The organism is Aquirufa sp., from assembly GCF_964796385.1.
On sequence record NZ_CBAUBA010000002.1, the window covers coordinates 1 to 57671 of the forward strand.

The 57671-nt window shown below is 42.9% G+C and carries 44 protein-coding genes (1 of these 44 running past the window's edge); 24 read left to right on the forward strand and 20 right to left on the reverse strand.

Going from position 1 to position 57671, the window contains the following annotated elements; all coding sequences use genetic code 11:
* Nucleotides 1–105: 105 nt before the first annotated feature.
* On the reverse strand, nucleotides 106–849 hold the full coding sequence (locus tag AC1W6K_RS01050) for a PI-PLC domain-containing protein (RefSeq protein WP_481720785.1): 744 nt from the start codon (nucleotides 847–849) through the stop codon (nucleotides 106–108).
* Nucleotide 850: 1 nt separating this feature from the next.
* Nucleotides 851–4711, reverse strand: coding sequence for a pyruvate carboxylase (locus AC1W6K_RS01055; RefSeq protein WP_481946116.1), 3861 nt, complete (start codon nucleotides 4709–4711; stop codon nucleotides 851–853).
* Nucleotides 4712–4909: 198 nt separating this feature from the next.
* Here AC1W6K_RS01055 and pdxA point away from each other — a divergent pair, with 198 nt between their 5' ends.
* The 7 genes from pdxA to AC1W6K_RS01090 all read left to right on the forward strand — a co-directional run bounded on the left by pdxA (nucleotide 4910) and on the right by AC1W6K_RS01090 (nucleotide 13648).
* Entirely contained in the window at nucleotides 4910–5917 is a 1008-nt protein-coding gene (pdxA, locus tag AC1W6K_RS01060) for a 4-hydroxythreonine-4-phosphate dehydrogenase PdxA (protein ID WP_481946117.1), read from the forward strand.
* A 1-nt stretch (nucleotide 5918) separates the two neighbouring features.
* Entirely contained in the window at nucleotides 5919–6827 is a 909-nt protein-coding gene (locus AC1W6K_RS01065) for an NAD(P)-dependent oxidoreductase (protein WP_481720779.1), read from the forward strand.
* Complete coding sequence (locus AC1W6K_RS01070; protein ID WP_481946118.1) at nucleotides 6824–9259, forward strand: endonuclease MutS2; 2436 nt, start codon at nucleotides 6824–6826, stop codon at nucleotides 9257–9259. Before AC1W6K_RS01065 ends, AC1W6K_RS01070 begins: the two co-directional genes overlap by 4 nt.
* Nucleotides 9207–9776 carry a tetratricopeptide repeat protein gene (locus AC1W6K_RS01075; RefSeq protein WP_481720775.1) on the forward strand — a complete coding sequence of 190 codons (570 nt, stop codon included), beginning with the start codon at nucleotides 9207–9209 and terminating at the stop codon, nucleotides 9774–9776. The genes AC1W6K_RS01070 and AC1W6K_RS01075 overlap by 53 nt, the downstream gene beginning before the upstream one ends.
* Nucleotides 9777–9884: 108 nt before the next feature.
* Nucleotides 9885–10313, forward strand: coding sequence for an FKBP-type peptidyl-prolyl cis-trans isomerase (locus AC1W6K_RS01080; RefSeq protein WP_481946119.1), 429 nt, complete (start codon nucleotides 9885–9887; stop codon nucleotides 10311–10313).
* A 6-nt stretch (nucleotides 10314–10319) separates the two neighbouring features.
* A complete protein-coding gene (locus tag AC1W6K_RS01085; protein ID WP_481946120.1) occupies nucleotides 10320–12761 on the forward strand; it encodes a hypothetical protein in 2442 nt (813 codons plus the stop codon).
* On the forward strand, nucleotides 12758–13648 hold the full coding sequence (locus tag AC1W6K_RS01090) for a YicC/YloC family endoribonuclease (RefSeq protein WP_481720771.1): 891 nt from the start codon (nucleotides 12758–12760) through the stop codon (nucleotides 13646–13648). The genes AC1W6K_RS01085 and AC1W6K_RS01090 overlap by 4 nt, the downstream gene beginning before the upstream one ends.
* Before the next feature lie 157 nt (nucleotides 13649–13805).
* Here the strand turns inward: AC1W6K_RS01090 and AC1W6K_RS01095 are convergent, their stop codons facing one another.
* The 6 genes from AC1W6K_RS01095 to AC1W6K_RS01120 are packed head-to-tail and all read right to left on the reverse strand — an operon-like array spanning nucleotide 13806 to nucleotide 21562.
* Nucleotides 13806–14675 (reverse strand): EamA family transporter, encoded by an 870-nt coding sequence (locus AC1W6K_RS01095; protein ID WP_481720769.1) that lies wholly within the window; start codon nucleotides 14673–14675, stop codon nucleotides 13806–13808.
* A gap of 1 nt (nucleotide 14676) precedes the next feature.
* On the reverse strand, nucleotides 14677–15687 hold the full coding sequence (hemH, locus tag AC1W6K_RS01100; protein ID WP_481720767.1) for a ferrochelatase: 1011 nt from the start codon (nucleotides 15685–15687) through the stop codon (nucleotides 14677–14679).
* A 22-nt stretch (nucleotides 15688–15709) separates the two neighbouring features.
* Nucleotides 15710–16849 (reverse strand): DUF4249 domain-containing protein, encoded by a 1140-nt coding sequence (locus tag AC1W6K_RS01105; RefSeq protein WP_481720765.1) that lies wholly within the window; start codon nucleotides 16847–16849, stop codon nucleotides 15710–15712.
* Nucleotides 16850–16851: 2 nt separating this feature from the next.
* Complete coding sequence (locus AC1W6K_RS01110; protein WP_481946121.1) at nucleotides 16852–19254, reverse strand: TonB-dependent receptor; 2403 nt, start codon at nucleotides 19252–19254, stop codon at nucleotides 16852–16854.
* Nucleotides 19255–19307: 53 nt separating this feature from the next.
* Entirely contained in the window at nucleotides 19308–20396 is a 1089-nt protein-coding gene (locus AC1W6K_RS01115) for a complex I subunit 1/NuoH family protein (protein WP_481946122.1), read from the reverse strand.
* Nucleotides 20396–21562, reverse strand: coding sequence for a trans-sulfuration enzyme family protein (locus AC1W6K_RS01120; protein WP_481720758.1), 1167 nt, complete (start codon nucleotides 21560–21562; stop codon nucleotides 20396–20398). Before AC1W6K_RS01120 ends, AC1W6K_RS01115 begins: the two co-directional genes overlap by 1 nt.
* Before the next feature lie 168 nt (nucleotides 21563–21730).
* Here AC1W6K_RS01120 and AC1W6K_RS01125 point away from each other — a divergent pair, with 168 nt between their 5' ends.
* The 5 genes from AC1W6K_RS01125 to AC1W6K_RS01145 all read left to right on the forward strand — a co-directional run bounded on the left by AC1W6K_RS01125 (nucleotide 21731) and on the right by AC1W6K_RS01145 (nucleotide 26115).
* On the forward strand, nucleotides 21731–23098 hold the full coding sequence (locus AC1W6K_RS01125; protein WP_481720756.1) for a 3-keto-disaccharide hydrolase: 1368 nt from the start codon (nucleotides 21731–21733) through the stop codon (nucleotides 23096–23098).
* A gap of 8 nt (nucleotides 23099–23106) precedes the next feature.
* Nucleotides 23107–24432 (forward strand): Gfo/Idh/MocA family protein, encoded by a 1326-nt coding sequence (locus tag AC1W6K_RS01130; RefSeq protein WP_481946123.1) that lies wholly within the window; start codon nucleotides 23107–23109, stop codon nucleotides 24430–24432.
* A 327-nt stretch (nucleotides 24433–24759) separates the two neighbouring features.
* Nucleotides 24760–25530 carry a PASTA domain-containing protein gene (locus tag AC1W6K_RS01135; protein ID WP_481720752.1) on the forward strand — a complete coding sequence of 257 codons (771 nt, stop codon included), beginning with the start codon at nucleotides 24760–24762 and terminating at the stop codon, nucleotides 25528–25530.
* 2 nt (nucleotides 25531–25532) lie between these two features.
* Entirely contained in the window at nucleotides 25533–25832 is a 300-nt protein-coding gene (locus AC1W6K_RS01140; RefSeq protein WP_395784391.1) for a rhodanese-like domain-containing protein, read from the forward strand.
* Nucleotide 25833: 1 nt separating this feature from the next.
* Nucleotides 25834–26115: a rhodanese-like domain-containing protein gene (locus AC1W6K_RS01145; RefSeq protein WP_481720750.1), complete on the forward strand. Its 282-nt coding sequence runs from the start codon at nucleotides 25834–25836 to the stop codon at nucleotides 26113–26115.
* Here the strand turns inward: AC1W6K_RS01145 and miaA are convergent.
* The 3 genes from miaA to AC1W6K_RS01160 all read right to left on the reverse strand — a co-directional run bounded on the left by miaA (nucleotide 26097) and on the right by AC1W6K_RS01160 (nucleotide 28958).
* Complete coding sequence (gene miaA, locus AC1W6K_RS01150) at nucleotides 26097–26990, reverse strand: tRNA (adenosine(37)-N6)-dimethylallyltransferase MiaA (protein ID WP_481946124.1); 894 nt, start codon at nucleotides 26988–26990, stop codon at nucleotides 26097–26099. The two genes, AC1W6K_RS01145 and miaA, sit on opposite strands and share 19 nt — an antisense overlap.
* Before the next feature lies 1 nt (nucleotide 26991).
* Nucleotides 26992–28284 carry a DEAD/DEAH box helicase gene (locus AC1W6K_RS01155; RefSeq protein ID WP_481946125.1) on the reverse strand — a complete coding sequence of 431 codons (1293 nt, stop codon included), beginning with the start codon at nucleotides 28282–28284 and terminating at the stop codon, nucleotides 26992–26994.
* 215 nt (nucleotides 28285–28499) lie between these two features.
* Nucleotides 28500–28958 carry a DUF6141 family protein gene (locus tag AC1W6K_RS01160; RefSeq protein ID WP_481946126.1) on the reverse strand — a complete coding sequence of 153 codons (459 nt, stop codon included), beginning with the start codon at nucleotides 28956–28958 and terminating at the stop codon, nucleotides 28500–28502.
* Between the two features lie 66 nt (nucleotides 28959–29024).
* Here AC1W6K_RS01160 and AC1W6K_RS01165 point away from each other — a divergent pair, with 66 nt between their 5' ends.
* Nucleotides 29025–30686, forward strand: coding sequence for an MFS transporter (locus AC1W6K_RS01165; protein WP_481946127.1), 1662 nt, complete (start codon nucleotides 29025–29027; stop codon nucleotides 30684–30686).
* Nucleotides 30676–32565 carry an acetate--CoA ligase gene (acs, locus tag AC1W6K_RS01170; RefSeq protein WP_481946128.1) on the forward strand — a complete coding sequence of 630 codons (1890 nt, stop codon included), beginning with the start codon at nucleotides 30676–30678 and terminating at the stop codon, nucleotides 32563–32565. Before AC1W6K_RS01165 ends, acs begins: the two co-directional genes overlap by 11 nt.
* Before the next feature lie 137 nt (nucleotides 32566–32702).
* Here the strand turns inward: acs and AC1W6K_RS01175 are convergent, their stop codons facing one another.
* Both AC1W6K_RS01175 and AC1W6K_RS01180 read right to left on the reverse strand, forming a co-directional pair.
* Nucleotides 32703–34361, reverse strand: a complete 1659-nt coding sequence (locus AC1W6K_RS01175) for a sodium/sugar symporter (protein ID WP_481720740.1) — start codon at nucleotides 34359–34361, stop codon at nucleotides 32703–32705.
* Nucleotides 34362–34441: 80 nt separating this feature from the next.
* A complete protein-coding gene (locus AC1W6K_RS01180; RefSeq protein ID WP_481946129.1) occupies nucleotides 34442–36004 on the reverse strand; it encodes an NFACT RNA binding domain-containing protein in 1563 nt (520 codons plus the stop codon).
* A gap of 23 nt (nucleotides 36005–36027) precedes the next feature.
* Between AC1W6K_RS01180 and AC1W6K_RS01185 the strand changes: the two genes are divergently transcribed.
* The 5 genes from AC1W6K_RS01185 (at nucleotide 36028) to AC1W6K_RS01205 (ending at nucleotide 40748) form a co-directional block, all read left to right on the forward strand.
* Nucleotides 36028–36624, forward strand: a complete 597-nt coding sequence (locus AC1W6K_RS01185) for an IMPACT family protein (protein ID WP_481946130.1) — start codon at nucleotides 36028–36030, stop codon at nucleotides 36622–36624.
* Between the two features lie 106 nt (nucleotides 36625–36730).
* Nucleotides 36731–38176, forward strand: a complete 1446-nt coding sequence (locus tag AC1W6K_RS01190; RefSeq protein WP_481946131.1) for an ATP-binding protein — start codon at nucleotides 36731–36733, stop codon at nucleotides 38174–38176.
* Between the two features lie 93 nt (nucleotides 38177–38269).
* Entirely contained in the window at nucleotides 38270–38386 is a 117-nt protein-coding gene (locus tag AC1W6K_RS01195) for a DUF2442 domain-containing protein (RefSeq protein WP_481946132.1), read from the forward strand.
* A 65-nt stretch (nucleotides 38387–38451) separates the two neighbouring features.
* Complete coding sequence (locus AC1W6K_RS01200; protein ID WP_481946133.1) at nucleotides 38452–39279, forward strand: fumarylacetoacetate hydrolase family protein; 828 nt, start codon at nucleotides 38452–38454, stop codon at nucleotides 39277–39279.
* Complete coding sequence (locus AC1W6K_RS01205) at nucleotides 39276–40748, forward strand: aldehyde dehydrogenase (NADP(+)) (protein WP_481946134.1); 1473 nt, start codon at nucleotides 39276–39278, stop codon at nucleotides 40746–40748. The genes AC1W6K_RS01200 and AC1W6K_RS01205 overlap by 4 nt, the downstream gene beginning before the upstream one ends.
* A 238-nt stretch (nucleotides 40749–40986) precedes the next feature.
* Here AC1W6K_RS01205 and clpB read toward each other — a convergent pair whose 3' ends face one another.
* Both clpB and AC1W6K_RS01215 read right to left on the reverse strand, forming a co-directional pair.
* Nucleotides 40987–43587, reverse strand: a complete 2601-nt coding sequence (gene clpB / locus AC1W6K_RS01210; protein WP_481946135.1) for an ATP-dependent chaperone ClpB — start codon at nucleotides 43585–43587, stop codon at nucleotides 40987–40989.
* Nucleotides 43588–43702: 115 nt separating this feature from the next.
* Nucleotides 43703–46984 carry a PAS domain S-box protein gene (locus AC1W6K_RS01215; protein WP_481946136.1) on the reverse strand — a complete coding sequence of 1094 codons (3282 nt, stop codon included), beginning with the start codon at nucleotides 46982–46984 and terminating at the stop codon, nucleotides 43703–43705.
* A 74-nt stretch (nucleotides 46985–47058) separates the two neighbouring features.
* On the opposite strand from AC1W6K_RS01215, the gene rsmA reads away from it, so the two are divergent.
* The 4 genes from rsmA (at nucleotide 47059) to AC1W6K_RS01235 (ending at nucleotide 50076) form a co-directional block, all read left to right on the forward strand.
* The gene (gene rsmA / locus AC1W6K_RS01220; RefSeq protein WP_481721998.1) at nucleotides 47059–47841 is read left to right on the forward strand and encodes a 16S rRNA (adenine(1518)-N(6)/adenine(1519)-N(6))-dimethyltransferase RsmA; all 783 of its coding nucleotides are present in this window, start codon (nucleotides 47059–47061) and stop codon (nucleotides 47839–47841) included.
* Nucleotides 47842–47917: 76 nt separating this feature from the next.
* Complete coding sequence (mgtE, locus tag AC1W6K_RS01225; RefSeq protein WP_481722000.1) at nucleotides 47918–49294, forward strand: magnesium transporter; 1377 nt, start codon at nucleotides 47918–47920, stop codon at nucleotides 49292–49294.
* Nucleotides 49295–49297: 3 nt separating this feature from the next.
* Nucleotides 49298–49753 carry a D-aminoacyl-tRNA deacylase gene (gene dtd / locus AC1W6K_RS01230; RefSeq protein WP_481946137.1) on the forward strand — a complete coding sequence of 152 codons (456 nt, stop codon included), beginning with the start codon at nucleotides 49298–49300 and terminating at the stop codon, nucleotides 49751–49753.
* Nucleotides 49750–50076: a nucleotide pyrophosphohydrolase gene (locus tag AC1W6K_RS01235; RefSeq protein ID WP_395786248.1), complete on the forward strand. Its 327-nt coding sequence runs from the start codon at nucleotides 49750–49752 to the stop codon at nucleotides 50074–50076. The genes dtd and AC1W6K_RS01235 overlap by 4 nt, the downstream gene beginning before the upstream one ends.
* 3 nt (nucleotides 50077–50079) lie before the next feature.
* Here AC1W6K_RS01235 and AC1W6K_RS01240 read toward each other — a convergent pair whose 3' ends face one another.
* From AC1W6K_RS01240 to AC1W6K_RS01250, 3 genes are read right to left on the reverse strand one after another with little or no spacing between them, the layout of a single operon-like run.
* Nucleotides 50080–50736, reverse strand: a complete 657-nt coding sequence (locus AC1W6K_RS01240; RefSeq protein ID WP_481946138.1) for a hypothetical protein — start codon at nucleotides 50734–50736, stop codon at nucleotides 50080–50082.
* A 1-nt stretch (nucleotide 50737) separates the two neighbouring features.
* Nucleotides 50738–52420: a hypothetical protein gene (locus AC1W6K_RS01245; RefSeq protein ID WP_481946139.1), complete on the reverse strand. Its 1683-nt coding sequence runs from the start codon at nucleotides 52418–52420 to the stop codon at nucleotides 50738–50740.
* The gene (locus AC1W6K_RS01250; protein WP_481946140.1) at nucleotides 52417–55437 is read right to left on the reverse strand and encodes a CDC27 family protein; all 3021 of its coding nucleotides are present in this window, start codon (nucleotides 55435–55437) and stop codon (nucleotides 52417–52419) included. The genes AC1W6K_RS01245 and AC1W6K_RS01250 overlap by 4 nt, the downstream gene beginning before the upstream one ends.
* A 149-nt stretch (nucleotides 55438–55586) precedes the next feature.
* Between AC1W6K_RS01250 and AC1W6K_RS01255 the strand changes: the two genes are divergently transcribed.
* The gene (locus tag AC1W6K_RS01255; RefSeq protein ID WP_481946141.1) at nucleotides 55587–56021 is read left to right on the forward strand and encodes an Lcl C-terminal domain-containing protein; all 435 of its coding nucleotides are present in this window, start codon (nucleotides 55587–55589) and stop codon (nucleotides 56019–56021) included.
* Here the strand turns inward: AC1W6K_RS01255 and AC1W6K_RS01260 are convergent.
* Nucleotides 55987–57015: an alkane 1-monooxygenase gene (locus tag AC1W6K_RS01260; RefSeq protein WP_481946142.1), complete on the reverse strand. Its 1029-nt coding sequence runs from the start codon at nucleotides 57013–57015 to the stop codon at nucleotides 55987–55989. The two genes, AC1W6K_RS01255 and AC1W6K_RS01260, sit on opposite strands and share 35 nt — an antisense overlap.
* Before the next feature lies 1 nt (nucleotide 57016).
* Nucleotides 57017–57671, reverse strand: partial view of a hypothetical protein gene (locus AC1W6K_RS01265; protein ID WP_481946143.1) — the 3' portion only. 365 nt of this gene lie beyond the right edge of the window; the window shows 655 of its 1020 coding nt (coding positions 366–1020); its start codon lies off the right edge, out of view; it ends in the stop codon at nucleotides 57017–57019.

The window sequence follows — 57671 nt, forward strand, 5'->3', positions numbered from 1 at the left end:
AATCAGTCACTAGTCATCAGTCACTAGTCTTCAGTTACTTTTTGTTTTAATAATTCTTATGTAATATTTTTTGCTGATGACTAGCGACTAGTGACTGACGACTAATTACCTACTTGCCTTCAAATACCCCGCCAAGTCCGCCAAATGATCCGTTCCGATGTAATCCACACCTAAGTCCAACAACGTTTGATAAGCAATCATCGTATCTGGAGTCGCCCATAAACGAAGTTTGCGTCCCGCAGCATGCACCCGATCAACATAAACTTGCAATTTTTCACGCAGTGCCGGGGCCATAGGCACATTGCCACTCCATACTCCAAACTTGTAAAATGCCTCACTCTCTAGCTCCACATGCGATGCTAAAAAACTTGGCACCGGTTCATTCGACCGACCGTCAAACGTAATCCAATTTGGATATTTGACATAATCAGCCACTTTAGGGCGATTACCCGATATGACAATGCGTAATTTATTCTTTAGAATTAAATCCTTATGCGGCTCCAATGCCTTGATAATTAATGGCAACGTAGAGTCCGAAGAAGTCTTGCAATCAATCAAAAATTGGTGGAAATTTCCCGCCTTCCCTGCTTTCAACACCTGAATAATTGGCTCCAAATACAGATTCTGTAAGGTCCTAGACGCCTTCAAATCCTTCACATCATGGGCAACCAATAATTGTCCATTCACCGCATACACATCCGATTCAATCGAACCAAATCCCAAAGAAAAGGCCTCATAAAATGGTTTTTCATGCTCATAATCATTATGTGCATGTGCCTTGGAAACCACCGTCTGCGCCCACATTCCTGTCGAACACAAAAGCAAAAACAAAATCGCTACTTTTTTCATCTTACGGTTTCATGTAGTCACCCGACACAATCCGTGTCTTCGGATCCGTCGGACGGTTATAGATATACGCATACGTAGTTATCTTCTTTCCCTTCAACGTTACTTCAACTTGCTCCCGAATAAATAGACTTTCCTCCGGACGATCCGTTTCATATTCTTCATATTCATCTAACACGTTCAACAGCTTGACGGTATTTGATAACAAATACAATTCGCCTACTACTTTATCAGCCGGATTTGCTGAAGGAATAATGCCTGGATATTCAGCCACTTGGAACATTTGACCCTGATAACCCGCCATACCCACATAATCCGAATTTCGCGCAATTAAACGATGTAAATCATTTCCGCAATCGCGACGCAAGGTTCCATAAACGAAAATGTATTCCTCCACATCGGGCTCTGGCAACTTCGCCTCTTCCAACGTCAATACCAAATCTTCTTGTTCAACGACCGTCCCCTCATTCAGCACCACGTTCCCAATGATACCTTCAAACGGTGCCGAAACAATCGACTCCATTTTCATCGCCTCAATAATATACAACGGTGCATTTTTCTTCACTTCCTCCCCCGGTTTCACTAAAATACGACTCAATCTTCCTTGCAACGGAGCACCTATATCTCCTTTGCCAGTCGCTTTTGCATGTTGCGCCCGCTCAACCTTAATATTCTTATCTAGTATTTTCAAGCGACGCGCCTGACCATTCAAATCAAATGTGATATTTCGTAATCCAGACTCATCTGGGTCCGACATATATAAGTACTTGACAATGATCGTCTTACCTGGCTCAATCGTAATCATAATCTCCTCATCCTGCTTTAAACCATAGAAGAAAGCCGGCGTAGGCATCATCGTCAAATCACCATAAAGTGCTTGATTCTTATAGAAATCTTCATACACTTTGGGATACATTTTGTACGATAAATAATCGTAGAATCCACCTTCATGATCCGGAAATTTCACTTTGAAATTCGCATAATCCGTATCAAAATCAATCGGATCTAAGTGATCATTCGGTCGGCCTTCATAAGGCACCTCACCCTTCAACACAATCTCTTGCAACTGTTTCGGGAATCCTTGATACGGCTGACCCAAACCACCCTTAAAGAAATCTTTCACCGATTCTGGGAAAGATAAGGTCGAGCCTTTGGCGTAGACATCCTCCGCAGTCAAACTATTCGCGGTCATAAAGATGGCCATATCGCCCACCACTTTAGAAGATGGTGTCACTTTCACAATATCACCAAACAAATTATTCGCCTCCGAGTAATTCGACTTCAATAGTTCAAATTTATCCCCCACACCCAACGCGATCGCCTGACCACGTAAGTTGGTGTACTGCCCACCCGGAATCTCATTATTATACACCTCAGCCGTCCCAGCTTTCAATTCAGATTCAAACGGAAAGTACATCGCACGCACTGCCTCCCAATAATTCGAATATTGATTCAGCTTATTCAAATCCAATTTTGGATCTTTTTCGTGGCCTTTCAGCATGGCCACCAACGAGTTTAAGTTGGGCTGCGAAGTTAATCCCGACATCGAACCGATAGCCCCATCAACCACATCTACTCCCGCATCAATCGCCTTCAAATACGTAGCCGATTGAACAGAAGAAGTATCATGCGTGTGCAAGTGAATGGGAATATCGACCGCCTTTCGCAGTGCAGCCACCAATTTCTCCGCTTGGAACGGGCGTAAAAGACCTGCCATGTCTTTGATACAAAGTATATGTGCGCCTTCATCTTCCAGTTGGCGCGCCATATCCACATAATATTGCAGGTTGTATTTTTGATTCGTAAATACATCCCCTGTATAGCAAATCGAAACTTCCGCTAAACCAGGCGTACGCTCACGCACCGCACGTATCGACACCTTCATCGCCTCGATCCAGTTTAACGAATCGAAAATTCGAAAAACATCAATACCCGCTTCAGAGGATTTCTCCACAAACTTCTCAATTAAATTATCTGGATAGGCTGAATATCCCACGGCATTGGATCCTCTAAATAACATCTGCAAAAGCATATTCGGCATCGCCTCTCTAAACTCTTCCAAACGCTTCCAAGGAGATTCCTGCAAGAAACGCATCGCCACATCAAACGTCGCGCCACCCCAAACTTCCATTGAGAATAAATTCGGGAAAGATTTGGCGAAGCCAGAGGCGACGGCCAACATATCTTGGGTCCGTACGCGGGTAGCCAATAAAGATTGGTGCCCATCGCGGAAGGTCGTATCGGTAAATAAAACTTGCTTAGTGTCACGAATGTGCTTAGCAAATTTCTCTGGGCCGAGCTCCATCAATAACTGCTTGTATCCAGCTGGATATTCAGCAACATCCGAAATAATCGGAATGATTGGTTGGCGAAATGGAGCACTAGGCTTCACTTTAACATCCGGATTTCCGTTCACAATGACCTCGCCAAGGTATCGAAGTGCCTTTGTTGAACGATCACGGGTAGGTTTAAAATTGAATAATTCGGGATGATTCGCGATAAATGGAACTGTACAATGTCCCTCTTGGAACACGGGATGAGTAATCACATTCCGCAAAAATGGAATATTGGTCTTCACCCCACGAATACGGAATTCCGTCAATGCCCGATTTAAGCGTTCCGCAGCACCACGAAGTGTACGGCCTTTGGCAGAAATCTTCACCAACATTGAATCGAAATAAGGCGAAATTTTCACCCCGGGATAGGACGAACCCTCATCTAAACGAATACCAAAACCAGCTGCATTTCGATAGGCAATAATCGTACCAAAATCAGGCTTAAATCCATTAGCTGGATCTTCTGTCGTAATCCGACACTGAATCGCAAAGCCATTTAACGGAATTTTTTCTTGCGATTGAATGAAAATACCCGGATCAGATAACTTATAATTTTGGGCAATTAATATCTGCGTTCGAACTATATCAATCCCCGTCACCTCTTCCGTAATCGTGTGCTCCACCTGAATACGCGGATTCACCTCAATAAAGTAGATATTTTCATCCTTGTCGACCAAGAATTCAACCGTACCCGCATTGTAATAATTAACCGCCTTACCGATCGATAACGCGTATTGATATAATTTTTGCTTCGTTTCTTCCTTTAAACCAAACGAAGGTGCCACCTCCACAACCTTTTGAAAACGCCGTTGGACCGAACAATCCCGCTCATATAAATGAACTAAGTTGCCATGCTGGTCGCCCAACAACTGCACCTCAATGTGCTTTGGCTCGTGTATAAATTTCTCAATAAATAAAGTATCATCACCAAAGGCATTTTTGGCCTCATTTTTAGCTTCTGAATGTGCTTTTTCTAATTCTGCCTCGGAGTAAACCACCCGCATCCCACGACCACCACCACCGGCAACAGCTTTCACCATGACAGGGAAAGTAATGCGACGCGCTTCGGAAAGGGCGTTTTCGTACACCGACATATCTCCTTTCGAATCAAGGATCATCGGTACATTAGCTTTTAGTGCGGCAACTTTGGCTGCTACTTTATCACCGAGCGCATCCATGGCTTCTGGAGAAGGGCCAACGAATACAATGCCTTCTTCTCGGCACCGACGCGCCAAAACTACGTTTTCAGATAAGAAACCGTATCCCGGATGAATCGCATCAATCTTCTTGGATTTACATAACGTAATCAATCCTTCGATATCCAAATAAGGCTTCAAGGGCTCATTCTCTTTCCCGATTTGATAAGCCTCATCAGCCTTGTAACGGTGAAGTGAATAACGATCTTCAAAGGTGTAAACGGCAACGGTTCTGATTCCTAACTCAGACGCAGCACGCATGATACGAATAGCAATCTCACCGCGATTCGCGATCAGTAGGCTGTTGATTTTCTTAACGTAAGATTTGGGCATTCGAATTGATTTAATGCAGTCTAACAAAAATGATAAAAATATTGGGATTTCAATATCGCTGACAATACAAAATTTGGCAAATATTGAAATTTTACAATTATTATTGGGTTCGATACTAAAAAATAAGAGGTTTAAAAAAATCCTATTTCCTTCATTTGAAAATTGTTAACTTGCGAACCCTAATTTGACCTAACATTCATGAGCGCAACGAAACCTTTTATTGGCATCACCCTTGGAGATTATAATGGCATCGGTCCGGAGGTCATTCTCAAAGCTTTGGGTAGCCAGCGCATATTGAAATGGTGTACGCCAGTCATTTATGGTTCCAAAAAGGTTCTCGAATTCACGCGTAAGCAATTGGAATTACCCGAATGGTCAATCACTGAAATTAAGGATTTAAGTGAGGCAGGTTCCGACCAAAGCTATGTAATAACTTGTTGGGACGACACAAACACCCTAGTCGAATCTGGAAAAGTGACTCCTGAGGCCGGAAAAGCAGCTTTTTCGTGCTTGGATCGCGCGGCTAAAGACCTTGATTCGGGTGTTCTTTCAGCGATTGTTACGGCGCCCATCAACAAGCATAATATCCAATCGGAGGACTTTAATTTCCCTGGACATACCGAATATTTAACCGAACGTTTCGAGGCTAAATCATCCCTGATGATGCTCGTTAGCGACGAATTACGCGTAGGCGTTGCCACAGGACACTTGCCACTTTTAGAGGTAAGCAAAGCACTCAGCAAAGAACTCATCCGAGAAAAAATCACTACTTTTTTACAAAGTTTACGCGAAGATTTCGCGATTGAAAAACCTAAATTAGCTGTATTGGGATTGAATCCACATGCGGGTGAGGCAGGGCTATTGGGCCAGGAAGAATTAGAAATAATTCAACCGGTCATCGATGAATTTAGAAGCAAAGGCAACCTGGTTTTTGGTCCTTATCCGGCGGATGGATTCTTCGGAAAAGCGCAATTCAAGGAATTTGATGGGGTTTTGGGCATGTACCACGACCAAGGGTTAATTCCATTCAAATACATCGCGTTCGAAACAGGCGTTAACTTCACAGCAGGTTTGCCGATCATCCGCACGTCACCTGACCATGGAACCGCCTACGATATCGCAGGAAAAAATGAAGCTGATCCAAGCTCATTCTTGCATGCCTTCTTTTTGGCCATCGATTTAAGTAAAAACAGAATGAACGCATAGTATGGCGAAACGCGTCTTAATCATCGATGAGGTACACCCTTCCCTAGCGAAGGAGTTGCGCGCATTGGGTTTTGAAGTTGATGAAAAGCCCTATTTAAGCGCGTCTGAAGTTGACATTCACGGATATCAAGGACTCGTATTACGTTCTAAATTGCTTCTAACAGCCGAATTTATAGCTACTGGATCTTTGGAATTCATTGCACGAGCAGGCGCCGGACTGGACTTAATCGACCTGGATTATTGCGAATCCCAACATATAGCCGTATTCAGTGCCAATGAAGGCAATCGGGATGCCGTGGGCGAACATGTGATTGGCCAATTACTAAGTATCGCACGAAAAATAAATACGGCAGATTCAGAAGTACGCGCAGGAAACTGGAATCGCGAAGGAAATCGCGGTTGGGAATTACAAGGTAAAACCATTGGAATCATAGGCTACGGCAATATGGGCCAAAGCCTCGCTAAAAAACTACAAGGTTTTGATATGCAAATTATGGCTTATGATAAATATGCCCCGGCTACGCATAGGTTGGAGGACATATTTGAGCGGGCCGACATACTTTCGCTGCATATTCCTTTAACCGAAGAAACACGTGAAATGGTGGACCTCGAGTTTATCTCAAAATTTAAAAAACCAATCATCCTGATGAATAGCTCGCGCGGCGCCATTTGTTCATTGGACGCTATTTTAGCTGGATTGCAATCAGGCCAACTAATTGGACTGGCCTTTGACGTATTACCTAACGAGCAAGTTGCGAGGTGGTCGGACGCGGAAAAGGGCCGTTTTAGAGCTATTTCAGCCTTTCCACAAACTATTTTCAGTCCGCACGTTGCCGGCTGGACCCGCGAAAGTTATTGGAAAATAAATGACGCACTCATTGAAAAAATTAAAGCCTTTTATCAGCTATGAATTACCCCGAAAATATTGCTGAAAAATTAGGTTTTGACCACATACAGCGAGACATCTCGCAGGCTTGCCTCAGCCCTATGGGAGCTGAATTTGCAGCCAAAATGAAATTTTCTACCCGCCATTCAGTCGTTACATCTTGGGTTACCCAAGTACATGAGATGAAACAAATCATGGCGGAACATGGTGGCGAATGGCCCCAACAAGATTATTACGATTTACGTGCTTGGTTTGCGCCATTAAGTTTAGAAGGACATTATTTGACGCCAGAAGATTGGCGAGATTGGCACCGTGGACTGGATATTTTAGTGCAGATGATTCGCTTTTTTACGAATCTCGATGCGGATAAATTCCCTGAAATCAAGCGCATAACCCAACAATACCAAGCGAAGGAAACAGAGATGGAATTAGATTTCCGTCAAATTATTCCGCTTATCCAAGAGCTTGACCGCGTATTTGACGTGAATGGTCAAATCAAAGAAACGGCCTCTCCTGCTTTGGGTGATTTACGTCGGAAACGTTTTGCGGAAGAACAAAGTCTGCGTAAAAAATTAGATTCGTATATCCAACAAGCCTACAAGGAAGGCTGGGTGAGTAAAGACTTTTCGTTGACCTTGCGGAATGGTCGGATGGTCATCCCCTTAGCAGCCGAGCACAAACGAAAAATCAAAGGATTCGTCCAAGACGAGTCGGATACAGGGAAAACAGTTTATTTAGAACCTGCCGACGCGCTTGTATTAAATAACGAAATTAAGTCACTCGAGTCGGCTGAACGACGTGAAATCATTCAGATTCTAAGCCGATTATCGGATCGCGTGCGTCCCATAGTTCCCATGCTCGCCGCCTGGTTTCAATGGTTAGGCGTGATCGATTTTGTCCGAGCAAAAGCGGTTTGGGCCATCGAACATGACGCTATTTTGCCACATATTCAAGCGACACCCCATGTGGAATGGCGTGCGGCAAGACATCCGATATTAGAAGAATCGTTAACTAAAATTGGTAAGAAAATTAAGCCATTAGACATTACTTTAGATGCCCAAAAACGCATCATGGTCGTTTCAGGACCTAATGCTGGCGGTAAATCAGTTACGCTAAGTACCATCGGATTATTGCAATATTTGTTTCAAGCTGGTTGTTTGGTACCGGTAGCCGAAGGGTCAACCATGGGATTCTTTGATCAGATATTTCTAGATATGGGCGATGAGCAAAATCTAGAAAATGAGCTCAGTACGTATAGCTCGCACTTGAGCAACATGCGGTATTTCTTGCAACATGCGCAAGAGAAAACTTTGTTGCTAGTTGATGAATTTGGAACCGGAACCGAACCGTCACTAGGCGGGGCAATTGCAGAATCGATCTTAGAGAAGTTGGCCGACAAAGGTTCCTATGGTGCCATAAACACGCACTTTGGTAATTTAAAAAGCTTAGCGGATCGCAAGGCGGGGTTATTTAATGCGGCCATGCGGTATGATACCACCCACTTGGAACCTCAATTCATTTTAGATATGGGGAAACCTGGTAGCTCCTTCGCCTTTGAAATTGCGCAAAAAATAGGTCTACCTACTCAAATCATAGAAAATGCACGAAAAAAACTAGGCAAAAGCCAAGTGGATTTTGAAAAGTTATTGATGGAAACGGAGACGGAAAAGCAAATTTGGGAAAGCAAAAACAGCAGTCTTGCTGCCCAATTAACGCAGGCCGAACGCATCAAAGAACAATATTCTAGCCTCAAACAATTACTCGAGGAGGACCAAAAACGCTTACTTAATTCTGCCAAAGCGGAAGCAAAACAACTCATTAAAGATGCCAACCAAAAGATCGAACAAACCATTCGGGAGATCAAGGAGAAATCTGCTGAAAAAGAAGCGACCAAGGCAATTCGAAATACATTGACTGAATTTGCTACTGAAAAATTGGCCAATCCAGTGAAGAAAAATGAGCCAAAACCGGCGCCTGCTAAACCTATAGTGGGTATAATTGAAGTGGGTTCTTGGGTGGCAATCAAGCAAGCTGATGGCGAAGGGGCGGTTGGGCAGGTGCTCGAATTAAAAGGCAAAGATGCCGTGGTTGCTCTCGGCTCAATACGCAGCACAATCAAATTAAATCGTTTGGAAAAGACTGCGACACCCAAAGCTGAAAAGGCCACGCGCGTAGCCATGAAGGGCATTGATATGAATAGTCGGATGGCTCAGTTCACATTAACACTTGATGTGCGTGGAAAGCGTGGTGAAGAAGTCTATGTGATTTTAGATCAATACATGAACGATGCCATTTTATTGGGTGTTCCGGAAGTACATATTTTGCATGGTAAAGGCGATGGTATTTTACGTGCGCTAGTCAAGGAGCAACTCAAACGCTACCGCGAAATTAAGTCGGTGCAGGATGAGCATGCCGACCGGGGTGGTGCGGGAATTTCAATTATACAATTTAAGTAGCATGCGGTTCATTGGGTTTTTATTTGTCATCAGCTTGCTGTTTGCTTGCCAGTCGGAATACAATCTAGGCATCCGTCAGCTCAAAAAGGGCCAATACAAAGAGGCTGTTGAATCCTTTAATTTTGCCTTAGATCGCAATCCACGTAATTCAGATATTTTTTTTGCGCGGGGATTGAGTCGCGGCTTTTTAGATAATTATACGGGAGCGATTGCGGATTTGACGCGTGCAATTAAGTTGGACGAAAACCAACCGAACTATTATTTTTACCGCGCGTATTTCAAGTCACTCTATGGAAATAACCGAGGATCGATTGATGATTTTTCGCGCGCCATAGACTTGGAACCTTATTGGCCGGAAGCCTATTATAACCGTGGTGTGAAACTTGTGCACATTGGGCTTTTTGATGAAGCTTGCTCAGATTTTGAAACGGCCAAGTATTTGGGAGATACGCTTTCGAACAACTACCTAAATCTTTACTGTCGGCCCATTTTCTCTATGAAAAAGGAAAAAAATTAGTGAACTTTACGGCTTATGTTCGACCCAAGCAGCTAGAGACTTGAGTCCATTTCATTTACTACTCAATAATATGCTTAGGGTCTAGCGCCTAAGGTTAAATTTACAGGTATGTCATTAGCTAAAACGGGCGACAAGGTTGCCGTACATTACACAGGAAAACACGATGATGGTTCTATTTTTGATTCATCGGTTGGTCGCACTCCATTGGAATTTCAATTAGGTTCGGGTATGGTCATCAAAGGATTCGATGATGGTGTGACGGGCATGAGCATTGGTGAGAAAAAAACAATTGTGATTCCGGCGGCGGAAGCGTATGGCGAGCATTCGCCAGAAAACGCTTTGACTATTGAGCGTACGCAGATTCCAGAACATATTGAATTGGAATTGGGGGCTTCGTTGAGCATGCATCAAGATGGTGGACAAGTGGTTGAGGTGGTGATTACTGATTTGACAGAAACACATGTAACGTTGGACGCGAACCATCCTTTAGCTGGTCGTGATTTAACATTTGAATTGGAATTGGTAAGTATTCAATAGCATCCTATGAAAATTGATTTGCGCTCCTTTGTCCCACATGGACTTGTTATTCTTGGCTTTATTATCATGGCCTACATATACTGCGGACCTGTTTTGCAGGGAAAAGTATTGGTTCAGCACGATATTCAACAAGCTCAGGCGGCAGCACAGGAGAGCATTCAATTTAAAAAATCATCGGGTACGGATGCTTGGTGGACAAACTCCATGTTTGGGGGGATGCCTACGTACCAAATTTCCGGTTCCTACCCGTATAGCATTTCAAGCTATTTAGGCAGTTTTATTACCAATTTATTCCCGACACCAGTCAATTTATTGATACTCCAATTACTGGGAATGTACATTTTTCTATGGGCTTTTGGTGCCTCACCTCTACTTGGGTTTGCAGGATCTGTTTTTTACGCGTTTGCCACGTATAATATGGTCATTATTCCGGCGGGCCATACCTCTAAAGTGTTAGCATTGGCCTATGCACCAATGGTTTTAGCTGGCGTTCGTATGTGTTGGGGTAAAAATAAATGGATGGGAGCGGCCGTCTTTTCGCTGGCGATGTCGCTGGAATTATATGCCAATCACGTCCAAATTACCTATTATTTATTTTTCATTATAGGCGCTTACAAGCTTTATACGAGCATTCAAGCGATTCAAAATAAGACATTAAGTGACTGGTTTCAGCGCGGCGCATTGCTCGGTTTGGGACTGGCCTTGGCGATTGGAACACATAGCATGCGCCTTTGGAACAACTACGATTACAGTAAAGAGACAACGCGTGGAAAATCTGAATTAAAGGTTAATGCTGCGCGGGGAAATGGATTAGACAAAGGCTACGCGTTTGATTGGTCGTATGGCTTATCGGAAACGGGCACGTTATTAATACCAAATTTCAAAGGGGGTGCTTCGCAAGGGGATTTAGGTGGTACTAAGTCGGCGACTTTCAAAACCATGGTGGATGCCGGTTTCCCGGAGGAGCAAGTTTTGGGATTTGTGGAGAAAGGGCCTACCTATTGGGGAGAACAAAGTTTCACGGCAGGACCTGCCTATGCCGGTGCGCTCGTGGTTTTCTTATTTTTATTTGCGGCCTTTTACATCCACACAGCGGAGAAATGGTGGTTGATTGGAACGGCAATATTATTTATGACCATGTCATGGGGAAAGAATTTTGCCTTAAACTACGTCTGGTTTGATTATGTACCTATGTTCAATAAATTCCGGGCAATCACGATGGTGCTTTCGTTTGTGCAGTTGGCATTTGTGGGTTTGGGAATTTTAGGATTGATTCGCTTGGCGAAACTAAAGCCTAATTTGGCTGAAATCAAAAAGCCACTATTTTATGCACTTGGATTGTCGGCAGGAATTTGCCTACTTTTTGCCGCATTGCCTGATTTATTTTTTGATTTCAAAGGAGCGCAAGATGGTGCAGGAATCGTGGAAGATGCTGGGATGAATCAGGCGATTTGGACAAGTATTCGCTTAGATCGAATGTCATTATTCCGTTCAGATGCGATTCGCAGTTTAGTTATTATTTTGATTGGGGCAGGATTGCTAGTAGCGTCAACGTATAAAAACGTTAAAAAGGCAGTCTGGATGTCGGCCTTTATTTTACTCGGCATATTTGATTTGACGCCTGTTGCCAAACGTTATTTTGGCAAAGAGGTCTTTGTATCTAAAAGTACGTTAGAGGAACAGATTTTACCAAGCCCTGTGAATGAACAAATTCTGACGGATAAAGGGACGTATCGCGTATTAAACTCGACGGTATCCTTTATGAATGATGCCACCACAAGCTTTTATCATCAGTCGGTGGGTGGCTACCACGGCGCAAAACTACGTCGGTACCAAGAATTAATTGAGAAATATTTCGCTGGTAGCCCGGCACAGATGTCGGTGCTAAACATGCTTAACACCAAATACATTATTGGCGCAGATTCGGCGGGAAGGCTAGCGGCACAGGTAAATCCGTCCGCCTTAGGAAATGCGTGGTTTGTGAAGCAAGCAATTTGGACAAAAGATGCAGATGGGGCTCTAGCAGCGGTAGGCGAATTTAATCCTGGGGAGTCGGCAATTATCGAAGAGGTTGACCGAGCGAATGTGGTTGCTTTTGATTCGACTCAAACGGGCATGATTGCGTTAACAAGCTACAAGCCAAACGAATTGGTTTATACGAGTGAAAGTGCGCAAGCGGGTTTTGTTGTTTTTTCTGAGATTTATTACCGGGGAAACGTGGATTGGAAATCATTTATTGATGGAAAAGAAGTTTCACATGTTCGGGCCAATTATATTTTAAGGGGATTATCGGTTCCTGCGGGTAAGCATACAATTGAGTTTAAATTTGCGCCAAAATCGGTAGCATTAGGCAATCGGGTGGATGCGGCCTCATCGATAGGGTTATTGGCATTTATTGGCCTAGCCATTTTTCTAACCTTCAAACAACATAAAAAAGAAGCAGTATGATTTATTCGATGACAGGTTTTGGGAAATCCCAAAAAGAGGTGCAGGAGCTTCAAATACGTGTGGAGGTTAAAACCTTAAACTCAAAGTTTACTGATATTTTTTGTCGGCTACCCAAATCCATTTCCGCACGCGAAATTGAAATTCGTAATTTCTTAACGCAGCAATTAGAACGTGGTAAGATTGAATTGAGCGTTCAGATTCAAAAAAATCATGATGGAACAGCAGTAAGTATATTACCGCAAGGTCAGATTGCCTTGTATTATGCGGAATTGAAGCGTGTGGCATTGGAATTAGGTGTTTCGAATTTGGATGAAGGGGCTTTGTATTTACAGGCTTTAAATGTACCAACAAGCATTTCGCAAGAAGCAAAGGAGGAAAATGAGGAGGAGATTGAGGCTTTGTGGCAAGTAATTTATGAGGCGATTCAAGAGGCGGTTGCCGAGTGCAAGGAATTCCGAGCACGTGAGGGAAAGATTGTCGAGGATAAATTTAGAGAATACATTGCTTCCATCGCATCGGGATTACAGCAGGTAACAGAACAAGATTTAGTTCGTATGCCGGGTATCCGGGAGCGCATGAAAAAATCTTTATTGGAGCTTGGGCTCAATGAAGATTTTGACAAAAATCGTTTCGAGCAAGAAGTTGTTTATTACATCGAAAAGTTCGACATATCAGAGGAAAAAGTGCGTTTAAATACGCATTTAGGCTACTTCATTGACATTCTAGCGGAGGGAAATGGCAAGAAATTAAACTTCATGGCGCAGGAGGTTGGTCGGGAAATCAACACGATCGGATCGAAGGCAAATGACTCGCAGATTCAGCGATTAGTGGTGAACATGAAAGATGAGTTGGAGAAAATTAAGGAGCAGACGGCGAATGTTCTTTAGACGTTAGACGCTAGACGTTGGACGCTAGAGGTGTTTTCTTTGGAAGGGTTTGTAGGGACGCGATAATCGCATCTTTTTTCTCTGGCAAACCTTTCAGGATTGCCAAAGTTTGAGGCGTTTTTCACGCCGATTCCCAAATAAATGATGTATCGCGTCTCTACAATCCATTCAATAGCGCGATCCCCACACAACCCACTGCCAAACCCAGCCATTGTTTGCGCGTTAAACGCTCTTTGAAAAACACATAAGCCGTAACGGCACTCAATAAAATCACGCTCAAATTGTACATGGTCAATACCACCGCCGCATTATTTTGGTATGCGTCCAACGCCTTCAATAGGAAATAAAACGAGAAGAAATTGGGTAAGCCCAAAGGGATGGAAGCTAAAACGGAATTGCGATTCCAGTTGAGGGTGCCGTTCGCCGACTTCCATATCAACACAATAATAGAACTAGCCATCGAGCCGATCAACAACATCATGATGAAGGGAAGTGTACCGCCAACTTGCGCAGTTAGGGTGCTGTTCAAATAACTAAAAAGCGTATTTGTAAGCCCGTAAGCTACGAATACAGCTAATAATAACGCGACAACAGGCTTCGAATCGCTCGAAGCATCCACCTGTGGACTACAGAAATAAATCGCCGCAAATGAAAACGCTAATCCCGCCGCAATCGACCAAGTGATTTCACCACCTGTTTTTAGAATAAACAAATTGATGAGTACAGGGATCACCAAGGATATATTATTAGCCAGCGACGTAGGCGCCATGCCATTCTTCTGTGTCGAGAATCCAGAAAGCAAAAACGTAATCACAAATCCAATACCCATCGCCATTAACAACATGGTATCTGTTGCCGCGGGCCAATGAAACGGAATGGCAGACGGTTGGTGAAAGTAAGCCGTCAAAAAACAAACCGGATAATTCAACAGAATCGCTATACGCGTATCCACTTGAAAGCGCGCGTGCGCTCTAAAATTCACCAGCAAAAGCACGGAGAAAATGACACTTAAAATTAAATAAAGCATGTTATGATTTTTTAACTAGGTCCTCTAAAATACCTACCCATTCCGGGGAATTATTTAGGCTTTCCACCAACTGCCAATGCTCTCCGCCCGCTTCCTCAAACAATTCTTTATACTCCTCTCCTACTTCAATCGTGGTTTCTAGACAATCTGAGACGAATGCCGGAGAAAATGCAAGAATTTTCTTCTTTCCCTCAGCTACTAATTTTTTGATGGTTTCATCCGTATAAGGCTGTAACCACGGATCACGACCTAGTCGGCTTTGAAAAGCCGTACTAAATGTCCCTGGCTTTAAGCCCATTTCAGCAGCGATCCGACGCGTTGTTTCGTGGCATTGCGCCCGATAACAGCCATGATTTTTCTCGGTTATAGTTTCGCAACACGTACCAAAAACACAGGTATTCTTCGTATAATCTCCTTTACGAATGTGACGCTCAGGAACTCCATGATAGGAGAATAAATAATAATCGAAATCAACATCCTTTTGGTAGTTGGCCGCTTTAGCGGCAAAATACTTGGCAAAATCAGGATGATCATAAAAATAGCTAACCATCGAAAGCGCCGGCATCACTTGCCAGTCTTTCATTAATTCCATCACACGCTCATAAACGGATCCTGTTGTAGCAGAAGCATACTGCGGAAAGAATGGAATGACAATTAATTTCTTGAGGTTTTTAGACTGCATATCAGCTAAAGCTGATTTCATATCAGGTGACTGATATCGCATGGCTAAACGCACGTAATACGAATCTCCTAGTTGAACCTGCAAATCTCGAGCTACATCTTCCCCATAATATTTGAGGGGTGAACCGCGTTCATCCCACAATTCTTGGTAGATCTTAGCGGATTTTGGCGCACGAAAAGGTGCGATGATTCCATTAACGAGGATTGTTCGAAAAATATAAGGAAAATCGATTACTCGACCATCCATTAAAAATTCGCGTAAATATTTACGAACAGCAGGGGTTTTCGGATTATCCGGTGTACCCAAATTTACAAGTAGAACTCCAATCATAACGCAAATTTGGCCTAAATAATTAGAATACCCAACCTTCTGGTGTGATTTTTGTTCGCGTTGACCCTTCTACACAAGGCGTTCTATCCTGGCAATTGGCTGAACCTGGAGGGCAAGAATAAATTTCACCTGGAATCGAAAAAGTCATTGGCGTATATCCTTCAGGAACACCAATACGTCGATCAATATTAAAGATTTTCTTACGCACAGAAAAGACATTGAATATACCCAATACACGCTCCTCAGGTTTCGTCACCGATTTAATATTTAAACTAAATCGTGTTTCAGCGGGAACATCAAATAGAGATCCACTTGACTGCACGGACGAAATCAACGATTGATAAAAACTGTAGGTATTCTTTGTTACGGAACGCTGCTCTAATCGGAAATAATATAAACCGTATCCATCAAATGGCAACCGCGCGACTTGTCGGCCCACCACCCGCTGCCCATTCGTCAGTACGTCCGAAAATACATTCAAATCATTATTGGTTGATATATCCCAACAATTTCCATCACACAGATAATTCAAAATGTTGTCATTGGGAAAACGAGGCGCCACACAATCGAGCGTACGGACAAAATCAAATCGCGCTCCATCCGTGCAGGTCTTACAAATCTGAGCTTTTTCATAATGTTTCCAGTTCCACATGTAGTAGTCTCCTTGATTCGGCAAGTCTTTAAAATCCAAATACACAGTGAAACCAGCACGCCGTGGATCAACTTTCGAATATTGTTCAAACGCCTCAAAACGGACAATGGTATTTTCTATTTCGGGAACAGCCTTCATGGTTTCGACCGTACTCTCGTACTGATTACCTATCAGGGTACGAACAAAAAGTTTATACGAAGTGCCAACTTTGCCCACAAATCCAGCGGGAGGCAAATACGTACCTAATGGCTTAGCGGCTTCTTTAAATATAGTCTTCACGCCATTATTGTCTAGGATATAGACCTCCGCTTTTGTAACAGGTTGCGCTAAAACAGATAAAATACGATTTGCAGAACCTGTAATGCGGATTTTACATAATTCAGGATCATCTGCTATATCTGCTTCAATGGTCATGTACGAATTTGAATCTTTCTGAACAAAATTTTCAATAGGCTGTACGCATGAAAACAAAAAAGCAACAAAAAATAAGGGTATATATTTAATAGGCATTGCTATAAAAATTTAAAGTTGTAGGTCATCGAAACAAAAGGAGACGCAAAAACACTTAGTTCGTATGCTTTCAAGCCATTTTTGGTTGACTTAAAGAATACGGAATATGGATTTTGACGTCCATATAAATTATATACCGTAAACACCCAGCTTCCCTCCCAGCGCTTATGTTTCATTGAAGGATTATTAATCGTCCAAGAGAAATCTAAGCGATGGTAATCTCGAATTCGGTCATTATTCCGCTCTGCAAAAACAGGGTATTTCTTTCCGCCAATCTCATAACTACCCGATGGCGAAGAGAATGGTCGGCCTGTATTATACGCAAATGTAAAAGAGAAACTATGGTGTGTCGTAGGCTGAATATTCCACATGACATTAAACGAGTGTGGTTTATCGTAGTTTGTAGCAAACCAGTTACCCCGGTTAATCGACTGAATCTCTGGAAAATCACCAATCATCTGATTGAAAGCGCGGGCATAGGTATAAGATATCCAACCCGAATTTTCGCCTTTCTTTTTTTGAACCATCACCTCAAATCCATAGGCTTTCGATTTACCCGAGATTAATTGGGTCTCAATGTTGGGGTTCAACTGTAAATTTGCCCCCGACACAAAATCTAAGGTATTGCGCACATGGCGATAATATGATTCCAAAGAAATCTCAAAAACATTTTCATTAAATGTTTTAAAGAAGCCAATTGACGCAAAATCACTTTGTTGGGGTTTTATAAAAGAATCAGCGGTTTTCCAACGGGAAGTTGGCAATGGCGTCGTGTTATTCGACAACAACTGGAAGAATTGCTGCTGTCGGTTATATCCCAATTTCATAGTTGCATTCTCGGCCAATGAATATTTCATTGTCAAACGTGGTTCAAACCCGCCAAAAGTGGCCATTACCTCACCTGCTTCGTATGTTTTCTTTGAGACAATTGAATTGATTGAAGGCATAAAATCGGGTGTATACGTATTCACTGTTCCAGCACCAATTCGCCAATATTGGGTATAGCGTAATCCAGCTTGAATGGTCAACTTCTCATTAATTTTCCACTCATCATCCACATAGACTGCGGCCTCTAGTGATTGCTCATCGTCCAATTTCACTGTTGACACACGAGAAACAATTCCATCATTCAAAGTTCCGGGGGTGATATCGTACCGCGTCACGGATACCCCAAAATTCAACTTATGCTTTTCCACTGGCTGGTAGTCAAAACTGAGCGAGCCATTTCGGTATAAAATCGAACTATTCAGATCAATCGTGTTAACGGAATCTGGTGCATAGGTTTTAGTGACGTAGTTGGATAAAGCCGCGCTCACCAACATGTTTAATTTGGGTGAGAAGTAATGATTCCAGTGCAAAGAGGCATTTTTGTGTCCGTAATCAAAGGAAGTCTGCTTGGCAACTACGTTCTCAATACTAAATAAAGAATCTACGCGGTAGTAATCGTTGCTGAGGTACGCTGAAACGGAGATCGTATTTTTCGCGTTAGGCCTAAAATATATCTTAGTCGCAATGTCCGAGAAATTAGCCCGAATATTTTTTAGATTATCGGGGGCAACAGCTTTAAATAAAAAATCATTCGCTGATAATCTTCCTGCAACAAGCACAGATAATTTATCTTTGATGATTGGAATTTCAGCCATAATTCGGTTCGAAACCAATCCAATTCCACCTTGCATTTTAAACTTTTCGGTGTTTGGCTCAATCATTTTAATATCGAGTACGGAAGCAGTCCGACCGCCAAATCGGGAAGGAATTCCTCCTTTGTATAGTTCCAAATCCCGAATTGCATCTGATGCAAAAACGGAGAATAGGCCGAACATGTGTGTCGGGTTAAAAATAGGCGTATCGTCAATATAGATCAAGTTTTGATCCACGTTGCTACCTCGAATATTCAAGCCATTTGCCCCTTCGCCCACGGAAGAAACACCAGGCAACGATTGGAGGCTACGAATGACGTCCACTTCCCCCATCATGGTAGGCAATTTTTTAATCCCTTTTAAACTAAGGACAGTAACGCCCAATGAAGGCGTTTGAATATCTTTTTTGTTTGTTGACGCAGACACAATCACCTCCTCCAACTGCTTTGTCACATCGTTAAGAACCACATTAAGCGTCATATCGCCTTTGATGTAAACCTTAGTACGAAAAGGATTATATCCTACATTACTAACTTTGACGACATATTCGCCTACGGGAAGCGATATTTTGTAGAGACCTTTGGCGTCAGAAATCGAACCTGACTTTTTAAAGTCGACCGAAATGACGGCGCCCACCAGCGGTTCGCCCGATTGCGCGTCAGTAACTTGACCACTTAACAAAGGAAGAATGTACTCTTGGGCACTTAGATTCGTGTAAACACCGAAAAAACCCAGCCACAACAGGCGGGTAAAAGTTTTATACATAAGTTAATAGCTAAATAGCAAAGGGTAATGATACGGAAATTCTCAGAGAATCGTCACCCGAGTAGCGACCAAAGGGCCGATATTGCGACAAACGCTAATGTAAACGGAATGAGTACTTTCCAGCATAAGTACATAAATTGATCTACGCGGACGCGAGGAAGTGTCCAGCGAATCCACATTTGAAGTGCGATAAGCACATACGTTTTAGCCATAAGCCAAAAGAATCCCAAAATGGTAGCTTGAATAGTCCCTGGAATTCCATTTGTCCAATCGGCCAATCGCGCAGAACCCACGTTTGGCAAGGGGGAATACCAGGCTCCCCAAAATAAAATGACGCCTAAAATGCTGACAAGCAGCATCATACCATATTCGGACAAGAAAAGTAAAGCCCAGCGCATCCCGGCATATTCTGTATGAAAACCTCCGACAAGTTCAGATTCCGCTTCGGGAATATCAAAAGGTGCCCGATTGGATTCAGCAAGAGAAGCGATAAAATAAATGATAAATAAGATAAAGAAGAACGGCATGCGCACCACATTCCACGCAAGTATTCCCCCAATTTCCTGCACCTCAATTCCTAGCGCCTTTATCCCAAACAAATACTGCACCTCGTGAGAAAAAATGCCTTGCTGGCCCGCTATCACCTGCAAATTCAAACTTCCTGAAATCATGACCACACATAAAATGGTGAGGCCGAGTGGAATTTCGAATGAGACTAATTGGGCAACAGAGCGGATAGCTCCTAAAAGCGAAAATTTATTGTTGGACGTCCAGCCGGCCAACAAAATTCCGAGGGTATCCAAGGAAACGATTCCCATAAATAACATGACGCCCATGTCGGTTTGACTGCCTTGGAGCCAAGTTCCGGAACTGAGTGGAATGACGGAAAACGCGCTGAAAATAGCTAAAAAGATGATCCAAGGGGCGAGTAAAAATAAACGTCTTTGCGCCAAAGCTGGAACGATATCTTCCTTTTGAATCAGCTTTAACAAATCGGCAAACACCTGTAATAAACCCCAGTGGCCAACTTCCATGGGACCTAAACGGTCTTGGATAAACGCTGACAATTTACGCTCAACATAGACGCAGATGATGACATTGACTGTCAATAAAGCGAGGCAAATGAGGAGCGCGGTCAACATTAATTAAGCGCATTTAAGGCTTGCAAGAAATCAGCTTTAAGGTCATCGATGGATTCAAGCCCGACAGCAATACGCACTAATCCATTGGTAATTCCTAAGGCTGCTTTTTCTTCAGCAGGTAATTTTGAATGGGTGGTAGATGCTGGGTGGGTAATAATCGTACGCGAATCGCCTAAATTAGGTGAAATGGATGCGATTTTTAAAGCTTTGCTAAAAGCAACCACTTTTTCGAAGCCACCTTTGATATCGATTGTTAGGATACCGCCACCATATTTCATTTGACGTTTTGCCAAGTCATATTGGGGGTGGGATGCCAAAAATGGGTATTTTACAGTTTCGAGCGCAGTATGGCCTTCTAGAGCCTCGGCTAATGCTTGTGCATTTTCTGAATGCTTTTGCATCCGCAAGTCTAATAATTCTAAACTTTTCGAAAGAATCCACGCGTTAAATGGAGATAACGAAGGACCTGTATGGCGCGCAAAAAAGCGAATCTCATCCATGTAAATCTTCTTACCACAAATAACACCACCTAATACACGCCCTTGTCCATCGATGTATTTCGTTGCCGAGTGAATAACTAAGTCGGCACCTACGTCTAACGGCGTCTGTAAAATGGGCGTAGCGAAACAGTTATCTACGGCTAAAATAATATCGCGTCCTTTTTTTAGTGCAGCTAATGCTGGTAAGTCAATTAATTCTAGGCCGGGATTCGAAGGTGATTCACAAAAGAAAAATTTCGTATTGGGTTTAATTGCTGTTTCCCAAGCTGCTATATCTGCTCCAGGAACAAAAGTGCATTCGATGCCCCATTTGGCCGTTATTTTTGTCAAAATTTGGATGCATGAACCGAATAACGCATTGGAGGCAACGATGTGATCGCCTGCTTTTAGCAATCCGGCCATGGATGCAAAAATGGCTGCCATGCCTGTAGAGAAAGCTAATCCATCCTCGGCGTTCTCCAGCATCACCATTTTTTCCACGAATTCATCCACATTGGGATTCATGTAACGTGAGTAAATATTACCTGGTTTTTCCTCGGCAAAAATCGCTCTTCCCTCTTCAGCATCGTCGAATGTAAAACTTGATGTTAAATAAAGAGGTACCGAATGTTCACGGTTATGGGATCGCTCGGCTTGAATCCGAATCGCTTTCGTTTGTTTTTGCATCAGCTTGTAAAATTAATCTACAAAAGTAATAGAATAGTGGGAAATCGTGCCTATTTGGCATTCAGTATTTTTAAACCTGATAAACACCTGCAAGCGAACAGAATTATTTCAAGATAAATGAGTAAATTTCGCCGTTGGTCTACCTTTAGAAGACAATAAAATAGAACTATGAAAAAACAATTACTTTATGCCTTAAGCGCGGCGCTTTTGTGTATTTCTTTGCAAACTCAAGCACAAAAATGGACAAAGTTATTTGATGGCAAAACCTTCAATGGGTTCAAACAACTAAATGGTCAAGCAAAATACGAAGTGAAAGATGGTGTTATGGTAGGAACTACCGTAGCCAATACGCCTAATTCTTTCATGGCCACCGAACAAGAATACGGTGATTTTATCCTTGAATTCGATGTTAAAGTGGATAACAGAATGAATTCTGGCGTTCAGTTCCGGAGCCTTTCTATCCCGGAATATCAAAAAGGTCGCGTACATGGCTATCAAGCCGAAATCGATCCTTCAGCACGTGGCTGGTCTGGTGGAATTTATGATGAATCCCGTCGTGGCTGGTTATCTCAAAACGAGGGTAAGCCTGAAGCTAAGAAAGCATTTATGTTAGGGGACGTTTGGAATCACTACCGCATTGAGGCGATTGGAAATACGATTCGTACGTGGATCAATGATATTCCTGTTTCATATTTGGTCGATGATATGACTGCCAAAGGTTTCATTGCTTTTCAGGTGCATTCTATATATGGTGACATGAAAGCAGGCATGCAGGTGATGTGGAAAAACATCCGTATCCAGACGGGTAAGGACATGCAGCCACGTCCGAATGATGGAAAAACGGTTGTTGAGAATTATACCTTGAATACCTTATCTGAGCAAGAAAAAGCAGCCGGTTTCAAATTATTATTTAATGGAAAAGATTTAACTGGCTTCCGTTCGGCGTTTAAAACGACAGCTCCTCCATCGGTATGGACGGTTGAAGATGGAACTTTGCACGTGAATGCTAAAGGTGGAAAAGAGTCGGGCAATGGCGGCGACATTTTGACAAATGATCAATATGGAAGTTTTGAGTTAACGTTCGATTTCAAATTAACAGAAGGCGCCAATTCAGGCGTGAAGTATTTTGTGAACGAAACCTACAACTCAGGGATGTCGGCCATTGGATTAGAATATCAAGTTCTAGATGATGCCAAACACCCGGATGCGAAATTAGGGACTGTTGGCAATCGCACCTTAGCCAGTTTATATGACATCATTCCTTCTAACAAAAATGATGCGCGGTTTCAAAAGAAAATTGGGGAATGGAATCACGGGCGTATCATCGTATATCCAAACAACATTGTTCAGCATTGGTTGAACGGGTTTAAAGTATTGGAATATGAGCGCAAGAGCAATATATTTAACGTATTGGTTGCACATAGCAAGCATGCGAAATGGCCGGGTTATGGCGCCCAAGATAAAGGAGCTATTTTATTTCAGGAGCACGGGGATTCCGTGTTTTACAAAAACATTAAAATCAGAGAAATTAACTAAATCTTACTATGGAAAGAAGATCATTTATTCAAAAAGGTGCATTGGCGACGTTGGGAACACTCGCATTTAGTGCCAAATCGTACAGTAAAATCATTGGAGCGAACGACCGTGTTCGCGTGGCGTGTGTCGGTTTTTCTGACCGTCACCGCGCATCTCACGTACCTCCATTTAAGGCCTTGGCTAAGGAAATGAACTTTGAAATGGTGGCGTTGTCGGATCTTTGGAACCGCAGACGTGATGAAGGAAAAGCGTATTTAGAAAAGCAGTTGGGTGGAACTATCCAAACCTACCGTAACAACGAGGAATTGTATTCAGCGAAAGGAATTGATGCGGTGTTTATTTCGACGGCGGATTTCCAACATGCCTTGCATACGATTGAGGCGGTGAAAGCAGGTTGCGATACGTATACGGAGAAACCATTGGCAGAAACGATGGAAGATAACCGTGCGGTATTGAAATCGGTAAAGGATTCAGGAAAAATTGTTCAAATCGGATCGCAACGTCGGTCAGGAGAGAACTATTGGGCAGCTGACGAATTCATTAAATCCGGAAAATTCGGCGATATCAAAATGGTGGAGTTGATGTGGAATGTAAACCAACCGGCTCGTTGGAGACGCCCTGAACTAACAAGCATTTTAAAAGAGTCAGATATCGACTGGAAGCGTTTCTTAATGAATCGTCCGGCAGATAAATTTGACCCACGTAAATACTTAGAGTATCGTTTATTCTGGCCTTATTCATCTGGAATTCCAGGACAATGGATGTCGCACCAGATCGACACCGTACACTGGTTCTCAGGCCTAGCACATCCAAACTCGGTTGTTGCCAATGGTGGAATTTACCAGTGGAATGACGGACGTGTTAATGCGGATACGTTGACTGTGGTATTTGATTACGGTCAAGGAAACAAAGGATTCCAAGTTCAGTTCACATCTCGATTCTCCAATGGAGCGGGTGGTACAAAGGAGATTTACTACTCTAATGGAGGTGAATTAAACTTAGACACGAATACGATTTCACCAAACGGTGGTTTACGTGAGCGCGAGGCGAAAGCGATGGGCATGCAGGCGAATTTGTTGCCAACGATGAAAATTGAAGGTGCTAAAGTGGCTACAGATGCAGATACAGGTGGTGATTCATTGACGTTCAACCACGTGAAAAACTGGATGGAATGTGTACGTTCACGTAAGACACCGAATGCACCGATTGAAGCTGGTTACCAGCACTCTATCGCTACTATCATGTCGAATGCGGCGTATCGCACAGGCCAGCGGGTTACTTTTGACCAAAAGACGCAAGAGGTAATGGCGGGAGATAAGGTATTTAAGTATTAGGCAGTAGTCAGTGGTCAGTCGCTAGTCACTAGTCACTAGTCGCTAGTCGACAGTCCGAAGGAAAATAGTCCGGAGGGAAAGTTCAAAGTCTGTTTATTCAGTCAAGAGCTTTTTCCTTCGGACTTTTCTATTAGACGCTGGACATTAGACATTAGACGCTGGACGCTGGACTCATTTCCTTCGGACTAATTCACTTCGGACTCTTTTCCTTCGGACTATTTCCCTTCGGACTGTCGACTAGCGACTAGTGACTAGCGACTGACTACTGACCCCTTGCCTAGGATTATTGTTTTCCTTATCTTGCACGCAAATACGTATTTCCTCACAATGGCTCAAATACCAACGCAATCCAAGAAAGACTTAATCACACACATCGCGATTTTAATCTCGTTGTTTCTTGTGTTATTTTTTGGCTTTTTCTTCGTGTATTTACCCTGGAGTACGCATCATGGCGAAACAATCAAAGTTCCTAACTTAAAAGGCTTATCGGCCGATAAAATGGAAGAATTGATTGATGGTAGCGACCTTACATATGAAGTTTCAGATTGCACCTATACAGCTGATAAGCCGCCATTGACCGTCTTATCGCAATATCCACTACCCAATGCATTGGTCAAATCAGGACGTAAAATTTACATTACGATTAATTCAGAAACACCTCCTACAATTAAATTGCCAACTTTAGTAGGCTTATCCGTGCGAAGTGCCGAGCAGCAATTATTCATTGCCGGACTACGCAAAGGAATTGTTCATGAGGTAAATGATCCGCGCGTGAAGGAGGTGATTGAAGTTCAAGCGCTGGGCCGTAAAATTGAAGCAGGCTCAAGTATTCCCAAAGGTACGATGGTTGATTTATACATTGGAAATGGTATCGCGAATGTCGACATGGAAATGCCTGATTTTGTAGGTAAGCCGATGGACGAGGTGACTATTATTTTGGCAGGTATGAATTTAAAAATGGGCAAGGTCGTATATGAGGCGAATGAAACGTTTCCAGCGGGAACGGTTTTCAAACAAACTTGCGCAACTTGCGAAGGAACAAGTGTTAAACCTGGCGACCTGATCGACCTATGGGTTGTGGGTGGCGAAGATCAATAATCATGGATATTACAATTGAAGAATTAAAAGAGCGTATGGACAAAGGTGAAAACCTGAACCTGATCGATGTACGCGAGGAATATGAATTTGATGAGTTCAACATCGGGGCAACCTTGATTCCGTTGGGCGAATTACCTGATCGTTTGGAGGAAATCGAAGCCTGGAAAGATCAAGAAATTTTAATCCATTGCCGCTCGGGTGCCCGTTCTGGACGTGCCAAAGAATACTTAACAAGCGAAGGATATACGAACGTCCGTAACGTTTTAGGTGGTATGCTTGCCTGGCAAGCGGCTGGATATTAAGATGCTATCCATTTCCGCGAACGATTTCAAGGAAAATTTATCCGCTCTTTCCCTTTTGGACATTCGAACGCCGAGGGAACGAGCGGATTTTGATTTAGGGGGAATTCATATACCGTTGGATGATTTACTAACGCGCATCGACGAGTTAAACACATCCACAAAATACACCGTCATTTGTTATAACGGCACACAAAGCCAGATTGCTTGTCGGCTCATGACCGCCAAAGGCCTTCAAGCCCAAAATGTCACGGGAGGTCTGGAAGCTTATTTAAGCTTACCCTGAATGTAGGCGAAAGCCTGGTCGGGATGCACAAATTCAAAATCATCCTGATGCCTAAACCAAGTCAATTGTTTTTTGGCATAATGCCTGGAATTACGTTTCAATAGGCGAATCATTTCGGGCTCATCGTACTCAGCTCTGAAAAACCCATATATTTCTTTATAACCCAAGGTTTTTAAGGCATAACGGTCTTGATAGGCTTCGAAATCTTTGGCTTCTTGTACGAGGCCAGCGGCCAACATCATGTCCATGCGGGCATCGATTCGTTGGTATAATTCTTCACGCGGCCGATCAAGGCATATTTTGATCATCTCAAAGGGACGATCAGCATTTTGCTGATTGCGGAAAGATGTATAGGATTTACCAGTCGACAAACATACTTCCAAAGCTCTAACAACCCGCTGCGGATTTTGCGCATCAACTTGCGCGGCATATTCAGGATCTAAAGCCTGTAACTGGTGGAATAGCTTTTCCAAACCCGTTGTTTCCAGGGCATGCATCAGATTTTCGCGCAAGGCTAAATCCACATTCGGCATATCGTCTAAACCTTCCATCAGCGCTTTCAAATAAAGTCCAGATCCACCGGTAAGAATGACAACATCGTGCTTTTGGAATAAATCAGTTAAGATTTTTAGCGCATCACGTTCAAAATCACCCGGAGAAAAATAGTCGTGGATGGAATGCGAATTAATGAAATGGTGTTTGACGCCACCCTGCTCTTCGAAGCTTGGCTTTGCGGTACCGATGCTTAATTCTTGGTAAAATTGCCGGGAGTCGGCCGAGATAATTTCTGTATGAAGACTTTTGGCCATTTCGACGCATAGAGCTGTTTTGCCAACAGCCGTAGGACCCGCAATGACCAAAAGTGTTTTATTCATCTTAGTAAGTATTCTTTTTCCCGTACCATTTACGACCGGCTTTGGCTTTATCGAAAGAGCGCGGATTTTCCTCCGGTTTTGTGGCGGCAGTGCCAGGTCCGGCAGGTTTTCCACCCCGGTTTGGAGGACTTTGTTTGGCCTTTTTCTCGATTGTCAAAACTTTCATCGGGTAGCGGTGTGCTTCGATAACGGGCACTTTTTTACCAATCAACTTCTCTATATCCTTTAAATAGGCTTTTTCTTCAATATCGCAAAAAGAAATTGCGGTACCGTTGGCACCTGCACGCCCTGTCCGACCGATCCGGTGGACATACGTTTCTGGGATATTAGGTAATTCAAAATTAATCACATATTCCAAATCATCCACATCGATACCACGCGCTGCGATATCCGTAGCTACCAAAACACGTGTGGTTTGAGCGGTGAAGTTTTTCAAGGCTGTTTGGCGCGCATTTTGGGATTTATTTCCATGAATGGCTTCGGCTTTGATGCTTGCTTTTAATAGGACTTTGACAACTTTATCTGCACCATGTTTGGTACGCGTAAAGACTAAGGCTGTTTTGATTTTGGTGTCTTCGAGAATATCCAATAAAAGGGTGTTCTTGTTGTTTTTGTCAACGAAATACACCGATTGGTTAATGATTTCCACGGTTGATGACACGGGCGTCACAGAAACTTCAGCTGGGTTGCGCAAAATAGTCGCTGCTAATTGCACGATTTCGGGCGGCATAGTTGCCGAGAAAAAGAGCGATTGACGCTGACGAGGAAGTGCGGCTAGTAATTTCCGAACATCATGAATAAAGCCCATATCGAGCATGCGATCAGCCTCATCGAGGACGAAATATTCTACGTTGGCAATCGACAAAAGCTTTTGATTCATCAAATCCAATAAACGACCTGGGGTCGCTATCACCACATCAACGCCGGAGCGAAGCGCGGAAACTTGTGGGCTTTGGCCAACTCCTCCGAAAATAACGGTATGATTTAACGAGGTATTGCGCGCGTAGGCCCTAAAACTCTCACCGATTTGAATGGCTAGTTCCCGCGTGGGAGTTACGATCAGTGCACGGATTTTTTTAGGTTTTTGAAATGTTTGATTGGCATCCATCAATTGGATGATGGGAAGCGTAAAAGCGGCTGTTTTCCCGGTACCTGTTTGGGCGCAACCTAGGAGGTCGGTGCCTTTAAGTACAATCGGAATAGCTTGTTCTTGGATGGGTGTTGGGTTTGTGTAACCCTCCTCACCGAGCGCCTTTAGTATAGGCTCAATGAGGTGTAACTCTTGAAATGTCATATAAAAATGAGAATGTGTGCTTATGAGTAATAACTGGAAATAACAAGCATCCTCATAATAATGGCGCAAGTTACGGCTTTATTCTGGCATTCCGCTTTTTCAGCGAACGCCTACCGTGCGCGGGAGACGCTGCCGGGGTCTTTGACCCCGGCAGCGTAGCTGGCTAACTTGCGAACGTTTTTTAAACGACATAAATTGCCCAAGAACTTGATAATCTACAATGGAACAGCAGCTTGAATTTCTTCCGGTTTGTGCGTACCAATTAAAATTTTCTTTCCTGATTTGAAGACCAACTGAAGTCCTTGGTCCCCGGAAACATTATACACTTTACCTTGGCCACTAAATCCGTATTTAATTCCCCAGCCACCATATTCAAACAAAGAATCATAGGTACGAACTTGAGCGGATTCAATGGAATCCCAAGGGTAAAATTGTTCTTTAAAATGAAAAGGGATAAATCGCACGTAAATTCCTGCTGAAGTCACTCGTGTCACTAAACGCATTTGCCAAAACAATATGGGCAAACCAAGGCCGATAAATCCACCAATAAAAAATGACCTATTTATTTCATTTACTTCCTGCAACAAAGCAAAAATCATGATAGCCCATGTTCCAAATAAAATCAACCACAACCACCACTGCGTAAACCGCTGCGTTTCCTTAAATTCAGTCATATCATGAATATTCTAGTGACAAATTTTAGCTATTTTTTTGATATATTCGGGTAAAATTCTAGACCTGTGAATAAAAAATTAAGCTACATCATCGGCGCATCTTCTGTAGGCACGTTGATTGAATGGTACGACTTTTACATATTTGGTAGTTTGGCGACGGTATTGTCGACTAAATTTTTCCCTACCGACAACCCCACAGCTGCTTTTTTAAATACGTTGGCAACTTTTGCCGCAGGTTTCGTTGTACGACCTTTTGGTGCGCTTTTTTTCGGAAAAATTGGAGATGTCATTGGCCGTAAATACACCTTTATGGTGACCCTGATGCTCATGGGTGGAGCTACGTTCGCCATTGGTTTAATTCCATCCTATCAGAGCATTGGCGCCCTCGCTCCTATTCTAGTCTTAATTTTACGCTTATTACAAGGTTTAGCACTTGGTGGTGAATACGGCGGAGCGGCCACCTACGTCGCGGAACACTCACCGGAGCACCAAAGAGGCTTTTATACGTCCTGGATTCAAACCACTGCCACACTCGGACTGATTATTTCATTAGGCGTAATCATGCTGACACGCAGCCTCTTATCTGCCGAAGAATTCGATAATTACGGTTGGCGCATCCCCTTCCTCATCTCCATCGTCATGGTCATCGGTTCCATCATCGTCCGTAAAAACATGGCAGAATCTCCTTTGTTCGAAGAGGCCAAAAAGACAGGAAATGTTGCAAAAAACCCCTTAAAAGAATCTTTTGGGAATAAATTGAATTTAAAATTTGTGTTACTTGCGTTGTTTGGAGCCACGATGGGACAGGGTTTGGTGTGGTATACGGGCCAATTTTATGCGCAAACTTTTTTATTAAAAATTTGCCATCTCGAAGAAACCCAAACAAACCTAATATTGGTCATTGGCTTACTCGCCGGAACTCCCCTATTTGTGCTCTTTGGCGCCTTATCGGACAAATTGGGCCGTAAAGGAATCATGTTGGCCGGAATGGCCCTCGCCCTATTCTTGTACCGACCGATTTTTTCCACGATGTACGACTTAGTAGAAACGAAACAAAAAACGGAAGTAAAGGGCTCTATTACCTACGAAAATGGAAATACGATTCGAACCTTTACGGATGGAACTGTTGAAACAACTACCGAAAAAGGTCCAGTTATTCATATCCCAGCCACCGCACAATGGAAAATGATCGGATTGATTTTCTGCCTAATTAGCTTTGTCAGCATGGCCTATGGGCCGATTGCGGCATTTTTGGTTGAATTATTTCCGATAAATATCAGGTATACCTCCATGTCTTTTCCCTACCACATCGGCAATGGGATTTTTGGCGGATTAATGCCAGCCATAGCAACTTTTTTAGTGACTACGGCATCGAACGATACCACCATAGCGAAACCCTATCTGGAAGGATTAAACTATCCGATCGCCATGATTTCGGTTTGTTTGATCATCGGCCTAGTCTATATGCAGGATGTTAAAATCAAAAAAACATTTCAGCTGAATGGCTTAAAAAGACTTTTAGGCGTCGTTTGGATTATGTTGGGCATCTCAACAGGCCTATACCTTGTATATTTCCAAGCACTTCCCTTATGGGAAAAAGGCGGAAACGACCTAGTCCCAGCCATTATTTATACCTTTATTTTAGCTCCTTTTATCAGCATTGGCATGTCCCTTTTCGGATACTTTGCCTTGACAGGAGAGTTTGACCAAAAAAAACATGCGAATTAAAAGTTTACAAGAATACCAGGAGGCGTATTCCCTAAGTGTAGAAAAACCGGAACAATTTTGGGCTGATATTGCCAACGAGTTTGATTGGATTAAACCGTTTACCAAAGTTCTTGACTGGAGCTTTGATGACTATTCGGTCAAATGGTTCGAGGATGGCCAAATGAATATTACGGCTAATGCATTGGATAGGCATCTGAAAACCATTCCGGATCAGGCAGCGATTATATATGAACCCAATGAGCCAGGCGATGAAGCGATTACTCTAACTTATCGTGAATTACACACGCGCGTTTGCAAATTCAGCAATGTGTTAAAAGCACAAGGGGTAAATAAAGGAGATCGCGTATGCATTTATATGCCCATGATTCCGGAATTAGCGATTGCAGTCTTAGCTTGCGCGCGCATCGGTGCCATTCACTCGGTAGTTTTCGGTGGTTTTTCCGCACAATCCATTTCAGATCGGGTCAACGATTCGCAATGTAAATTGGTCATCACAACCGATGGCGCCGTGCGCGGAAATAAAACCATTCCGATGAAGGAAACGGTGGATGACGCATTGCTTTCATGCCCTTGTGTAGAAACGGTTATCGTTAAAATACGTACCAAAACACCGATTTCCATGTTGAAAGGACGTGATCTTTGGTGGGAAGAGGAGGAAATGCAGGCATCTGGCGTTTGCGCTCCAGAGGCCATGAATGCCGAAGATCCTTTGTTTATACTCTACACATCTGGCTCAACTGGTAAACCGAAAGGGGTCGTTCATACCTGCGGCGGTTACATGGTTTACACGGCCTATACGTTTGCCAATGTTTTCCAATATAATCTAGGCGATGTATTTTTCTGTACGGCGGATATTGGTTGGATCACTGGCCACTCCTATTTGGTGTATGGTCCCTTATTAAATGGCGCCATTTCGGTATTATTTGAAGGTATCCCAACGTACCCAGATGCGGGTCGTTTCTGGGATATTATCAAACGTCATCAAGTGAATATTTTCTATACAGCACCTACGGCAATCCGTTCATTGATGGGCTTTGGCGATGCGTTCTTAGTAGGAAAGGATTTGAGTTCACTTCGTGTACTCGGATCTGTGGGTGAACCCATCAACGTGGAAGCATGGCAGTGGTACGACGAAAAAATCGGCAAGGGTAATTGCCCGATCGTCGATACGTGGTGGCAAACTGAAACGGGAGGTCTAATGATTTCACCAATTGCCGGCATTACACCTTTAAAACCTGCTTTTGCAACACTTCCGTTACCGGGAGTTCAGCCAATACTTGTAGATGAAAACGGCAACGAAATTGAAGGCAATGGGGTTAACGGAAACTTATGTATCAAATATCCTTGGCCATCCATTATCCGGACGACCTACGGGGATCACGAGCGATGCAAAACAACGTATTTCTCGACTTATCCCGGATTGTATTTCACGGGTGATGGATGTATGCGTGATGAGGATGGATATTACCGAATTACCGGTCGGGTCGATGACGTCATGAATATTTCGGGTCACCGCATTGGTACAGCAGAGGTAGAAAATGCCATCAATATGCACACGGGAGTTATCGAATCTGCGGTGGTTGGTTATCCTCATGATGTCAAAGGCCAAGGAATCTATGCCTATGTCATCTGTGAGCACCCTACAATCAATGATGAATTAACACGTAAAGATATTTTGGCTACGGTGGCGCGTGTGATCGGGCCAATTGCCAAACCAGATAAAATTCAGTTTGTGACAGGTTTACCCAAAACTCGCTCAGGCAAAATCATGCGACGTATTTTACGAAAAGTTGCCGAAGGGGAATTTGGCAGTTTGGGAGATACCTCTACGTTGCTAGATCCGGGGGTGGTTGATTCGATTATCAAAGGAGCAATTTAGACGTTGGACATTAGACGTTAGACATTGGACGCAAGACAATTTTAAATTAAAAAGACCCTAGGGAGTAATTCTTAGGGTCTTTCTTTAAATGATACTTTATACTGTCCAACGTCTAGCGTCTAATGTCTAGCGTCTTTTTACCAAAAATACGTATATAACATCAACAACATCATTACGATCACCACCGAACCTGCGATGAAAGCTGGCTCGAGTTTGAACATCTTTGCGTCGATTTCCAATCCTTTTGGATTGTTTTTGGATGCTGGATCTAGCAATGAAATAACCACCATCGATGTGATGCAGAATGTAAATACCCATCCCATACGATCAATAAACGGAATAACATACATGCCATCCGCATCTTGGAATGAAGTATAGAAAATACTATCAGTCACTCCTGTCCATGTAGGGATATACTTCGATACAATGGAGAAGGTTACCCCACCAAGTAATGCAAATAAGGCTGCCTTTGAAGTAGTACGCTTCCAAAAGAATCCCATAATAAATAAGGCAAAAATACCTGGGGAGAAATAACCTGTATATTCTTGAATGAATTGGAATCCACCTTTCTTATCAATGCCCATAAACGGAGCGATTAAAACCGCAATAACGGTAGCTGCAACAACTGAAATACGTCCAATCGAAACCAATTTCTTTTCTGAGGCCGTTGGATTAATGTAGTTCTTGTAGATATCCAATGTGAAAATCGTTGAAATCGAATTTGCTTTTCCAGCCATCGAAGCGACAACTGCCGCTGTTAAGGCTGCAAATGATAAACCTTTTAGGCCAACTGGCAAAAGATTCAGTAGCACAGGATATGCATTATCCTTGCTTAAAACGCCATCCTTCATCATTTCTTCTTGGAACATACCGTCTTTCCACAATAAATAAGCCGCGATACCAGGCAAAACCACGATTATAGGCATCATCATTTTTAAGAATGCAGCAAACAAAATTCCCTTTCGGGCCGTTGGCAAATCCGCCCCCAACGCACGCTGCGTAATATATTGATTGCAACCCCAGTAATTTAAATTGATAATCCACATACCTCCAAACAAGACCGCTAAACCTGGAAGCGATGGATAGTTGGCATTATCTTTCGTAAAAATCATGTGAAAATGATCCGGCGCTTTGGTCATTAAATGATTCATCCCATTCATCACACCTTCACCCCCAAATCGCTCAGAAACTAAATCCAGCGCTAAATATGATGTAACCAAACCACCTAAAACTAGGAAAATCACTTGAATCACATCTGTATAGCCAATTACTTTCATGCCGCCTAGCGTGATGATGATGGCAAACACCGACATAGCAATCATGCATACGGTGAAGTCAATACCTGAAATCGTGGAAACCGCTAATGCGCCTAGGTATAAAATAGACGTTAAGTTAACTGCAATGTATAATAAGAGCCAAAAAACGGCCATAATTAAACTTACCGTTGAATTATACCGCCGATTTAAAAACTGCGGCATCGTAAAAATCTTATTTTTCAAATAGATGGGCATAAAGAAAATAGCAACAATCAATAGCGTCGCCGCGGCCATCCACTCATACGTTGCAATCGCGAGACCCATTTGGAAACCATCACCTGAAGCTCCAATAAACTGTTCTGCTGAAATATTTGATGCAATTAAGGAAGAACCAATGGCCCACCAAGTCAAGGAGCCTTCCGCTAAAAAGAAATCATTGGAGTCTGCAATCTGTGATTTTTTCTTGTTGTAAATCCAATAACCATAGCCAGAAACAACAACAAAATAAAAGAGGAAAACCAAGTAATCGAGCAATTGCATAGTTAGAAAGTTTAGATAGGGTACTAAGGCACGAAAATAGGGTATTTCAGAAGAAAATAAAAGGATTTAATGGTATTATACTATTCCCAAAAAGTGGGCTTCACCAAAACGACCTCTTCCTCTCGATCCACAATAACCTGACCAGGTAATAAATCTTTCGTCTTCCGTACGTATTTTTTAGACGTAACAATCACCGGACATAGTGACTCAGTCGCCCGCTTAGAAAAATGCGCGGCTAATTCGGCAGCCTTCTCGATAATGTGTTTGGGAACCGTTTTTTGCTGGGGATTTCGAATGATCACATGCGACCCAGAAACATCTCTCGCATGCAACCAAATGTCAAATTTCTTGGCATATTTCAGCGTCAATAAATCATTGTTCTTTGCATTTTTCCCTACCCAGATCACCCATCCATCTGTTTCAAATTGCTTGAATGGCAGATCGGGCGTATCAGCAACGGCGACAGGATTTGCACGCACTAGTGACAAATAGGGTTTTAACTGTTTGCGATTTTCCGCATTTGAAATTTGGCTTAACTGCTCGCTGAGCAATGCTATTTCGGCATGTTTACGATCCACATTAGCTTGCCAATGAGCAATTTCCTTGACGTAATTTTTTGCTTTCCGGTAATAATTTTCGGCATTCTCAGGGCCTGATAACAGCGGATTTAATTTGATTGTAATCGTACCTCCATGGTAAAAATCTTCGAGTTCAACGGATTTGGATCCGGCCGGAATGAGGTGTAAAAAGGCCATTAAAATATTTCCAATTTCCTCATAGGCTAAATTTGCCTCTCGAACATGTTGCTGCTTGGTCAGACTCTCCAAGTAATGAATAGCTTTAATGCGCTGTTTGGTGAGCAATTCCAGCAACACACTTTTTTCTCTTCGAAACTCTCCGATGGAATAATGTAGGCTGTAAAAGTGATTGAGCGCGTCAACGGCATCATGGCTTTGAAAAAGGGCCTCCCCGTGAATGGGAAAAATGGTTAGACCAATTCCCTTGGTTGTTTCAACGATCGAGATGGTTGGATTTTCGAGTGCTTGTAGCGTTTGCTCAAGGAATTCCCATTGGCCTTCACGTGATTTCGATTCGTAACCAAGCGCGTCAAAGTAGGCCGCACCTTCTTTACCTATCGTTGGATACAAAGCCTCATAATCTCCCTCTGAAGCCTCAAATGCAGCCAAATCTTGATCAATCGACCGATGCAAAACTGGCAATGTCAACTCATAATCCTTACTTAATTTCTTTTGAAACTGCGCAACATGTTCACCTTGTTGAAACAGAATAACATTCGACCGATTACCAAACAACTTGAGCACGAGGGTTTGTTGGCCTAAAAAATCCAACCCAATCGCCCGTTCATTCTCAAAAACATAGACATCTTGTACCTCGTGCAGCAACAAATCCGAAAATATGTCAATGGAATTACGGCCTGCGCGATGAAATTGGGATGGGAATTGTAGTGTTGAAAATTGCGGACTAAAACAGCATTTGATCCAAAAATCATCACCTGTTTGGCGCTCAAACCCAATAACTAATTCATCTTTTTCCTGCGAAAAACACTGCTTTAAGCGCGCATAGGTCAAAATTTGACGAAGCTGCTGAGCAAGGATGCGTAGGAAAAAATGATTGTTATGCATACATTGGAATTTAATTTTAGCGCATGTCCCTACCCGATTCCTATCTTTCCATTGCGCAACCAGCTGAGGGAAGCTACAAAGATAAAGGAAGTAAGTTCATCGGGTATGTATTTCCGGTGAAAGATCTTGAAGATATCAAGAAACAGATAAATTCACTCAAGGAGTTGCATCCCAAAGCGCGGCATATCTGTTATGCTTACTGTCTCGGTTTTACGCCGGAAGAAGCGCGATCCAATGACGATGGAGAACCTTCGGGAAGTGCGGGAAAACCCATTCTGAATACCATTCTTTCGAACAATGTCCATTATTCGTTGGTTGCCGTAGTTCGCTATTTTGGTGGGACGCTGCTTGGGGTGCCCGGTTTGATTCAGGCCTACAAAGAAGCCAGTTTAGCGGCATTTTCTGCTGCTGAAATTATTGAAATCGAACCTGTAGAAACGTTGGAAGTTCGTTTCACCTACGCCCAGATGAATGAGGTTATGAAAGTAATCAAAAAATATCCGATTCAAATCGTGGAGCAGGAGGTAAATAATGATTGCTGGTACAAAGTAAGTTTTGCACAAAAAATGTCTGCTGAAATCAATTTGGAATTTGAGAAAATCGCCCTCAATTATCCCTAACTTTATATCATATTGACCAACAAAATGACATCACTTTATGACAAATAAAATATAATATTACCCTAACTTTAATACAAAATTTTAAAATATCTAACTACCTTGCAAAATGTTCAGAAGAAATTTAATTGTCGAATTGGAAATTTGGAGAAACAAAGAACCTCGTAAACCACTTATCATTCGAGGGGCTAGGCAGGTTGGGAAAACAACCCTAGTTAATCAATTCGCAAAACAATTTGATGAATACATTTATCTGAATCTAGAATTATCTGAAGATAAAGCGATATTCACTCAGTTTGCAAGTATTGAAAATTTGGTTAATGCAATTTTCTTCATGAAGAATAAGCAACTAGCAAAAAAAAGACAGACGCTGATATTTATTGATGAAATCCAAGAAGTTCCAAAGGCTTTAACTTACTTAAGATATTTCCATGAATTCTATCCAGAAATAGCTGTAATTGCGGCAGGAAGTATGCTCGAGAGTTTATTTGACAAAGACATTAGCTATCCAGTAGGCCGTGTGGAGTACAAAGTCATTCGTCCAGTTTCTTTTCCAGAATTCCTCGAAGCCATGGGGGAAAGAAATGCAATTGAACAATTATTCGAGGTCCCTATGGCAAATTTCGCACATGCAAGGATTTTGTCATTGTATAACACCTATGCATTAATTGGTGGCATGCCTGAAATCGTACAACATTATGTTAAACATGGCGATTTAGTTGCTTTAGGACCAATTTACGATTCCCTAATTAATGGCTATTTGGAAGACGTAGAAAAATATGCTTCAAATCAATCACAAATACAGCATATTCGTCATTGTATTAAAAGCACTTTTTCTGAAACTGGTAAAAGGATTAAATTTGAGGGTTTTGGCAAATCAGCCTATAAGTCGCGCGAAATGGGAGAGTCTCTTAGAATATTAGAAAAAGCCTTATTACTTCATTTGATTTACCCAAATACATCGGCCACCCTACCATTACAACCAGATATAAAAAAATCCCCTCGATTACAGCTTTTAGATAGTGGCTTAATGAACTACTATCTTGGAATACAAAAAGATATTTTAAGTACAAAAGACCTAAATACGATTTACCAAGGAAAGCTCGTAGAACACCTAACTGGTCAAGAATTATTGGCTTTTCAATTTAACATGTTGAGTTCACTTCATTTTTGGGTTAGAGAGAAAAAGGAATCAAATGCGGAAGTTGACTATTTATATCCATTTGAAGGAGAAATTATTCCTATCGAAGTAAAATCAGGAAAAGAAGGAACATTGAGATCACTCCAACTTTTTATGGATGAATCGCCTCAAAATTTAGCAATTCGATTTTATGCTGGAGAATTAAAACTTTCAGAATCCAGAACACCCAAAGGCAAAAGATATCAGCTTCTAAATTTACCCTATTTCCTAGTATCGCAAACTGAAAAATACATCAAATGGTATAAAGAAATCCAACGAAAATCCTACACACTAGACCAAGTCCAAGATATTTTAATAGGTAAAATAGGAACAGCAAATAGAGATAATTTTGAAGGAACTCTTGCAGAAAATTAATATTTGATGAAAACATTTGTTCTGTATACATAAGAAAAACAATGATTTTCAATTATTTCTATGGGCTTAGATGAATGAATCAATTATGCCCTTGTGGAAAATCAAATCAGAACCACCTCCATCGAACGAAATACCTCTGAAATAAGTCCATCAGGTATCGGGGTGCATTGGCCACTCATCGATGAAGACCTCTCCTTCCCAAATTTATAACCCACTACCCTTTTCCCTTCGCCCCCGATTCAGTAGATTTGTTTTTCGCATACATAATATAACCTATGAACTATTATAAAATCTACCGCGTTGCAGGCGGTATTCAAATCGAAAATACAGCAGGGAAATATACCTGCACCTTGAATGGAAATTGGGATGAGTTTATTAATCAGCCTAATTTATTTCAAATTTGTGGCCAACAATCCTTCACCGAATCCACTTCAGAAGCTACCCAAACACCCATCGACTCCCAGGAGATTTGGGCAGCTGGAGTAACATATTTGCGTAGCAAAGTGGCCCGCATGGAAGAGTCCAAAGAATCTGGAGGCGATACCTTTTACGATAAAGTGTATGATGCCGAAAGGCCCGAAATATTCTATAAAGGCAATAAATTGCGCGCTGTTGGACATAACGGTCACGTACGTATTCGCAAAGATTCTGCTTGGAATGTACCTGAACCTGAATTGACCTTGTTCATAAACAAGCAACACACGATTGCCGGATACCTCATCGGAAACGACATGAGCTCCCGCGATATCGAGGGTGAAAATCCGCTATATCTCCCACAAGCCAAAGTATATGACGCTGCCGCAGGTATCGGACCTTGCATATTAGTGACCGAAAAACCATTAGCACCCGAAACGGTCATTTCGATGCGCATTTATCGGGCCCAACAAGAAGTATTTCAAGGAGAAACGCACATATCGCAAATGAAGCGAAGCCACGAGGAACTCCGGGAATATTTGACCCGCGAAATGAGCTTTCCGCTGGGAGCCTACCTGATGACTGGAACCTGCATCGTTCCCGATCCACCATTTACGCTACAAGCACACGACGAAATACACATTCAAATCGAGCCCATCGGAACGCTCATTCAAACCGTACACCCATGAATTTAACTGGAAAACAGATTATTGGCTTTCAAACAAAAGCAGCCGGACACCGGAATTTTCAAGGTGTTCAGGCCGCATCCGGTGAGGCTTTACCCCAGGTATTTGTAGAAGCCACTGCCGAAGAAGCCCAAGAAGCCCTGACAAAAGCCTCCGCGGCCTTCAAAGTTTACCGTAAGTTTTCCGATGGGGAAAGAGCCAATTTCCTAAATGCCATTGCCGAAGAAATTTTAGCCATCGGGGATATACTTATCCAAACGGCATGCATTGAATCTGGGCTTCCGGAAGCACGCATCACCGGCGAACGCGGCCGGACCATCGGCCAAATCCAAGCTTTCGCGAATTTCATCTCAAACCCTTCGTGGAATAGAGAAATTGTGGATGAAGCAATGCCAGAACGCCAACCGCTTCCCAAACCTCGTTTGGTACAAAAGCAAATTCCTTTAGGCCCTACGGTTGTTTTTGGCGCAAGTAATTTCCCACTAGCCTTTTCTGTGGCAGGTGGCGATACGTTGTCGGCCTTAGCCGCCGGATGCCCTGTCGTATTTAAAGCACATCCCGCACATCCAAATACCTGTGATTTAGTTGGCCAAGCCATCCAAAAAGCTGCTCAAAAAACGGGCATGCCCGATGGCACTTTTTCATTACTTCATGCGCAAGGACATGAAATAGGCGGTTATTTGGTCAAACACGAACGCACGAAAGCTCTGGCTTTTACGGGATCTTACCGCGGTGGAAAAGCGCTATTTGATTTGGCAGTTCGTCGGGAAGTACCAATTCCAGTATACGCAGAAATGGGTTCCGTAAACCCAGTTTATTTATTCAGTGGCCGACTAGCCATGCAAGGTGAAGCACTGGCTGACGCATTTAGTCAATCTATTTGTTTGGGTGTAGGCCAATTTTGCACCAATCCCGGTTTGATCGTTATGCTGGAAAAAGACCGTGGTTTTTTAACATCTTTAGCTTCCAAATTAGATCAAATGCCCTTAGGGACATTCCTGACAGCAGGAATTAAACAGTCATTTGAACACGGGTTCAATACCTTGAATCGTCATCCCGCTACCCAGCGCTTAACCGCCTCCGAAAATGCGGCGCCTTCTTTGTTTAGCACGTCGGTTCGGGAGGCTTTAGCGCACCCAGAGGTCTTAGAGGAGGTTTTCGGCCCATGTACGGTGGCTGTGGTTTGCCAGGATTTGGCAGAAATGATTGCGTTTACGGAGCAGCTGCCTGGCCAATTAACCGCAACGATTCAAGCGGAGCCAAGTGACTTAGCACTTTTAGATGAATTAATCGATGAGCTAAGCCAAAAGGTTGGACGCATTTTGTTAAACGGTTTCCCAACTGGCGTAGAAGTTTCTCCTGCGATGGTACACGGCGGCCCTTTTCCAGCTACCTCCGATGCTCGGAGTACTTCCGTAGGAACAGAAGCGATTTATCGGTTTACACGGCCGGTTTGTTGGCAGAATTTTTAAAGTAAATCCTGAAAATAAATCGGCGCAAAGCGCCTCAAACTTTGTCATAGCTTTAAGCTTTGCCAAAGAAACAAAATAACCCTAGGCATTTCCAAAAAATAGAAATCGGCGCAAAGCGCCTCAAACTTTGGCAAAGCTTTAAGCTTTGCCAAAGAGATAACCCTAGGCATTTCCAAAAAAATAGAAATCGGCGCAAAGCGCCTCAAACTTTGGCAAAGCTTTGAGCTTTGCCAAAGAACTAAATCTCCACCTCCACATTCTCAAAGGTTAAATTCCCCTCCTTATCCACATCCATCAGCACGGCCGAATCTTTCTGAATCTTACCGGATAAAATGGACTTCGACAATTCATTCAACACGACCCGCTGGAGCACACGCTTCATAGGCCGACCGCCATACAAGGGATCGAAGCCTTCTTTGGCTAATTTATTCAATGCCTCCTCAGTCGCCTCAATCGTGATGTGTTGCTCCGCCAAACGGTTTTGAACTTCCTTAAATTGAATCGTCAAAATCTTACGCGCATGTTCCTCATTCAAAGGCTCAAACAACACAATCTCATCCACCCGGTTTAAAAACTCCGGACGCACCTGCTGCTTCAATAAGACCATCACCTCTTCCTTCGCCTCCTCTAATAAAATGGCATTGTTCCAACCCTCCATTTGGCCTAACTTTTCCTGAATGATATGACTGCCAATATTCGAGGTCATGATGATAATCGTATTCTTGAAATTCGCCGTCCGACCTTTATTATCGGTCAAACGCCCCTCATCCAACACCTGCAATAAGATATTCCAAACATCAGGATGCGCCTTTTCGATCTCGTCCAACAACACAACCGAATATGGCTTGCGACGCACGGCTTCGGTCAATTGGCCTCCTTCGTCATAACCGACGTACCCCGGAGGCGCACCGACCAATCGTGAAACGGCATGACGCTCTTGGTACTCCGACATATCAATGCGAACAATCGAATTTTCATCATTGAACAAATAAGCAGCCAAAGACTTCGCCAATTCTGTTTTTCCTACACCCGTCGTACCTAAAAAGATGAAGGAACCGATAGGTCTACGCGGATCTTGCAATCCTGCACGCGAGCGACGCACCGCATCAGAAACCAATTCAATCGCTTGATCCTGCCCTGCTACACGTTTGTGTAATTCATCTTCGAGGTGCAACAACTTCTCTATATCCGTTTGCAACATTTTGCTAACCGGAATTCCCGTCCATTTAGCCACTACCTCAGCCACATTCTCCGCCGTTACCTCTTCCTGCAACATACCCTTCTCCCCATGCGAATTCGCTTGCAAATCCTTTAATTTTTGCTCAGATTCCACCAAACGACCATATCGAATCTCAGCTACTTTACCGTAATCACCCTGGCGCTCAGCTTGGTCGGCCTCTAATTTCAACTTATCTATCTGCTCTTTTTCAGCGCGAATTGTGTCTAATACGCCTTTCTCCGACTGCCATTGTGCTTTCAACGCATCGCGCTTTTCAGACAAATCAGCTAGCTCACGATTTAAGCTAGATTCTTTTTCTTTGTTATTTTCCCGACGAATCGCCTCGCGCTCAATTTCCAACGACATAATCTTCCGCTGAATATCATCAATCACCTCAGGCACCGAATCAATTTCTAAACGCATTTTCGCAGCCGCCTCATCCATTAAATCGATGGCCTTATCAGGTAAAAAACGATCTGAAATGTACCGACTCGACAACTCGACAGCCGCAATAACGGCATCGTCTTGAATCCGCACCCCATGGTGCAATTCATATATATCCTTAATGCCCCGCAAAATGGAAATCGCATCCGCCACATCAGGCTCATCCACAAGCACAGATTGAAAACGACGCTCTAAAGCTTTGTCCTTCTCAATGTATTTTTGATACTCCTTTAACGTCGTCGCACCTATCGCGTGTAGTTCTCCACGTGCCAAAGCCGGCTTAAGTAAATTGGCCGCATCCATCGCTCCTTCTCCACCACCACCCGCGCCAATCAGCGTATGAATCTCGTCAATAAACAAGACGATCTCTCCATCTGAATCCGTCACTTCTTTGATAACCGCTTTCAAACGCTCCTCAAATTCCCCTTTGTATTTGGCACCTGCAATCAATAAACCCATATCCAACGACATGATAATCTTGGACTTAAGGTTCTCGGGCACGTCTCCCGAAACGATTCGCTGGGCCAAACCCTCCACAATGGCAGTTTTACCTACACCGGGTTCACCCACCAACATCGGATTATTTTTAGTCCGACGGGATAGGATTTGTAGGACCCGACGAATCTCCTCGTCACGACCAATGACCGGATCGATTTTACCCGCCTTCGCCAATTCATTTAAATTCTTACCGTATTTTTCCAAAGACTGGTAAGTACCCTCTGCATGTGGATCGTTCACTTTTCTATTTCCTCTAAGTTCGATGATTGCTTGTTTAAAATTTTTAGTCGTTAAGCCGAGCTTTTTCAGCGCTTCAGCCACGGAATCGTTTCCATCCAATAAGGATAAAAACAAGAGCTCCACGCTTACATAGGAATCGCCAAAATCTGCTTTCAGTTTATCCGCCCGCTGCAAGGCTTGTTGTAAGGAATTGCTTACATACGGCTGCTCACCCGATACTTTCGGGTAGCTGTTCAAAATTGGGCCTAAACTAGTTTGAATTTGACTCGTCGCTACACCTAATTTCTTGAGCAGAAATGAGGCAGTTTGGGTATCATCTTGTAAAATCGCTTGCAATAAATGCCCAGTCTCAATGGCCTGTTGGCCCCGCTCCTGCGTAATTTCCATCGCTTGCTGAATGATGACACTCGCTTGGGAAGTATATTTGTTTGGATTCATGTGGTTAATATTGTTGCAATCGCTAGATGCAATTGCAAAGCCATGAACAAAACCCGGAAAATTTGTCGGTGAACGAAGGTACTCGAACGCGAAAAACGTGCCATTATGGCTTGTATTAGGCGAATCTGTCCGAAATTACTTGTTTGAATGTAGCAAGTGCGTCCTTCAGCGCTACGATCTCAACAGGAAATTGACTGAACTCGCAGACTTTGGCCTTCAACTCAATTTGTTCACAAATAACATGTACTTGCGCTGCACCCAAGGTCCCCGAATTTCCCTTCAAGGTATGCAACTCGGCTTGAACCCCCTTGCAATCAGTACGCGAATAGGCTTGTTCAGCAACGGCAATTTGCTCCTCCGCTTCCGCAATGAATTCTGCCAACATCCCTTGTACAAATGCGGGATCTCCCCCAACGGCATCCGATAGGGATTTTAGTACCTCCTCGTCAACGACCTCATTGGAAGTATCGCGTATGACATCCTCGGAAGCATGACCATTGTACACCCATCTCCCAACCATTTGAATCAGTTGTTGTGCGCGAATAGGTTTAGCGATATAGTCATTCATTCCTGCCGCTAAGAATCGTTCTCGATCCTCTTTCATGGCATAAGCGGTCATCGCGACGATAGGTGGCAATTCAATTCCTTTCGCTTGCAAAAGACGCGTAGTTTCCATTCCATCCAACTCTGGCATTTGGATATCCATTAACACCAAATCAAAGTTGGCATCCTCCATCAAACAATCAATCGCCTCTTGTCCACTAGTCACCGTTTTAACCACACACCCAGCTTTAATCAATATCTGAGAAGCCACTTTGCGATTCGTTGCATTATCGTCAACTAGTAAAATTCGCGCACGTACTTCTGTTAAGGTTCCTGCAATATCAAATCGTTTCGCCAGTGAAATCGAGGATGCCTTTGACGCATCTCCAATCGCTAATTGGACCGTAAACCAAAACGTACTACCCTTTCCTTCCTCAGATTCTACCCCAATCTCCCCCTCCATCATTTTGCAAAATTCCTGCGAAATAGCCAATCCCAAACCAGTACCTCCATAATTCTTGGAAGTTGAATTGTCCAACTGCTGAAAGGCAGAGAATAATTTCTTGAGATTCTCCGCACTAATTCCAATTCCCGTATCAGTTACGCGTACCATTAATTCGACATGCTTGGCATCCACTTTTACGGTCGAAACTGAAATCATTACCGATCCATTCTCCGTGAATTTCAAGGCATTGGAAGTCAGGTTAGATAAAATTTGCAGTAAACGTGTCTCATCGGCCACGACAACTTTAGGCACATCCGCAGCAATATTATAAGCCACCTTATTCCCCTTCTGATGCGCAATCGGCGTAAACAAGGACATCAGTCGGTCCAATAAATCCTCAAATACCAAATCAGCCGGATGAAGCACCATTTTCCCAGCTTCGATTTTGGCTAAATCCAAAATGTCATTCAGGATATGTAAAAGCGTTTCAGATGACTTCCGAATGGTTTGTAAGTAATCTTGTTGGTCCTCGTTCAACGGCGAATCACACAGTAAATCGACCATACCAATCACCCCGTTCATTGGCGTACGAATCTCATGCGACATGTTGGCCAAAAACTGTTCCTTTACTTTCAACGAATATTCCGCTTGTTCACGTGCCTCAACTAATTCGGTTTGATATTTCTTTAAATCCGTGATATCCCTAGCAATGCCCGAAACCTCCGAAATTAGCGCTTCGGATTGGATGGGGTTTAAATAGATTTCCAACCACTTTTGCTCGCCGGATTTGGTCATCAACTCCAATTCAAAATGTTGCTTTTGACCCCTAAACGCGAGTTTATATTTCTCTTCGAGCGGTCGGCGTTCTTGTGGGGCCACCAACTGGAATCCCATACTTTCCGTACTTAAATTCAATTGCGGTTTAATCTGTAATTGTTTTTCCAGTAGTTCAGCGTATTCTTGGTTGAAACTTGTCAACATAAGTCGTTTATTCACCGACCACATTAAGTGGGAACTACCCTCAAAAATGGCATTTAATCGAGCTGTTTCATGGGCCAAAGCCTCTTCCGCTTGTTTACGCGCAATGGCCACGGCGACTTGGCTCGAGATAAAATCCAGTAATTCCAAATCGCGATTCTCGTATTTATTCGCACGCTCGTAGGATTTGACACCAATAATACCGGTTACCCGATCACCAATGCGAAGCGGAACACAGAGCATCACTTTAGGTACGACTCCATAGAGGTAAATTTTCTTCTCAGCAGCTAATTGGTGTATATCGTCATCATGCAAAATCATGGGCTTATTGGCCATAATCGCATATTCTGTCAACCCATTCCCCAGTTTACGCTTGGTAAAATGAACGCGGGAATCAAAATATTCATCGATGTAATACGGGAAATACAAAAAGCTTTTTCCCGGATCATATTGGGCAATAAAGAAATTCTTCACGTCAATGACCTCGCCGAGCTGCTTATGGATATTGACATACAAATCATCCAAATTGGTTGAATTGATCGCAACCTGCGCAATGGATGAGAAAAGTTTATTCGCGCGCTCTGCACGAACTTTCGCCGTGGAATTATGTAAAATACAACGGTAGGCAGTTGGTGTTCCGCGTTCAAGCCGACAACTCGCAGAACCGGAGACGTATAAACGCCGACCGTCCTTTCGCCTAAAGACAGCCGTAAATTCGGGTAACTCTTCGCCACGGGCCAACAAGTCGAATTGGGCATGCGTGTTGTGTGCAAATTCGGGATGCAAGACATCTTGAATTTTAAGATCACGCGCTTCCTCCTCGGAATAGCCCATTGTGTCAAGCCAAGCTTTATTGACAAATAAAAACCGTCCCGTTACCCCCGTAATTTGAATAAGATCGGTCGTATTATTAATTAAATCGCGCAGTTGGGCATTCGATCGCGTAAGCGCTTCCGTCACTTTTTTTCGTTCAGTGATATCTTCCCCAATAATACTCAAGTAAGACGTATTGTCGGATTCCTTCACAATCGTGGATGCCACTTCCACCCATTTCATGGAACCGGTTTTGGTGATGTAATTTCGTTCACGATCTTCAAACAAACCACCTGAATCGATGGCCTTTTGGAAGGAGGCCCGCCGGTCCTCTGTTTCACCCTGGGGCAAAAGCGTAGCAAAAAAATCTTTTCCGTTTAATTCATTTGGCATGTAATCAAACAACGCGTGCGTGAACGCGTTTGCAAATACGATGGTGCCGTCGAGCGCCATGATGATACCAAATAACTTTAGGCTTGCAAGGGTATTTATGAGATTTTCTTTCGACGTCGCTTCAGAAGCAATTCCATCGTTAATTTCTAAAATGTCCAATTGCTTTTTCAGCTCTTGGATTTCGTGAATTAGATCTTCCTTTGTTTTGTTTGCCCAAACTGCCATGGCATTAATCCCTTTTTTTGCTTAAATGTACAAAAAAGGGCGTAATTTCGCGTACCCTTTAGCCCCAAGAACACGTGCAAGTAAGAGCAAAAAAGAGTTTAGGCCAACACTTTTTAAATGATTTAGATGCCGCCGAGCGTATTGTGGATGGTTTGCAACCACAAGGTGAATACCAAAAAGTCTTGGAAATCGGCCCAGGGATGGGGGTTCTCACCCAATTTCTCGTTAAAAAAGAAGCCTACGAAACGTCCTTAATTGAAATCGACAAAGAGTCTGTCGACTACCTACGGAAAAACTATTTAGAATTTACAGGTCCACGGCTAATTGATGGCGACTTTTTACGCTACCCTTTGGAGAATATATTTGGTGAAGAAAAATTTGCCATCGTAGGTAACTTCCCCTATTTCATATCAACTCAGATTTTTTTCCGCGTCTTGGAATACAAAGATCAATGCATCGAAGTCGTGGGTATGCTGCAAAAAGAAGTAGCGATGCGACTAGCTGCCAATCCTGGCAACAAAGATTATGGTATCTTAAGTGTTTTATTACAAGCCTATTATGATGTGGAATACCTATTTAGTTTAGGCCCCGAAGTATTCACGCCCCCACCCAAAGTAAACTCAGGCGTCATTCGCATTCGCCGCAATTGGGACAAAAAATTAGCTTGCGACCCAGCAAAATTCAAGATTGTCGTGAAGATGGCATTCAACCAGCGGCGCAAAACCTTACGCAACGCGCTACGCGCCATGCAATTGCCAGATCACCCGTTGTTAACCAAGCGCGCCGAGCAATTAGGCGTCCCCGAATTTGTGGAATTAACCCATTTGTGGGAAGCACAAGGTTACCCAGGCGCATAATTTAACGGTTTAGAGACATACGTTTTCCGTCAAAATTTCCGTACTTGCGCCTTCAATCTTTTCAAAATCGAATCTCATGGAAGAAATCAACGTACAACACCTTCCGTTCGAACTCACCAAAGAGTTTTTAGAAGATATTCGCCAGCTGATTTCAGCCCAAGCGAACGAAGAGATTATTGCCAAAATCGAAGACCTTTTCCCTGCTGATATTACCCATATTTTATATGAATTAACAGGAGTAGAAGCTAAATACATTGTCCAATTATTAGACACCAAAATTGCCGCTGAAATCATTTCGACACTCGACAGTGATGACCGCAAAAAGTTCCTAAAGAACTTTACCTCCAAAGAAATTTCGGAATACATTAACATCGTCGATTCAGATGATGCCGTAGATATTCTGAACGAACAACCTGTCCGCATTCGCGAAGAAGTCATCGCCCTATTGAAGGACCGCGAACAAGCGCGTTTCATTATTGACCTCATGCATTACGATGAAGATTGTGCAGGCGGTTTGATGCAGAAGGAGTTAATTAAAATTAATGTCACACAGACCGTAACGGAATGTGTGGAGGAGATTCGCCGACAAGCCGAGGATGTAGAGAAAGTGTATTCCGTCTATGTCGTAGACGATGACGGATTGCTTTTAGGAACAGTTTCGTTGAAAAAAATCATTTTAGCCAAACGCGGATCTAAGATTCAAGATGTCTACGAAGACGATGAAATTGTCTCTGTTCAGACCTACAGCACAGGCGAAGAAGTAGCCGATTTAATGCAAAAATATGACCTGGAAGCCATTCCAGTCGTGAATATTCAAGGCCGATTGTTGGGCCGAATCACCATCGATGACGTGGTCGATTTCATTACGGAATCTGCGCAAGAAGATATTCAGGTCATGGCCGGTATCTCGGAAGACGTAGAGGAAGATGACTCTGTATGGCTTTTAGTACGTTCGCGTTTACCGTGGTTAATCGGTGGTATGGTGGGTAGTTTTTTAGCTGCCAAAATCATTGATCGCTTCGATGATACAATTGCCTTGTTACCCGCCATTTCAGCGTTTATTCCGTTGATCGGGTCAACGGGCGGAAACGTGGGGATTCAGTCCTCTTCGCTCATTGTACAATCATTAGCAGATAAAAGCGGTTTAGATACGACACTTTGGAAACGTCTTCAAAAGGTATTTATCGTGGCTATAATCAATGCAACCATTGCCGCAATATTTGCTTTTGGATGTTCTATTTTGGTTGTCAACGGCGAATCCATGTTGGCAGTTACCGTTTCACTTTCCCTTTTCGCCGTGGTTATGTTGGCCTCGCTTATGGGAACCATTACGCCTTTGGTGTTAAACCAACTCAAAATTAATCCAGCCATTGCATCGGGTCCGTTTATTACAACGACCAATGATATTTTGGGCTATGGTGTGTATTTCCTCATCGTTTATTTCTTGTTGTAGTCGATGATAGCCGTGATACAGCGCGCGAGTTCAGCCCAGCTTCACATAGAAGAAAAATTACATGCCTCTATCGGTAAAGGATTCGTAATTCTACTCGGCATTCATGTAGATGATACGCCGGCGGATGTCAGCTATTTGGCTGGAAAAATCCATGGATTACGCATATTTTCCGATGCGGAAGGCAAAATGAATTTGGCACTTTCGCAGGTGAATGGGGAAATTTTATTGGTTAGCCAATTTACCTTATATGCAGATACCCGGAAGGGAAATCGGCCGAGCTACTTAGCGGCGGCCCGACCGGAACAAGCGATTCCCTTGTATGAACAAATGATTCACCAACTTGCCCAGGCGATGGGTGGACCGATTCAAACGGGCGTTTTTGGTGCCGACATGCAAGTAAGTTTATGCAACGATGGACCAGTGACCATCATCATCGATTCAAAAAACCCAGCAATATGACCTTAGAAGAAGCCCAAAAACAAGTAGATACTTGGATTCAAACCGTAGGCGTTCGGTACTTTAGCGAACTGACCAACATGGCTATGCTAACTGAAGAAGTAGGCGAAGTAGCGCGCATTATTGCCCGTCGGTACGGCGAACAATCTGAAAAGGAGTCCGACAAGCAAAAAGACCTGGGAGATGAAATGGCGGATGTACTGTTTGTGTTGATTTGTTTAGCCAATCAAACGGGCGTTAACCTCACAGAAGCGCTGGAAAAAAACATGCAAAAGAAATCGATCCGTGACGCAGAGCGTCACCACAACAATCCCAAACTCAAATAATCTTTATTTCGCTGGCAGAATTTGGTTGGCTGAGATACGTTTACTGATCGATTTACCTTCCTCTTGATTGGGGGTAAATGGCTTAATCAACGAAATCATATCTAGACTCGGATTCAGTTTTTGAATGGCCACGTGGCGCACATCGAACTCCGTTTGACCCGATATTTGGGTATATTCCGCGGCCGACAAGCCCGCGTGCTGATTGCCTGCATTACTAAAAGTCGCTAAATGTATTCCGGCTAATTTACCGCCTTCCCAAGAAACCACTTCACCACCATGCGCCCAATTGAAGCCTGACAGTGTAAAGTTTTTAGCATTGAGTTGTTGGACATCTTGCAAAGGAAGTCCCAAGTAAAGCCCAGAATCTGTCTTCCAAGCAGATGATTTTCCTTGAATGGTTACGTCGACAATCTCACCCGAATGATAATATACATTGACTTGCTTGGACGTTCGAGGGAAAATCATGGACCCTTGCAAGGTATCCGCTCCGATGACCCAGCTTGTGTCTGCCACGACATTTTCTTTTCCGTATTTGGTTTGTAGGCCGACTAAATTAGCACAAGCCAATACTTCATTGAGTGATTGAGTAGGAACTTCTGTTTGGGGAGATGTGCAAGCGAAAACCGTTGCAAAAAGGAATAGTAAACCTAATTTTTTCATACTAGAACGAATAAGCCAGGGTCAAATTAACTTGACGTCCCTGATTTTGATACTGATTGAACCTTTGGTACGTTTTGCCCAACAAGTTATTCCCTGAAAGACCTAAATTAACATTCCGCTTCACGAAATAATTAATTTTAAAGTTCAAATCTACAATATCTTCTAACTGTATCAACTGACTTTGCGCAGGATTTAGGGCAAATAAATCCTTAATCCAATATACATCCGGTGAAATAAACACCTTATTCGATAGCTTCCAGGTATTCGTCCAGCTCATTGTCAACCCAGGTTTGTGGGAGGCTTGGAAAACGGTGTTCAACAAGGAATAGGTCACATGATCCACTTTTAAACTGGAGGTAAACGCATTCGAAACATGGACGTTCACTTGACCAATGATATTAGCGACTTGAATTTTTTGAATTCCACCGATGTACAAAATTTGAAAACGAGAGGCATCTGAAGGGCTATTGATGAACGTAGGCAAATCAGCATACTCCGCATAATTATACTTGATTTCAAAATCAACATTTTTGTTACCTAACCCTTTAATTCCCCCGTAAAGATTACCTACCTGACTGGTATTGGTAAAGCTCGTTGGAATGGCCATCCATGGATTTTCAGCCAAAAATGATTTAAGCGTATTGAATTGTACATCGCCACCGATTCCACCAAACAAATGAATGAAATCAGACACACCAAAATCCATCTCAAACTGTGGAAAAATACTCGTCTTCGCAACTGCATCTTTACCCTCCTGCTCCGTCGCCACTAGAATCCCCGCATTGACCCGAATACGTGAACTGGCATACGCAATGCTTGGATTAACACGATAAAACGAACGCAATAAAGGCTTATTCCCCAACGCCGAAACATACTCTCCATGGATGTAATCAGCGTCTAAACGGGCTTTGACCTTCTCCGATAAATCTTTGGAATAGAATAAATGAGACTTCGCGATTAATTCCGACAATCCACCTGGGTTCTGCAACAAGCCCGCATCTAAGGTCAATTTATAATCTGAATGGGCATTTTTACGCGCACTCAACACCTTGCCCAACACATTGAAATACGAATAATTCAAACGAATATCCGCAGCTTTGACAAAACTAGGTATTTCAGGCAAGCCATAGGCGTGGTTGACTTGTCGGCTTGCAGATAGACTCCCTTCCCAGAAATTCACAGCACCTAAATATCTGCTAACCAAACGGGCTTGATTTTCACTACGGGCAGAATAGGTGGATTGGACCGGTCCTTGCGCATTCGCGTCATGGTTCAAATAAAAACCAATAAACTTATTTTCTTGTGGTGAATGGCTCGCATTAAAGTTCAACAAGGTATGTCCATAATTGCCCACCCCGAGCTGCAAGACGTTATCATATTTCTCACCAAAAGCCACTTTGGCTGTATCGCGGGAACGCATGTCCTGCGCGGGTGGCGCTTGGATATTTGGCAAAGAATCGCTTGGCCACGTGAGACTTGTCGCTTGCTGCTTCATTTCCTTGATGCTTAAAGGCATCTTAAAGGACTTTAATGGCAGGTATTGACGTTCGGATACCTTCAGTTGCCAAAGGGACTTCGCGCCACCTGGAACTATAATCACCGTTTTGTCAATTTCCTGTGCGGAAATATTCGAGCTAATTACGCTCGCAGCAAGGACAAAAAGAATAGTCGTTATACCCCTCATTTACTTAATTCTTCTAATTTTTTCTTTGCCTGAAGCAGAATGCTTTCATCACGCATACTGGACAAAATACTATCTAAAATGACTTTGGCTTGTCGGCCATTTTTCAACGCAATGAAATTATCGGCCATCAATAAATAAGCCTTCCCTACCCAGGCATCTGCTACTTCATAATAGCGTGCGCCCTCTTGGCTAAAATATGCTTTGATTAAATCCGTAGAACCTTTATAATCACCTGATTGTGAATGAATTAAAGCCACCTCGATAAGTGCCTGCGCTCCTAAATCCATACTATCTATTTGAACAACCTTCATGAAATGACGTTCAGCATCTGCCTTGTTTTGCTTAATCAACCAAGCTTGCGCGATAGTGAAATGCAATTGAGATTTTTGCTCTAAATCAAAATCTAAGTCCATCATAGACTCAAGATTATTTAATTGATCCGAGGCCTTATATATATCAACTAATACAGGTCTAGCTTTAAATTTAAACGCTTCATTCCCTGACTTATCTACTACTAAATCAGTAAGAAAAGCAGCCGCATTTACGGTATTTTTTTGTTCCAATTCAATGGAAGCAAGCAACCATAAGGCTTCTGATTTTTTCGAAGTTTGATTATTCAAATTAACAACTCGTTTCAAGTAGGTCGCTGAATTCCTCCAGTCTTTCGTTTGAAAAGTACCAAACCCAAGCATCCAATAAACTTCGCCTATTTGGGCGTAATTCGGGTATTTAGAAACAAATTTAGCAAGCTCTGGAACAGCTATACGGTATTTTCCTGAGTTAAAAATAGACTGACACAAATCAAAAAGCTCTTCATCATCCCCCTTTTCCTCGCCGTTTACTGAGGAATAAATCTGACGTAATTCAAATATTTCTTCGCTTCGACCTTCACGCTTTAATATTTCACTAGCCCCAATTAATGCCTCCTTAGAGGTAGAGTCTTTTGTGAATTCACGAACTAATCGCTGGTAATCAGCTAATGCCAAAATCCATTGATTCGTAGCTTCATACGTTTCCCCACGTAACAATAAGGAAGAACTTAAATAAGAATTTCCAAGCGTGGTTTGTTGTATAAATGCACTTAAAGAAGAAATTAATTCCGCAAAAACTAGTTTATTTTGAGATTTAAAACGAGCCAAATTTGCCAAAAATAATGCCTCATCATGCTTAATGCCATTTGTGCTTACTTGGCTTAATTTTTTATAAACAAAATGTGCTTCTTCAAATCTTCGCTCATTCATTAACACCGCAGCTTTTCGCTCTAATAAAGAACTTATACCGGTTTGACCTAGTGCTATACCTTGATCAAAATAAGATAATCCTAAATTAATCTTTCCATTAGCAATAGCCGTTTCACCTGCATTTCTAAAATCATCCACCGTTTTTGAAACTTGTAATTTATTGGATAAATAATCCTCAAAATAGTTTTGCGCCCGATCATACATCGTGATGTAGGTGAAGGACTGCGCCAAACTTAGGCGAATCCGTTGGCTTAATTCCGGTGAACCAGTTGGCTTACTTGTTTCCTCCAACAAAGGCATATACAGCTTAATCGCATCCGAATTCTTATTATTTCTCGCTAAGATTTCCGCTTGGGCATAGCGCGCATTCCACGCCATTTCTTGATTTAACGGATATTCCAAGGAACGCTTCAAGAAGGTAATCGCCCGCTTTTGATCATTTGCCGCGTAATATTGAGCACCCTTTTCATACATCATCAATTGATATAAGGCTTGGAATTTGGCTTTTCCGGCGGGTGAATGGAGCATAAAGTGGGATAAGGCCGACAAATCTTGTGTCTGCTGAATCGCGAAAAGGGCTAGGTCAACGAACAATTCCGCATGCACTGGATTCGTATCAGATGTCTGTGATTTTTTGACCTCTTGAATGATAAACGGCCAGTCTTTTTGAGATTTAAGAATTTCCCAACGGGCAATAAATGCATTCTCCTGCAGCACAGGATTATAATTCATTCGCGCAATCTCGACTAACAAAGCTAATCGTTCATCAATTTTTCCTTGCCTCTGATAAATATCTGCAGTCAATTGTACTATTTCCTGTCCAAGCGAATCAGAAGGTGAAGCTATTTTCGTTAAAATTTCCAGCGATTTGTCATCTTGTTTTGACTGATACAATGCGAATGCCCATTTGAAATTACGTCTCCGCGTAAATAGGTCAGGCGCATGATTGTAAAGAATCTCGAAATTCTTTGCTGACTTAACAAAATCACCTTGCTGAAACTGCTTCTCAGCCAAAATAAATGCAATTTCCTTTTTTTGATATTTCCCGGTTGTGTCTGCTAATATAGGCTCCGCGTATATTTCCAAATCTTGAAATTTACCTAATTTAACCAATGCCGAACATATCCATTGAGGAACTTCAGCTGTATAGGCTGGGTCTGTGGCAGCAATCTTAAAGTCGGAAACCGCTTCTTCATATTCCCCCTGTTTAAAATGCATAACACCCGCATAATAAGCAGCTGGTAATGCATATTCCACTTCAGTCTCATTCTTTAAATTATTGAAAATGGCTAATGCCTCAGGGTAATGGCCCAATTGATAATTTGAAATTGCCATGAAATAAGCATACTCCAAATTGGTTTGAGCAGCTTGGCTCAAGTAACGAATAGCGCGGATCCAATCACCTGTTTCATAGTAAAACTCCCCCATTTCACGTTTGAGTAGGGCAGCAAATGGACTTTCTGGGTGTTCCGAAACAAAGCGAATGGCTTGCATTTCCGCCTCGGGACGCATGGTGTAAATCGAACACATGGCGATGTAATATTCCACCTGTGTTTTTTCCGCCGTAGACTCACGGGGTTGTTGCTGCAAATAGCTTACATATTGAATGAATTCTTCCCGCGCAGCGATGAAGTTTTTGGACTGAAAAAAGAGATTAGCTTGACGAAATGTTTTGGCTGGATCAGTAAGCAAAGTGGTTTGTTGGCCCACACTCACCCACGCCGAAAAAAACATGAAAAGGAATGAAATACCAAAGGCGGAAAAACGTTTTTTCATTCAAAGAATCAGGAGTGATAAATAAAGATGCAAAATACAATTTAATTTCAATATTGATTTGAGGTTAAAACGGATAATCAACAATATTATTTCCTTATGACACTATTTTCTCTAATTTTGAAACACCAAATTACGTAATCATCAACCACATGCTTCGAATTATACTTTGCTTACTCATCATTTCGCCGGCCTTTGGCCAAGAAGCAGACCGCAGCACCAACAAACGAATTCCGCCGATCAAATATGGCGGCTATGTCATCTTCGAAAAAAATGGACATGGATTAATTGCGACCGTTGAAAATATTGGGAAACTAGATTTTAAACAAGCGCAAAAAGCATGTGAGGATTTGACTCAAAATGGATTTGATGATTGGCGTTTGCCTACCAAGGAGGAGTTCGATTTGATACATCCCAAATTAAACCACAAGAAAATCGGCGGTGGAAGTATTTTTCAATCCGCCTGGTATTGGACTTCTTCGGAAGTGGACAAAGACAACGCCTACACGCACAACCTGCAAACAGGTTTGCAATCTCCCTATTTCAAGGATTTTAAATGCTTGGTGAAAGCGGTTCGCTCGTTTTAGGCAAGACCCCAAAACGTTTCATTTGCACATCCATCACCCAAAACCAGATCGGTGGAACGAGGGCCAATAAAATCATTCCCGGATATCCCGTAGGCATTTGAGGGGTATCGTCATGATGACGCAATACCTGATATTTACGCGATGCTTGGAAATGATGGTCGCTGTGTCGGCTTAACTCAAACAACAACAAACGTCCCATGATGTGATTGCTATTCCAAGAATGGTGTGGCTTCACTCGTTCGTACCGGCCAGACTCCACGCGATCACGCGCCAACCCATAATGCTCAATGTAATTAACTGTTTCCAATTGGATGGAACCAATCAGCGCGGCTGCCATAAATGAACCCATCACCAGGGTCCCGAAAAACCAGCCGATTAGGGCTAAAAACAGGATTTGGATGCCAATGAACAAACTGGTTTGTTGGGCATCAATCCGCCACGCACTCCGCAAAGTTCCCGGAAAGGTTTGTAACCAAAACGCGAAAACGGATTGCTTGTATTTGGCCGAACTTGGGTCATCTGGCGTGCTCACGTGCGTGTGATGTCCTTTATTGTGCTCGATAAAAAAGTGCATGTATAAACTGGTCAGCAATAAACATTTGGCCATAAATTGCTCTGCTTTATTCGACCTATGACCTAATTCATGGGCGAGGTTAATGCCAAAAATACCGGCCATCAAGCCCATCATGGCGATTCGGCCTAGGCGATCTGACCAGGCCAACTCATCGGTCATGCTAACTAGAAAGAAATACAACGTGACAAACTGTAAACCAAAAGCCACATATAAAATCCAATCGTAAAGCTTATCTTTTTTGGCTAAAGCCTCTTCCTCAGCGGCTAGATTGCGCGCGTCTGGTTTTAAGACAAGTTCGATGCCTGGGACGAAGGCGAAAGTAAATAAGAAGCCGGCCCAACAAGCCAACCCGGTGGAATGAAAGGACCAATAGGCAAAAGCGAACATGCAAAAAGGAGCGATGTATTTTAATGCTTTCATATTAAAATTTGAATACGTAATCTATATAAGGTATGGCAAATGCTTCCCCAGCAGGAATTAACACGCCAAAATCAAAGGAATTTTTCTCCCCCATAAAACGAAAACCACCCGTCAATACACCCCGATTTTTCATGGAGTAGGTTTCAGTTTGGAAATCATATTCGCGCAGGGAGAACAACCAATTCTCGGTCACGAGCATCACGCGATTCGAAATGCGCGTCATGCCTGAAATCGTAAACATCGGTCGGCGCGCTCCACGCCACGCATAACTCGAATTAGGATCTTGTTGTTTCACAGCGCCCCAACCACCATTTAAAGTCACATTATGTTCCCTCGTTCCATACGTGGCGGAACCGTAGGCAACCGCTAACCCAAAATTAAAGTCTTTTATGAAAGAAGTTGCGGCCAGCATACCATAACCAAGGTGCCATTTAGGAGCCACTTGATATCCCCATTTGGGGGTAATGAAAAAAGCAAAGGGAATCACCGCGCCACCACCCATGGAAAAGTGGTCGCTTATGCCATATTGCACGCTGTTGGCTAAAATGTAGGCGTTTTGATAATAGCGTTCTCCCTTGCGTAGCGGGATAGCCGATGGACCAAAAAAGTATCGCGTCGGATGTGGATTTCCAAAAAGAATATCCCGCTGTCCGCCG

Bases quoted from the DNA above. Each gene is read 5' to 3' on its own strand.
- AC1W6K_RS01050 (WP_481720785.1), bottom strand. From the start codon at position 849: ATGAAAAAAGTAGCGATTTTGTTTTTGCTTTTGTGTTCGACAGGAATG.
- AC1W6K_RS01055 (WP_481946116.1), bottom strand. From the start codon at position 4,711: ATGCCCAAATCTTACGTTAAGAAAATCAACAGCCTACTGATCGCGAAT.
- pdxA (WP_481946117.1), top strand. From the start codon at position 4,910: ATGAGCGCAACGAAACCTTTTATTGGCATCACCCTTGGAGATTATAAT.
- AC1W6K_RS01065 (WP_481720779.1), top strand. From the start codon at position 5,919: ATGGCGAAACGCGTCTTAATCATCGATGAGGTACACCCTTCCCTAGCG.
- AC1W6K_RS01070 (WP_481946118.1), top strand. From the start codon at position 6,824: ATGAATTACCCCGAAAATATTGCTGAAAAATTAGGTTTTGACCACATA.
- AC1W6K_RS01075 (WP_481720775.1), top strand. From the start codon at position 9,207: ATGAGCATGCCGACCGGGGTGGTGCGGGAATTTCAATTATACAATTTA.
- AC1W6K_RS01080 (WP_481946119.1), top strand. From the start codon at position 9,885: ATGTCATTAGCTAAAACGGGCGACAAGGTTGCCGTACATTACACAGGA.
- AC1W6K_RS01085 (WP_481946120.1), top strand. From the start codon at position 10,320: ATGAAAATTGATTTGCGCTCCTTTGTCCCACATGGACTTGTTATTCTT.
- AC1W6K_RS01090 (WP_481720771.1), top strand. From the start codon at position 12,758: ATGATTTATTCGATGACAGGTTTTGGGAAATCCCAAAAAGAGGTGCAG.
- AC1W6K_RS01095 (WP_481720769.1), bottom strand. From the start codon at position 14,675: ATGCTTTATTTAATTTTAAGTGTCATTTTCTCCGTGCTTTTGCTGGTG.
- hemH (WP_481720767.1), bottom strand. From the start codon at position 15,687: ATGATTGGAGTTCTACTTGTAAATTTGGGTACACCGGATAATCCGAAA.
- AC1W6K_RS01105 (WP_481720765.1), bottom strand. From the start codon at position 16,849: ATGCCTATTAAATATATACCCTTATTTTTTGTTGCTTTTTTGTTTTCA.
- AC1W6K_RS01110 (WP_481946121.1), bottom strand. From the start codon at position 19,254: ATGTATAAAACTTTTACCCGCCTGTTGTGGCTGGGTTTTTTCGGTGTT.
- AC1W6K_RS01115 (WP_481946122.1), bottom strand. From the start codon at position 20,396: ATGTTGACCGCGCTCCTCATTTGCCTCGCTTTATTGACAGTCAATGTC.
- AC1W6K_RS01120 (WP_481720758.1), bottom strand. From the start codon at position 21,562: ATGCAAAAACAAACGAAAGCGATTCGGATTCAAGCCGAGCGATCCCAT.
- AC1W6K_RS01125 (WP_481720756.1), top strand. From the start codon at position 21,731: ATGAAAAAACAATTACTTTATGCCTTAAGCGCGGCGCTTTTGTGTATT.
- AC1W6K_RS01130 (WP_481946123.1), top strand. From the start codon at position 23,107: ATGGAAAGAAGATCATTTATTCAAAAAGGTGCATTGGCGACGTTGGGA.
- AC1W6K_RS01135 (WP_481720752.1), top strand. From the start codon at position 24,760: ATGGCTCAAATACCAACGCAATCCAAGAAAGACTTAATCACACACATC.
- AC1W6K_RS01140 (WP_395784391.1), top strand. From the start codon at position 25,533: ATGGATATTACAATTGAAGAATTAAAAGAGCGTATGGACAAAGGTGAA.
- AC1W6K_RS01145 (WP_481720750.1), top strand. From the start codon at position 25,834: ATGCTATCCATTTCCGCGAACGATTTCAAGGAAAATTTATCCGCTCTT.
- miaA (WP_481946124.1), bottom strand. From the start codon at position 26,990: ATGAATAAAACACTTTTGGTCATTGCGGGTCCTACGGCTGTTGGCAAA.
- AC1W6K_RS01155 (WP_481946125.1), bottom strand. From the start codon at position 28,284: ATGACATTTCAAGAGTTACACCTCATTGAGCCTATACTAAAGGCGCTC.
- AC1W6K_RS01160 (WP_481946126.1), bottom strand. From the start codon at position 28,958: ATGACTGAATTTAAGGAAACGCAGCGGTTTACGCAGTGGTGGTTGTGG.
- acs (WP_481946128.1), top strand. From the start codon at position 30,676: ATGCGAATTAAAAGTTTACAAGAATACCAGGAGGCGTATTCCCTAAGT.
- AC1W6K_RS01175 (WP_481720740.1), bottom strand. From the start codon at position 34,361: ATGCAATTGCTCGATTACTTGGTTTTCCTCTTTTATTTTGTTGTTGTT.
- AC1W6K_RS01180 (WP_481946129.1), bottom strand. From the start codon at position 36,004: ATGCATAACAATCATTTTTTCCTACGCATCCTTGCTCAGCAGCTTCGT.
- AC1W6K_RS01185 (WP_481946130.1), top strand. From the start codon at position 36,028: ATGTCCCTACCCGATTCCTATCTTTCCATTGCGCAACCAGCTGAGGGA.
- AC1W6K_RS01190 (WP_481946131.1), top strand. From the start codon at position 36,731: ATGTTCAGAAGAAATTTAATTGTCGAATTGGAAATTTGGAGAAACAAA.
- AC1W6K_RS01200 (WP_481946133.1), top strand. From the start codon at position 38,452: ATGAACTATTATAAAATCTACCGCGTTGCAGGCGGTATTCAAATCGAA.
- AC1W6K_RS01205 (WP_481946134.1), top strand. From the start codon at position 39,276: ATGAATTTAACTGGAAAACAGATTATTGGCTTTCAAACAAAAGCAGCC.
- clpB (WP_481946135.1), bottom strand. From the start codon at position 43,587: ATGAATCCAAACAAATATACTTCCCAAGCGAGTGTCATCATTCAGCAA.
- AC1W6K_RS01215 (WP_481946136.1), bottom strand. From the start codon at position 46,984: ATGGCAGTTTGGGCAAACAAAACAAAGGAAGATCTAATTCACGAAATC.
- mgtE (WP_481722000.1), top strand. From the start codon at position 47,918: ATGGAAGAAATCAACGTACAACACCTTCCGTTCGAACTCACCAAAGAG.
- dtd (WP_481946137.1), top strand. From the start codon at position 49,298: ATGATAGCCGTGATACAGCGCGCGAGTTCAGCCCAGCTTCACATAGAA.
- AC1W6K_RS01235 (WP_395786248.1), top strand. From the start codon at position 49,750: ATGACCTTAGAAGAAGCCCAAAAACAAGTAGATACTTGGATTCAAACC.
- AC1W6K_RS01240 (WP_481946138.1), bottom strand. From the start codon at position 50,736: ATGAAAAAATTAGGTTTACTATTCCTTTTTGCAACGGTTTTCGCTTGC.
- AC1W6K_RS01245 (WP_481946139.1), bottom strand. From the start codon at position 52,420: ATGAGGGGTATAACGACTATTCTTTTTGTCCTTGCTGCGAGCGTAATT.
- AC1W6K_RS01250 (WP_481946140.1), bottom strand. From the start codon at position 55,437: ATGAAAAAACGTTTTTCCGCCTTTGGTATTTCATTCCTTTTCATGTTT.
- AC1W6K_RS01255 (WP_481946141.1), top strand. From the start codon at position 55,587: ATGCTTCGAATTATACTTTGCTTACTCATCATTTCGCCGGCCTTTGGC.
- AC1W6K_RS01260 (WP_481946142.1), bottom strand. From the start codon at position 57,015: ATGAAAGCATTAAAATACATCGCTCCTTTTTGCATGTTCGCTTTTGCC.